57 protein-coding genes and 3 pseudogenes (1 of these 60 only partly in view) are annotated in these 56,089 nt (G+C 62.2%); 28 read left to right on the forward strand and 32 right to left on the reverse strand.

The genetic code is table 11. From position 1 onward, the window contains the following. The first annotated feature begins 148 nt into the window (after positions 1–148). The gene (locus tag ABD884_RS00865; protein ID WP_345033876.1) at positions 149–1,954 is read left to right on the forward strand and encodes a molybdopterin-dependent oxidoreductase; all 1,806 of its coding nucleotides are present in this window, start codon (positions 149–151) and stop codon (positions 1,952–1,954) included. Positions 1,955–1,980: 26 nt separating this feature from the next. Here the strand turns inward: ABD884_RS00865 and ABD884_RS00870 are convergent, their stop codons facing one another. From ABD884_RS00870 to ABD884_RS00890, 5 genes are all read right to left on the reverse strand, one after another. After that, positions 1,981–3,177, reverse strand: a complete 1,197-nt coding sequence (locus ABD884_RS00870; RefSeq protein ID WP_345033885.1) for a type II toxin-antitoxin system HipA family toxin — start codon at positions 3,175–3,177, stop codon at positions 1,981–1,983. Beyond that, entirely contained in the window at positions 3,177–3,506 is a 330-nt protein-coding gene (locus ABD884_RS00875) for a helix-turn-helix transcriptional regulator (protein ID WP_345033901.1), read from the reverse strand. Before ABD884_RS00875 ends, ABD884_RS00870 begins: the two co-directional genes overlap by 1 nt. Before the next feature lie 69 nt (positions 3,507–3,575). Then, positions 3,576–3,899, reverse strand: coding sequence for a DUF6221 family protein (locus ABD884_RS00880; protein ID WP_345033911.1), 324 nt, complete (start codon positions 3,897–3,899; stop codon positions 3,576–3,578). A gap of 48 nt (positions 3,900–3,947) precedes the next feature. Continuing rightward, on the reverse strand, positions 3,948–5,297 hold the full coding sequence (locus tag ABD884_RS00885; RefSeq protein ID WP_345033923.1) for an ammonium transporter: 1,350 nt from the start codon (positions 5,295–5,297) through the stop codon (positions 3,948–3,950). Between the two features lie 24 nt (positions 5,298–5,321). Beyond that, positions 5,322–5,456: a hypothetical protein gene (locus ABD884_RS00890; RefSeq protein ID WP_345033926.1), complete on the reverse strand. Its 135-nt coding sequence runs from the start codon at positions 5,454–5,456 to the stop codon at positions 5,322–5,324. 230 nt (positions 5,457–5,686) lie between these two features. Here ABD884_RS00890 and ABD884_RS00895 point away from each other — a divergent pair, with 230 nt between their 5' ends. The 3 genes from ABD884_RS00895 (at position 5,687) to ABD884_RS00905 (ending at position 7,873) form a co-directional block, all read left to right on the forward strand. Next, positions 5,687–6,424, forward strand: coding sequence for a glutamine amidotransferase (locus tag ABD884_RS00895; RefSeq protein WP_345033930.1), 738 nt, complete (start codon positions 5,687–5,689; stop codon positions 6,422–6,424). 28 nt (positions 6,425–6,452) lie between these two features. Beyond that, a complete protein-coding gene (locus ABD884_RS00900) occupies positions 6,453–6,758 on the forward strand; it encodes a putative quinol monooxygenase (RefSeq protein WP_345033935.1) in 306 nt (101 codons plus the stop codon). Positions 6,759–6,838: 80 nt separating this feature from the next. Further along, on the forward strand, positions 6,839–7,873 hold the full coding sequence (locus ABD884_RS00905; RefSeq protein ID WP_345033940.1) for a serine hydrolase: 1,035 nt from the start codon (positions 6,839–6,841) through the stop codon (positions 7,871–7,873). 255 nt (positions 7,874–8,128) lie between these two features. Here ABD884_RS00905 and ABD884_RS00910 read toward each other — a convergent pair whose 3' ends face one another. Further along, a complete protein-coding gene (locus ABD884_RS00910; RefSeq protein ID WP_345033944.1) occupies positions 8,129–8,959 on the reverse strand; it encodes a hypothetical protein in 831 nt (276 codons plus the stop codon). 119 nt (positions 8,960–9,078) lie between these two features. Between ABD884_RS00910 and ABD884_RS00915 the strand changes: the two genes are divergently transcribed. Next, positions 9,079–10,293, forward strand: coding sequence for an allantoate amidohydrolase (locus ABD884_RS00915; protein ID WP_345033961.1), 1,215 nt, complete (start codon positions 9,079–9,081; stop codon positions 10,291–10,293). Then, a complete protein-coding gene (locus ABD884_RS00920) occupies positions 10,290–11,663 on the forward strand; it encodes a formimidoylglutamate deiminase (RefSeq protein WP_345033965.1) in 1,374 nt (457 codons plus the stop codon). Before ABD884_RS00915 ends, ABD884_RS00920 begins: the two co-directional genes overlap by 4 nt. 165 nt (positions 11,664–11,828) lie before the next feature. Here the strand turns inward: ABD884_RS00920 and ABD884_RS00925 are convergent, their stop codons facing one another. The 8 genes from ABD884_RS00925 to ABD884_RS00960 form a co-directional block, all read right to left on the reverse strand. Next, entirely contained in the window at positions 11,829–12,785 is a 957-nt protein-coding gene (locus tag ABD884_RS00925) for a carbohydrate ABC transporter permease (RefSeq protein WP_345033970.1), read from the reverse strand. Positions 12,786–12,796: 11 nt separating this feature from the next. Beyond that, a complete protein-coding gene (locus tag ABD884_RS00930; RefSeq protein WP_345033978.1) occupies positions 12,797–13,753 on the reverse strand; it encodes a carbohydrate ABC transporter permease in 957 nt (318 codons plus the stop codon). A gap of 31 nt (positions 13,754–13,784) precedes the next feature. After that, positions 13,785–14,747: a phosphodiesterase gene (locus tag ABD884_RS00935; protein WP_345033983.1), complete on the reverse strand. Its 963-nt coding sequence runs from the start codon at positions 14,745–14,747 to the stop codon at positions 13,785–13,787. A 44-nt stretch (positions 14,748–14,791) separates the two neighbouring features. After that, entirely contained in the window at positions 14,792–15,592 is an 801-nt protein-coding gene (locus tag ABD884_RS00940) for a tyrosine-protein phosphatase (RefSeq protein WP_345033993.1), read from the reverse strand. Positions 15,593–15,636: 44 nt separating this feature from the next. Then, entirely contained in the window at positions 15,637–16,992 is a 1,356-nt protein-coding gene (locus tag ABD884_RS00945; protein WP_345033999.1) for an extracellular solute-binding protein, read from the reverse strand. Between the two features lie 77 nt (positions 16,993–17,069). Then, the gene (locus ABD884_RS00950; protein WP_345034009.1) at positions 17,070–18,221 is read right to left on the reverse strand and encodes an ABC transporter ATP-binding protein; all 1,152 of its coding nucleotides are present in this window, start codon (positions 18,219–18,221) and stop codon (positions 17,070–17,072) included. 159 nt (positions 18,222–18,380) lie between these two features. Next, entirely contained in the window at positions 18,381–19,271 is an 891-nt protein-coding gene (locus ABD884_RS00955) for a MurR/RpiR family transcriptional regulator (protein ID WP_345034016.1), read from the reverse strand. Between the two features lie 91 nt (positions 19,272–19,362). Continuing rightward, positions 19,363–19,836, reverse strand: a complete 474-nt coding sequence (locus tag ABD884_RS00960) for a sensor histidine kinase (protein WP_345034024.1) — start codon at positions 19,834–19,836, stop codon at positions 19,363–19,365. Between ABD884_RS00960 and ABD884_RS00965 the strand changes: the two genes are divergently transcribed. Then, positions 19,824–19,994 (forward strand): hypothetical protein, encoded by a 171-nt coding sequence (locus ABD884_RS00965; RefSeq protein ID WP_345034027.1) that lies wholly within the window; start codon positions 19,824–19,826, stop codon positions 19,992–19,994. The two genes, ABD884_RS00960 and ABD884_RS00965, sit on opposite strands and share 13 nt — an antisense overlap. 44 nt (positions 19,995–20,038) lie before the next feature. Here ABD884_RS00965 and ABD884_RS00970 read toward each other — a convergent pair whose 3' ends face one another. Further along, the gene (locus tag ABD884_RS00970) at positions 20,039–20,875 is read right to left on the reverse strand and encodes an alpha/beta fold hydrolase (RefSeq protein ID WP_345034035.1); all 837 of its coding nucleotides are present in this window, start codon (positions 20,873–20,875) and stop codon (positions 20,039–20,041) included. A gap of 347 nt (positions 20,876–21,222) precedes the next feature. Here ABD884_RS00970 and ABD884_RS00975 point away from each other — a divergent pair, with 347 nt between their 5' ends. The 3 genes from ABD884_RS00975 (at position 21,223) to ABD884_RS00985 (ending at position 26,088) form a co-directional block, all read left to right on the forward strand. Further along, positions 21,223–22,263 carry an LLM class flavin-dependent oxidoreductase gene (locus ABD884_RS00975; RefSeq protein ID WP_345034040.1) on the forward strand — a complete coding sequence of 347 codons (1,041 nt, stop codon included), beginning with the start codon at positions 21,223–21,225 and terminating at the stop codon, positions 22,261–22,263. Between the two features lie 124 nt (positions 22,264–22,387). Further along, the gene (locus ABD884_RS00980; RefSeq protein WP_345034046.1) at positions 22,388–24,121 is read left to right on the forward strand and encodes an ABC transporter ATP-binding protein; all 1,734 of its coding nucleotides are present in this window, start codon (positions 22,388–22,390) and stop codon (positions 24,119–24,121) included. Continuing rightward, complete coding sequence (locus ABD884_RS00985; protein ID WP_345034052.1) at positions 24,118–26,088, forward strand: ABC transporter ATP-binding protein; 1,971 nt, start codon at positions 24,118–24,120, stop codon at positions 26,086–26,088. The genes ABD884_RS00980 and ABD884_RS00985 overlap by 4 nt, the downstream gene beginning before the upstream one ends. Here ABD884_RS00985 and ABD884_RS00990 read toward each other — a convergent pair. Both ABD884_RS00990 and ABD884_RS00995 read right to left on the reverse strand, forming a co-directional pair. After that, positions 26,085–27,200 (reverse strand): sensor histidine kinase, encoded by a 1,116-nt coding sequence (locus tag ABD884_RS00990; protein ID WP_345034057.1) that lies wholly within the window; start codon positions 27,198–27,200, stop codon positions 26,085–26,087. The two genes, ABD884_RS00985 and ABD884_RS00990, sit on opposite strands and share 4 nt — an antisense overlap. Next, the gene (locus ABD884_RS00995; RefSeq protein ID WP_345034064.1) at positions 27,197–27,859 is read right to left on the reverse strand and encodes a response regulator transcription factor; all 663 of its coding nucleotides are present in this window, start codon (positions 27,857–27,859) and stop codon (positions 27,197–27,199) included. Before ABD884_RS00995 ends, ABD884_RS00990 begins: the two co-directional genes overlap by 4 nt. An 83-nt stretch (positions 27,860–27,942) precedes the next feature. On the opposite strand from ABD884_RS00995, the gene ABD884_RS01000 reads away from it, so the two are divergent. Genes ABD884_RS01000 through ABD884_RS01025 form a run of 6 tightly spaced genes read left to right on the forward strand, consistent with a single transcriptional unit; the run spans position 27,943 to position 33,355 of the window. Beyond that, a complete protein-coding gene (locus ABD884_RS01000; protein WP_345034071.1) occupies positions 27,943–28,608 on the forward strand; it encodes a M15 family metallopeptidase in 666 nt (221 codons plus the stop codon). A gap of 51 nt (positions 28,609–28,659) precedes the next feature. After that, complete coding sequence (locus tag ABD884_RS01005) at positions 28,660–29,361, forward strand: SGNH/GDSL hydrolase family protein (RefSeq protein ID WP_345034079.1); 702 nt, start codon at positions 28,660–28,662, stop codon at positions 29,359–29,361. After that, positions 29,358–30,707, forward strand: coding sequence for an acyltransferase family protein (locus ABD884_RS01010; protein WP_345034085.1), 1,350 nt, complete (start codon positions 29,358–29,360; stop codon positions 30,705–30,707). Before ABD884_RS01005 ends, ABD884_RS01010 begins: the two co-directional genes overlap by 4 nt. Next, positions 30,704–31,822, forward strand: a complete 1,119-nt coding sequence (gene alr, locus ABD884_RS01015) for an alanine racemase (protein WP_345034090.1) — start codon at positions 30,704–30,706, stop codon at positions 31,820–31,822. The genes ABD884_RS01010 and alr overlap by 4 nt, the downstream gene beginning before the upstream one ends. After that, entirely contained in the window at positions 31,819–32,820 is a 1,002-nt protein-coding gene (locus ABD884_RS01020; RefSeq protein WP_345034099.1) for a D-alanine--D-alanine ligase family protein, read from the forward strand. Before alr ends, ABD884_RS01020 begins: the two co-directional genes overlap by 4 nt. Positions 32,821–32,878: 58 nt before the next feature. Beyond that, positions 32,879–33,355, forward strand: a complete 477-nt coding sequence (locus ABD884_RS01025) for a hypothetical protein (RefSeq protein ID WP_345034102.1) — start codon at positions 32,879–32,881, stop codon at positions 33,353–33,355. A gap of 76 nt (positions 33,356–33,431) precedes the next feature. On the opposite strand, the gene ABD884_RS01030 is transcribed toward ABD884_RS01025, so the two are convergent. The 14 genes from ABD884_RS01030 to ABD884_RS01095 all read right to left on the reverse strand — a co-directional run bounded on the left by ABD884_RS01030 (position 33,432) and on the right by ABD884_RS01095 (position 47,536). Further along, positions 33,432–33,641 carry a hypothetical protein gene (locus ABD884_RS01030; RefSeq protein WP_035741377.1) on the reverse strand — a complete coding sequence of 70 codons (210 nt, stop codon included), beginning with the start codon at positions 33,639–33,641 and terminating at the stop codon, positions 33,432–33,434. Positions 33,642–33,781: 140 nt separating this feature from the next. Then, entirely contained in the window at positions 33,782–34,669 is an 888-nt protein-coding gene (locus ABD884_RS01035; RefSeq protein ID WP_345034114.1) for an N-acetylglucosamine kinase, read from the reverse strand. After that, on the reverse strand, positions 34,666–37,287 hold the full coding sequence (locus ABD884_RS01040) for a glycoside hydrolase family 2 protein (RefSeq protein ID WP_345034125.1): 2,622 nt from the start codon (positions 37,285–37,287) through the stop codon (positions 34,666–34,668). The genes ABD884_RS01035 and ABD884_RS01040 overlap by 4 nt, the downstream gene beginning before the upstream one ends. A 4-nt stretch (positions 37,288–37,291) precedes the next feature. Beyond that, on the reverse strand, positions 37,292–38,368 hold the full coding sequence (locus ABD884_RS01045) for a glycoside hydrolase family 130 protein (protein WP_345034130.1): 1,077 nt from the start codon (positions 38,366–38,368) through the stop codon (positions 37,292–37,294). A gap of 30 nt (positions 38,369–38,398) precedes the next feature. After that, the gene (locus ABD884_RS01050; protein WP_345034133.1) at positions 38,399–39,481 is read right to left on the reverse strand and encodes a glycoside hydrolase family 130 protein; all 1,083 of its coding nucleotides are present in this window, start codon (positions 39,479–39,481) and stop codon (positions 38,399–38,401) included. A gap of 5 nt (positions 39,482–39,486) precedes the next feature. Then, positions 39,487–40,242, reverse strand: coding sequence for a carbohydrate ABC transporter permease (locus ABD884_RS01055; RefSeq protein WP_231497316.1), 756 nt, complete (start codon positions 40,240–40,242; stop codon positions 39,487–39,489). A gap of 214 nt (positions 40,243–40,456) precedes the next feature. Then, a complete protein-coding gene (locus ABD884_RS01060) occupies positions 40,457–41,419 on the reverse strand; it encodes a carbohydrate ABC transporter permease (RefSeq protein WP_345034152.1) in 963 nt (320 codons plus the stop codon). A gap of 13 nt (positions 41,420–41,432) precedes the next feature. Beyond that, positions 41,433–42,740 carry an extracellular solute-binding protein gene (locus tag ABD884_RS01065; protein ID WP_345034163.1) on the reverse strand — a complete coding sequence of 436 codons (1,308 nt, stop codon included), beginning with the start codon at positions 42,738–42,740 and terminating at the stop codon, positions 41,433–41,435. Between the two features lie 121 nt (positions 42,741–42,861). Beyond that, positions 42,862–43,887 (reverse strand): LacI family DNA-binding transcriptional regulator, encoded by a 1,026-nt coding sequence (locus ABD884_RS01070; protein ID WP_345034173.1) that lies wholly within the window; start codon positions 43,885–43,887, stop codon positions 42,862–42,864. 192 nt (positions 43,888–44,079) lie between these two features. Continuing rightward, on the reverse strand, positions 44,080–44,847 hold the full coding sequence (locus tag ABD884_RS01075; protein ID WP_345034179.1) for a type 1 glutamine amidotransferase domain-containing protein: 768 nt from the start codon (positions 44,845–44,847) through the stop codon (positions 44,080–44,082). A 44-nt stretch (positions 44,848–44,891) separates the two neighbouring features. After that, positions 44,892–45,326, reverse strand: coding sequence for a hypothetical protein (locus ABD884_RS01080; RefSeq protein WP_345034182.1), 435 nt, complete (start codon positions 45,324–45,326; stop codon positions 44,892–44,894). Between the two features lie 171 nt (positions 45,327–45,497). Beyond that, positions 45,498–46,265 carry an SCO1664 family protein gene (locus tag ABD884_RS01085; protein ID WP_345034187.1) on the reverse strand — a complete coding sequence of 256 codons (768 nt, stop codon included), beginning with the start codon at positions 46,263–46,265 and terminating at the stop codon, positions 45,498–45,500. After that, positions 46,265–46,819 (reverse strand): DUF3090 domain-containing protein, encoded by a 555-nt coding sequence (locus ABD884_RS01090; RefSeq protein ID WP_345034190.1) that lies wholly within the window; start codon positions 46,817–46,819, stop codon positions 46,265–46,267. Before ABD884_RS01090 ends, ABD884_RS01085 begins: the two co-directional genes overlap by 1 nt. Positions 46,820–46,843: 24 nt before the next feature. After that, on the reverse strand, positions 46,844–47,536 hold the full coding sequence (locus tag ABD884_RS01095; protein WP_345034199.1) for a histidine phosphatase family protein: 693 nt from the start codon (positions 47,534–47,536) through the stop codon (positions 46,844–46,846). Between the two features lie 160 nt (positions 47,537–47,696). Between ABD884_RS01095 and ABD884_RS01100 the strand changes: the two are divergent. The 6 genes and pseudogenes from ABD884_RS01100 to ABD884_RS01130 form a co-directional block, all read left to right on the forward strand. Then, a pseudogene (locus ABD884_RS01100) lies at positions 47,697–48,430 on the forward strand (IS30 family transposase); the annotation flags it as partial. 109 nt (positions 48,431–48,539) lie between these two features. After that, positions 48,540–48,836, forward strand: coding sequence for a hypothetical protein (locus tag ABD884_RS01110; protein WP_345034216.1), 297 nt, complete (start codon positions 48,540–48,542; stop codon positions 48,834–48,836). Between the two features lie 144 nt (positions 48,837–48,980). After that, complete coding sequence (locus ABD884_RS01115; RefSeq protein ID WP_345034221.1) at positions 48,981–49,583, forward strand: hypothetical protein; 603 nt, start codon at positions 48,981–48,983, stop codon at positions 49,581–49,583. Between the two features lie 15 nt (positions 49,584–49,598). Beyond that, entirely contained in the window at positions 49,599–49,850 is a 252-nt protein-coding gene (locus ABD884_RS01120) for a hypothetical protein (protein WP_345034228.1), read from the forward strand. After that, positions 49,825–50,517 carry a group II intron maturase-specific domain-containing protein gene (locus tag ABD884_RS01125; protein WP_345034233.1) on the forward strand — a complete coding sequence of 231 codons (693 nt, stop codon included), beginning with the start codon at positions 49,825–49,827 and terminating at the stop codon, positions 50,515–50,517. Before ABD884_RS01120 ends, ABD884_RS01125 begins: the two co-directional genes overlap by 26 nt. A gap of 115 nt (positions 50,518–50,632) precedes the next feature. Beyond that, positions 50,633–51,070, forward strand: a pseudogene (locus ABD884_RS01130) (IS30 family transposase); the annotation flags it as partial. A 33-nt stretch (positions 51,071–51,103) separates the two neighbouring features. On the opposite strand, the gene ABD884_RS01135 reads toward ABD884_RS01130, so the two are convergent. Further along, the gene (locus ABD884_RS01135; protein WP_345034237.1) at positions 51,104–51,586 is read right to left on the reverse strand and encodes a hypothetical protein; all 483 of its coding nucleotides are present in this window, start codon (positions 51,584–51,586) and stop codon (positions 51,104–51,106) included. A gap of 554 nt (positions 51,587–52,140) precedes the next feature. Between ABD884_RS01135 and ABD884_RS01140 the strand changes: the two genes are divergently transcribed. From ABD884_RS01140 to ABD884_RS01165, 6 genes and pseudogenes are all read left to right on the forward strand, one after another. Next, positions 52,141–52,491 (forward strand): LPXTG cell wall anchor domain-containing protein, encoded by a 351-nt coding sequence (locus tag ABD884_RS01140; protein ID WP_345034242.1) that lies wholly within the window; start codon positions 52,141–52,143, stop codon positions 52,489–52,491. A 205-nt stretch (positions 52,492–52,696) separates the two neighbouring features. Then, positions 52,697–53,308, forward strand: coding sequence for an archaeosortase/exosortase family protein (locus tag ABD884_RS01145; RefSeq protein WP_345034246.1), 612 nt, complete (start codon positions 52,697–52,699; stop codon positions 53,306–53,308). A gap of 110 nt (positions 53,309–53,418) precedes the next feature. Further along, positions 53,419–54,771, forward strand: coding sequence for an XrtP-associated glycosyltransferase (locus ABD884_RS01150; protein ID WP_345034249.1), 1,353 nt, complete (start codon positions 53,419–53,421; stop codon positions 54,769–54,771). A 14-nt stretch (positions 54,772–54,785) separates the two neighbouring features. Further along, positions 54,786–55,472 carry a hypothetical protein gene (locus ABD884_RS01155; RefSeq protein WP_345034255.1) on the forward strand — a complete coding sequence of 229 codons (687 nt, stop codon included), beginning with the start codon at positions 54,786–54,788 and terminating at the stop codon, positions 55,470–55,472. Between the two features lie 138 nt (positions 55,473–55,610). After that, on the forward strand, positions 55,611–55,802 hold the full coding sequence (locus ABD884_RS01160; protein ID WP_345034259.1) for a hypothetical protein: 192 nt from the start codon (positions 55,611–55,613) through the stop codon (positions 55,800–55,802). A 155-nt stretch (positions 55,803–55,957) separates the two neighbouring features. Beyond that, positions 55,958–56,089, forward strand: a pseudogene (locus ABD884_RS01165) (dihydrofolate reductase family protein) (its annotated part continues 197 nt past the right edge of the window); the annotation flags it as partial.

The following is a 56,089-nucleotide window of genomic DNA, read 5'->3' on the forward strand; positions in this document are numbered from 1 at the left end:
ATAGATTCTGGATTAATTCTTTGACAGGGGAAGGGCGCCCCCTTTTTGCCGGAAGATCGGCCAGCAACGTCCCGTGCGACCGTGCCCGTCAGGGCGATCGCGAGTGCCAGCAACACCGTGGATCAGATGGGGGTCTAGGCTCGGCCTCATGACAGCTGACAAACCTTCGCCGCAGGATCCGATGCAGGAACCGCCGCCGAGTGGTCCGACGTCGCGCGCCGAGCCCAGTGCCGCCCGCAGCTTCCGAAGCGAGTTGAAGCGCGGGGAGGATGTCATCAACCCGACGACTTTCTCCGGATCCCTTCCCCAGGATCGCGGGATCGCCCCGCGCATACGCATCGGCCGGAGCAAGTGGTTCAATCTGCTCTGGTTGGTACCGATCGGCTTCGTGCTGCTCATCGTCGCGGTCGCCGTCGCGAAGGGGATACGGGGGTTGCCTGCCGTCCAGGCGTTTATGACCACTTATCCGGGAGCCTCCAAGCTGCAGGATGACGCCCCCGTGGGCTTTCCGGCTTGGCTGGGGTGGCAACACTTTCTCAACATGTTTTTCTTGGTCTTCATCATCCGTTCGGGTGCACAGATACTCACGGATCACCCGCGACTGTACTGGACACGGCATTCCACGCCGGGACGGGATTGGTTCCGGGTACAGAAGCCAGTGCCCGAAGATCCCTTGTGGACGGCTAAGAAGGATTCGATCAGCCTCCCTCAGCAGCTCGGCCTGCCGGGGCTACGGCACTCGATCGGGCTCGCGCGCTGGTGGCACCTTGGGATAGACGTGCTGTGGTTGGCCAACGGAATCGTCTTCTTCGTGCTGTTGTTCGTGACGGGCCAATGGATGCGGGTTATCCCGCTAAGCTGGGACGTCTTTCCCAATTCGATCTCGGTGGTCATCCAGTACCTCTCTTTGGACTGGCCGACCGAGAGCGGATGGACCAACTACAACAGCCTGCAACTGATCGCCTACTTCGTCACGATCTTCATCGCAGCACCCCTGGCCTTGATCACGGGGCTGGGCATGTCTCCGGCGCTGTCTACGCGTTTTCGTCGCATCAGCTCGGTTTTCAACATCCAGGTGGCACGTTCCTTGCACTTTCTGGTGCTGTGCTGGTTTCTGTTGTTCATAGTGCTCCACGTGTCTCTGGTGCTCACTACCGGGGCGCTGGAAAATCTCAACCACATGTACGCGGGGCGCAATGACCAGTCCTGGACGGGGTTCTGGATTTTCGCTGCTTCGATGGTGGTCATCATCGTAGGGTGGGTCGCTGCCACTCCGCTCACCATCCGGCATCCGCGCCTCATTCAGCGGGCCGGGTACGCGCTGATCGGGCCGGCCCAACGGTTGTTTGAGCACATCGACTCACGCCCGGGACAATACACGGAGAAGGACATCTCGCCGCGCCTCTGGCTCAATGGCCAGTATCCCGAATCCGACGAGTACAAGAATCTCTTCGACAGCGATTTCCGGGACTACCGTTTGCGCATCAACGGGCTAGTGGGCAATCCGGCCGAGTTGAGCCTCGCCGAGTTGCGGGCGATGGATTACCACGAACAGATTACGCAACACTTCTGCATCCAGGGCTGGTCGGGAGTGGCCAAGTGGGGCGGAGTGCCGATGCAGACCATCCTTGACTTGGTCAAACCGAAGCCCGAGGCAAAGTGGGTGGTGTTCTACTCGTTGGGCGGGGGACCGGATGGGGGCGACTACTATGATGCGCATCCGATCGAGCAGATGGGCTATCAGCTCACGATGCTCGCCTACGACATGAACGGTTCGCCGCTGTCGTATGGCCATGGGGCGCCGCTCCGGCTGCGCAACGAAGTGCAGCTCGGCTTCAAGATGGTCAAGTGGATCAAGGGCATCGAATTCGTAGCGGACTTCTCCGAAGTGGGTGGCGGTTTTGGTGGCTACAACGAAGATCATGAGTTCTTCGGATACCGGCAGTCGATTTAGAAGGCTTCAGGGTGGGGGCGCGGCGGTCAGCCCTCCAGCTCTCCACGCCGGAAACGCAGCTCTCGTTCAGCACCTCGGAGCGGTGACCCCGTGAACGGTAGCTCCTCCAAGCTGATGTTCCCAGCAGCTGACAGGGCCAATGCGTTGGCGGCGGCCGCTGCGCGCTGCGGCAAGCCAATGGACGCCGCGAAATCGGCCCAATGCTTCGCCTTGAGGTTTTTTGTTTTCCCAGACAGCGGCAACGCGAGCGAGTCGTCTCCGTACAGCAGCGTGCACGGAATGTCGTAGATCGGGGCCATGACAAAGCCGTCGTGCTGGGCCCCGAGAATCGAGAGATTCTTGGCATGGAGGTCGCCGTTCCCGGTCAGCCATGCAAAGACAAACTGGAGGTACAGGTTGCGGCTAGCCACGAGAGGGGCTTTGCACCTCCCGGACAGTGCCGCGGCTACCTCCTCCGATGTCACTGAATACTTGGAAGCCGGTGGCAGGCCCATGATTTGAGCTCCGTCTTCCATGGGCAGGCGCACCCAGACGCGGTCCTTGTCCCGAACGCGGTCGAAGCGTTCCACCAACAACCCAGGCAGGCCGTTCATGTCGGTGATGATGTGGCTCTTGGCAACCGGAATCTTGAGGTTCTTGGCGGCAGAGAGGTGCGCCGCTTCGTTCGCCACCAAATGTGCGTGATCGGGCGGGTCCAGTTTGAGTAGATACCGTTGGCCCCTGAGAGACAGCGGTGTGGTCAGCATGGAGGCACTTGCCTTGTCTTGGATGCCGGGGATGGCATGGCGGTCCACTGCGTTGGCAAGGGCGGTGAAGTCCAGTTCCTCGGGCCTGGACGTGTCGGCGAGGGGCGCTGGTTCCACGGGAATTTCCCCGGCGGGGACCACCTGGACGTCCCCCGGCACGTCTGCCCCTACTGCGAGCAGGAGGGTGAGTTCGTCGTCGAGGCTGGTTTTGGTCGCGTCCCTGAGCACACTAAGCCGGTGCCCCTCCGGGAGCAGGCCGGCGAAGAACGGTGGGAGAGCTCCGGCGGGAGTCTCGACGGGATTCTCTCCCAAGGGCAGCGAACTGGCAACGGCAGGCCGGCCGTCCGTCAGGTACTCCGCCGCGTAGGAAAAACTGACCCCGCCGTGGCCAGTGCGGATAAGTTGGCCTGCAAGGACACCGCCCTTGTGAACGTCCGCCGCGCGGACGAACTTCAACTCCTGGAAATCGTCGACCATCAGCCCGCCACGATGTGCAGACCGACGGCGTTCGCTACAGCCACAACGGCCCCAAGCGAAGGATTCCCGGTGGCCGTTTCAATCGCCCGAACGGTCCTCTCGGAGGTCCCGGCAAGGTCGGCGAGGTCTGCTTGCGTGATTCCGGCCTCCTTGCGTGTTCTCCGTATGGTGGCCGCAATCGCCGCTAGGTCTTCCACGAGTCTCCAATGATCCGGCACAATGTTGCCGATTTGCTGTTTCTTAGACCTATTCTGAACTATTTTGCCAAAATCGGCAAGATAGTGCCGAAACGGATCTTTGGAGTTGCCGCGGGGCCTTCGAACCATCATTTCGGCACGATGTTGCCGATTCCTGCTCGGAAGCCCGGCTTGCGGAAAGGCGCTGCACGCCCCCGCCGGTTACGTCTCCGCCAGCCACTCCGGTTCGAAGTCCGGATGTTCCGAATAGGGCAGTGCAAGGGCGTTCAATGATTTCGTGGTCCATTCGATCGATTCGGGGATCCACTGCGGCGGATCTTCGAGCGTGCCGCGAACCATCGCGGTCAAGGCAGTCTGCCGGGCTGACTCCACGATGCTGAGTAGCCTTCGCTTTGATTCGCATTCCAGGAGGAGGCGGCGTTCGTACCATTTGCCCGCTTCGGACACGGAACGGTCGCCGAGGAGTTTCCGGGCTGCGGCCTCGTCCTCGTTCAAGCGCTCGGACAGGAAATCGACGATATCCACAAATTGAGCGTACGCGTCCCTTGTGGTCGCGGAAATGCCGGTATCCCTCTAAGCGGGGTCGGCTTGCTTTTCGCGCTGGAGCTCGACGGCGGCGGCGGCTTGCGCCGGAACCCGTACGGCCGCGGCCGCAACCGGGAGGTGGACGTGCGGGAGGGCGTTGAAGTGACTCCGGGCCATACCGCCGAACTCGTAGGCGGTCTCGGCGTGCTCGGACAAGTCCACTCCGGCAAGCTCGGCCTCGTGGCTGACCCGGAAACCAACGGTTTTGTGGATGACCAAGGCAATGATTGCCGTCATGATGCCGGACACCGCAAGAGTGACAAGAATGGCGACGATCTGCGCCACGAGCTGCTGGAGCCCGCCGCCGTAAAACAGCCCTCCACCTTTGCCATTGACGGGCAAGGCAACGAATCCGAGGGCCAAGGTGCCGACCAGCCCGCCACCGAGGTGGACGCCGACGACGTCGAGGGAGTCGTCGAAGCCGAACTTGTGTTTCAGGTCGACAAACACGGCACAGGCGGCGCCAGCCAGCAGCCCCAGGCCCAGGGCCGCGGAGGGAGCGATGTTGGCGCAAGCCGGAGTAATGGCCACGAGGCCGGCAACGACGCCGGATGCGGCACCCAAGGACGTGGGGTGGCCGTGCCGGATCTTCTCAGTGAGCAACCAGCTGAGCATAGCCCCCGCCGGGGCAACAAGGGTGTTGACCCAGATCAAGCCGGCCTGCGCCGCCGTCGTGGCCGCGCCGGCATTGAAACCGAACCAGCCGAACCAGAGGAGGCCTGCGCCAAGCATGATGAAGGGGAGGTTGTGCGGGCGGTGGTTCGGGTCTTTTCCAAAGCCGTGACGCTTGCCCAGGATCAACGCCAGGACAAACGCGGCAGCGCCGGAACTGATTTCCACTACTGTGCCACCGGCGAAGTCAATCACCTGGCCGAAGACCGAACTGATGGCTCCGCCGGGGCTCAAGAGGCCGCCGCCCCAGACCATGAAAGCCAAGGGGCAGTACACCAGCGTGATCCAGATGGGGACGAAGATGACCCAGGAAGTGAACTTGGCGCGGTCGGCGATCGCGCCGCTGATCAGGGCCACTGTGACGATAGCGAAAGTGGCGCTGAAGCCGAGCTTGATGAGATCGGTGGAACCGACGAGGTCTGCGGAGCCGAAGCTGCTGAACGGATTGCCGAAAATCCCCAGGACACTCTTGCCGCTGATCATCGAGTAGCCCCACAGGATCCACACGGCGCCCACGATGCCCGCCGAGATGAAGCTCATCATGATCATATTGAGGGAGGCCTTGGCCCGGGTCATGCCACTGTAGAAGAGGCCGAGTGCCGGGGTCATGAGCAGTGCAAGTGCCGCCGACACCATCACCCAAACGTTTTCCGCAGTGATATTCACGTGCGTTTCCCTTCTTATCTCTTATCAGAGTGCCGTTGGAGGACCGCCGTAGCTTGGCCCCGTTCTTCCCTTGCCCAATATTTCCGGTTCCGTGTTTCCGGCAATGCGAGGAAAAATTGCGGGGACGTTACATAACCGGGCTTGGCGTGAAGAACGCATGACGGGCATGTTTCGGGAATGTTAACGCTGTCTCCACACCGGCGCAGAACGGCCCGAATTGGGCGTGAAGGAGCCGAGTGTTTCCGCGGATGCCAGAGCTGAAGGACGTGAAATCTTTCCAAGCGGGCAGAATCCGGACATTTCGTCCACGTGAACGGCAACTCACCGCCCCTAAAGGATGTTTCAGCCGAACGCTGGCGCGCCATGGCCACCGCGCGCACACTTAGCCTGTGAAGCCGTTTCTCCTGCTCGCATCTCGTGCCGAAGACGTCGCCGCCGAGGAAGAGTACCAGGCGTATCTTCGTTTTGGAGGGCTCGCTCCCGAGCAGCTACAACGCATCCGAATGGAAGCGGCGCCCCTGCCACCGCTTGAGCTCTCAGACTATTCCGGCGTGATTGTGGGCGGCAGTCCTTTCACGTCAAGCGATCCACCCGAGCACAAGAGCCCGGTCCAGGAACGGGTGGAGAAGGAACTCGCCGAGCTACTGGACAGGATTGTCGGTGCCGACTTTCCGTTTCTCGGGGCCTGCTATGGGGTCGGAACCTTGGGCCTTCACCAAGGGGCAATGATCGACCGTACTTACGGTGAAGGACTCGGCGGGGTGACCATCAAACTCACTGCGGAGGGAATCCAGGACCCGCTCCTCCAAGGCCTGCCCGAACGATTCGTCGCGTTCACGGGCCACAAGGAAGCCTGCACGATCCTGCCCGGCCATGCCGTTTTACTAGCTAGCTCAGCCGCCTGTCCGGTGCAGATGTTCCGTATCAAAAGGAACCTTTACGCCACACAGTTCCATCCGGAGCTCGACGCCGCGGGGCTCGTCACCCGGATCGACACCTACCGCGACGCCGGATATTTCCCGCTCGACGCCGCGGAACAGTTGATGGCTGACGCCCGGAAGATCACCGCGACCGAACCGATGAAGATCCTCGCCAACTTTGTCCGTCGCTATTCCGGTCCTCAATAACGTCGCCTGGATGAAGCACAATAGGCCCATGACCTTTGCGAACGTAGGAAGTCTCGGCACCAAACCCGGTCAGCGCGACGCCGTCGTCGCCATCCTGCTCAGGCCAAAACCTGAGCTGCGTGACGCTGGCTGCCTGCTCTTCGAGGTGGGCATCAACGAAGAATCGCCGGACACGGTCTTTGTCTGCGAACTATGGGAATCGGCAGAAGCGCACCAAGGATCGCTGCAACTGGAGGGCGCACGGGCCGCCATCGCTGAGGCGATGCCCCTGCTGTCCGGGGAAATGGGCGGTACCAGGTTCACTGTGTTGGGATCGCCGATCCGCGACGCCTGATATTCACCCAGGCGACACGTGGCTGACAGACAGGGTTTTCATAGCTCTTACATAGCCGCACTAGTTACGGTTGGTTCATTATGGAAGAGGATGAGCCCCGTCGTCCCGGCCAAGGGTCCGGACGAAAGCCAAAACCGCGGAACCACTGGAGTCCGCGCCGACGTCGATCGGCTTTGCTGACGGCCTTCGCGGCCATTCTGGCCCTGACCCTCACGGCGACGATCTACTCGGCGGCGCACGCCCGCTCATCCGTCTCAGCGATAGCCAGCGCCACGCCGTCGGCCGCTGTTCCGGCGGCGACTGCGCCACCGGCAGTCGATTCGCCGGCCGCCTCGCCGTCGCCCGCTGTTTCGACGGCGGCCCCGCCGTCCCCGACCCCGACAGCGGTTGCCGCGTCACCTGCCGCGCCGGCCGCCTCGGTTGCCGGCGTGACCCCCGCAGTGGACTCGGAAATCAACAGCATCATCAACGCCAACAGCCAGTACCAGATCGGCGTCACCCTGATCGACTTATCCAATGGTTCAAACCACCAATACGGGGTCCAGGCGCCGTTCGAGGCAGCCAGCACGGCCAAGGTCCTGTCTGCCGTCGCTTACTACCACCTTGTCGAGACAGGCGCGGTGTCCCTCGACGATCCACTGGGGGACTACACCTCCGGATTCCAGATCAAGGAGATGATCCAAGACAGCGACAACGACTCATGGTCCTTGATCATGGACGCGGTGGGGCACTCGGAGCTGCAGGACTACGCCTCGTCAATCGGCATCAACTATGACCCCGAAACCAACACCCTGACGCCCACCGAGATGGCCAGCATCTTGGCCGGCCTCTACTCCGGGAAGCTCTTGAACCAACAAGACACGGCGCAGTTGTTGTCCTACATGCAGAACACAAACTACGAATCGCTCATCCCCGCGGCGGTTCCGGCTGGTATCACTGTTTTCCACAAGTACGGACTGCTCGACGACGAACTCCACGACGCCAGCATCCTCACCGACGGGACCCATTCGTACGTGTTTGTGATCTACACCAAGGGCCAGGACGTCACTGATATTCCAGCCCGCACCGACGTGTTCCACCAGTTGACCCAGGCAGTGGTGAGCGGCCTCTTCTAGGGTTCCGTCGCCTTGCCTTCCACACCACGACGCCGGCCGTGCAGTCAGTCTGACTGCACGGCCGGCGTCGTTGTTCCCTGATGGACGCTGAGCGCCTGCAGAGGTGCTATCGATATGCCCCCTTCCTACATGGGATCGGGCCAATTTCCTATGGAATGGATGTGGTCTTGCATGGTTTCAACTCCTGACTGAAAGTGTCTCCTGCGCGGTCTGGCGCAGTTGGCCGTGCCTGCCACAGAGGCAGGGGCGGCCTAGTCAGTCGGGAGAAGACCCCGGATCAAATGCGGGCCCGGGTACAGGGCCTTGATCGCCGTCGGACACCCAGCCGTCGCTCAAAGGCGGTGCCAGTGCACGTTGTTCCGGGAGGTCTGCTGCGCCATGGGCGGAACCACCTTGTGATTCCGACGTCGAATCCGAGCCGCGTTGGAACGCGGTGGTCGGGAGCGGCCTGTCAGGCGGAGGTTCACCCGAACTGATTGATGTGGCCTCGATTGCTAGTTCGGCCATCGGTGTGAGGACCAGCTCGTCCGGAATGAATCGAAGGATCCTCGTGCTCGCTCCTCGTGCGATCTGGACGGCCGGTGACAGAGGACTCTCAAGGGAGAGCACGGTGAGCGCCGCGCCTGAACCAGTGCGCAATGATGCGGCGGGGACAACCGGAACGCCTGGTTCCTGAGGCGGCAGCACTCCGAGCACCGGCGGCAATGCCGGTAGGGGAGGCGGCTCGGGCAAGGCCGGGAGTTCCCTGATCGTGTTGTTGATGACGGACAGCGCATCGGGGACAATCCCCACGACTGGTGACAAAGGGTGGGCTGGTAATTGCTTGACCACGGTCTCCGGGACGGCGGCCAATTGGCTCGGGCTTGGAACCGCGGACCGGACGTGCTCGACGAGCGGCCCGATGGCAGGGGTGAGGGGAATCGGAGCCAGTGAGACTGAAGGCATGGGCACAGGCGGAAGCGTCGGCAGAATGTCAGTGGCTTGCGAAGGACCGGCGAGCCACAGCAACCATCCCAATGCGCCGAGAACGGCGAGAAGAGCGGTGCGGAACAAAGAGATGCCACGGCGCCCCAGATACCAGGCCAAACACTCCACCTCCCCAGTGCGGTGTTTGGACACTAAGCTACGCCCGTCGCCGTCGGCAGTCCATAGGATGCAGTGGGATCATGTGACGTGGTGGCCGACTTCATTAATCGGAGGAACACGTGGAAACCGTCAATCAGCTCCTTGACTCAATCAAGGACGTGGGCCGCGATGCAATGCGCGGGGGATACTCCAGGGCTGCCTACTCGACGCCCGAGCTCGAACTCAGGCACTGGTTCATCGAACAAGCCCAACAACGAGGCCTCGACGTCGAGACGGACCGCAACGGCATCATCTGGGCTTGGTGGGGAAAGCCCCAGGACGGCGCGCTGGTCACGGGAAGCCACCTAGATTCGGTGCCCGGGGGAGGGGCTTTTGACGGGCCGCTCGGCATCGCTTCGGCCCTTGCCGCCGTCGACATCCTGAAAACCCGCGGCCTTGACTCGAAGAACACAGGGCCGCACCGATCCCTGGCCATCACGGTTTTCCCGGAAGAGGAAGGATCCCGCTTTGGCGTGGCCTGCCTGGGCTCGCGGCTCCTGACCGGCGCCATCGCCGTCGACAAAGCGCTGAACCTGCGCGACGTCGACGGCAACACTTTCGCTGACGTGGCGCGCGGCAACAGGCTGGATCCGCGCCGCGTAGGCCGGGACCCGGAAGCAATTGCGCGAATCGGTGACTTCGTTGAATTACATGTGGAACAGGGAAAGGGGCTGGGCCACGGTGGCCCGGCCATCGCCGTCGGAAGCTCGATCCTTGGACATGGACGCTGGAAGCTGAGCGTCAGCGGCCAAGGCAACCACGCCGGGACCACTCTCATGGCCGACCGCGCCGACCCCATGGTCGCGGCCGCGCAGATCGTCGTTGCCGTCCGCGACACCGCTGCGAGGCAACCGGATGCGCGGGCTACGGTGGGGCGCTTGACCCCGGTTCCCGGCGGGACCAACGTGATTGCCTCCCGCGTCGATTTGTGGCTCGACGCCCGCCACCCCGACGACGCTGTCACGGCACAACTGATCTCAGCGATCTACGGCGTGGCCCGGGAGATTGCGGCGAGCGAAGGTTGCGCCGTCACCCTCACGGAAGAGTCCTATAGCGGTACCGTGCACTTCGATCCCGGCCTGAGCCGACGCATCGGCGAGCTCCTGCCGGGCGCGCCGGTGCTGGCAACCGGGGCGGGGCACGACGCCGGCGTGCTGGCTGGACATGTCCCCTCGGCGATGCTTTTCGTCCGCAATCCCAGTGGAATCTCGCATTCCCCGGAAGAATACGTGGCAGACGAGGATACAGCGGCTGGGGCCATTGCGCTCGCCGACGTCCTGGAGGGACTCCTGTGAGCGGGTTCTGGTGCGAGACGGCGCTGGTAAACGCCGACGGCGGCAGCGGCGCGGGCGGCAGCGGCGCGGGCGGCGCGGTTGTCGCCACCGGTGTCCGGCTGGAAGTACAAGGTGGCCGAATTTCCAGCGTCTCTACCGGCGTCCGGCCTGAAACGAGTGACCAGATATTGAACGGCGTCGTCTTCCCTGCGGCGGCCAACGCCCATTCGCACGCGTTCCACCGGATCCTGCGTGGACGTACGCACGGCGGGCGCGGTGACTTCTGGGTCTGGCGGGAGCAGATGTACCGGAGCGCTGCGGAGTTGACACCGGAGAAGTACGAGAAGCTCGCCACTGCGGTCTTCACGGAAATGGTGGTGTCGGGCTTCAGCAGCGTGGCCGAGTTCCACTACGTCCACCACCAGCCAGATGGGACGCCGTACCCGGAGCCTCACGCTATGGAATTGGCGTTGGCCAGGGCAGCCGTGGCGGCCGGGATCCGGCTGACCTTGCTGGACACCCTGTACCTCGCGGGAGGGATCGGGGCACCGCTCAGGCCGGAACAAGCGCGGTTTGGCGACGCCGACGCCCAAGCCTGGTTGGATCGGCTCGCTTCGCTGCGGGCCGAGGTTGCGCAGGGTTTTCCGACCGAGATGGTTGGCGTGGGGGCCGCCCTGCATTCCGTCCGCGGGGTGCCCGAGGAAGCGCTCAAGACGGTTGCCCGGCAGTTGCCCGCCGACATACCGCTTCACATTCACCTCAGCGAACAAACGGCGGAGAACGAGGCTTGCCTGCAGGCCTATGGGGTCACCCCGGCGGGACTCCTGGCCCGGCACGGACTGCTGTCCGCGCGACTCTCCGCCGTCCACGCCACCCACCTGACGCCGGAGGACATCCAACTCCTCGGGGATGCCGGAACCACTGTAGTGATGTGTCCAAGCACCGAAGCCGACCTCGCCGACGGGATCGGTCCAGCCCGTGCGTTGTCGGACGCCGGGGCGACCATCGCCCTGGGCACGGACCAACACGCGGTGATCGATCCGTGGGTGGAAATGCGCACCTTGGAGCACGGAGAACGCCTCGGTTCGGGTCAACGGGGCAGGTTCTCACCGCAGGAACTCCTCCACGCGGCCACGCTCGGCGGCGGGGCTTCCCTGGCTACGCCCTTCGCGACGTCATTGGAGGCCGGTGCGGTGTGCGATCTCATGGCCGTGGACCCGGATTCCGTCCGGACCGCTGGTTCCGAACCCGAGCAGTTCGCGTTCAGCGCGACGGCGAGCGACGTCACCGCCGTCGTTATTGCCGGTGAACTGGTGGCTTCACACGGAGTCCATGTGCGCCTCGGCGCTCCGGGCCGACTGCTCACGGAGGCGTTGAAGGAGTTCTCCTGAGGGCGTCACGCTGAGCAGGTTTCCAAGACGCCCGCTCACCTTTGTGGCCGTTTTTCGAATCCCTCGCTCGCCTCTTGTGAGCGAGGGATTCCAAAATTGGCCTTATATGTGAACGAGCGCCGGCCTAAACGGCGGCATAAATGAGCGAGCGTCGGCGGGGGTGCGCTACTTCAACCCCGAGCGGACAAACGCATCCACCACGTATCGCTGCAGGAAGATATAGATCAGGAATATCGGCAGGCATGCGAGTGAGGACGCCGCCATGATGGCGCCCCAGTTGTTGCCTTCGGCGCCCAGGAAGCCCCGGATGCCAACCTGTATGAGCGCATCGGACTTCTGCATGATCAGCGAAGGCCACAAGTATTCGTTCCAGGCGCTGATGAACAGCATGATCCCTAGGGCCGCCAGTGCCGGGCGGAGGTTCGGAACCACCACTTCCCACAGCGTCCTCCATGACGACCTTCCATCCATCTGGCTCGCATCCAGGAGGTCCTTCGGGAAGGCCTCGAGGTGCTGGCGCAGCATCATCACGGCGAAGGCCGAACACAGTTGCGGGATGACGACGCCGGTGATGGTGTTGAGAAGGCCCATCTGGGACACCAGCAAGTAGTTGGGAATCATCGTGACTTGGAAAGGCACCAGCCAAGACCCCACAAACAACAGGTACAAGGCCTTCTTTCCGACAAAGTCCCAACGCGCGAAACCGTAGGAAGCCAGGATGGCCACGAGCAATTGGGACACCGCCAACGTCAGCGCCATGCCGAAGGTATTCGCCAGCATGCCCGCGATGGGAATGGTCTTCAGGACGTACTGGAAATTCTCAAGACTCAGCGGTCCCGGCAACGGGTTGGTGGACAAGGCGTCCGACGGCGGCCGGAAGGCCGTGACGAACATCCAGTAAATGGGGAAGATCGAGACAAGCGCGAGGGCGATCAGCAAAATGTGGCTGGGCACGGTTCGCAATGACCCCGGCCGCACAGACCCGAGCCTCAACGACGGAGACCGCATGGGTCCGCGCTCGGCGGCAGGCGCCGTCGTCGGCCGGGAAACCTTCCTCGGTCCTGAAAGGGGAGCATCAGCGGAACCAGGCTGGGCCGGCGGGGCGATGGTGATGAAGGCCATGGTGGTTCTTTCTAGTTGTCGTAGAAGCTGAGTCGCTCAGAGAGTTCCACGAAGACCAGGGCGATCAGCCCGAATCCGAGGAAAAAGAGCGTGCCCGCGGCGGAGGATAGTCCGGCGTCGAAGTTCCTGAAGCCGAACTGGTACAGCAGGTAGTAGATGTTGGTGGACGAGTTGCCCGGACCGCCCTGCGTCGCGAGGTCGATGATGGGATATGTCCACTGTGCGGACAGCAGGATGGTCATGAGCGAGAGGAACACCAGGCTCGGCGAAAGCAACGGGATGATGATCCGCCACGTGATCTGCCTGCCGCTGGCACCGTCGATCGATGCCGCAGCAGCGTAGTCGGGGCTGATGCCCGCCAGCCCGGCTGAAACCACCAGCACGCCGAAGCCGAGCATCTGCCAGCCGACAATCACGATCACCGCGGTCATTGAACTGTCGGGATCGCGGAATATATTGCCCATCGGTGCGCCAAGGGCGGCGGCGATCGCGGGAATCGTTCCGCCTTCGGGAGCGAAAAGCCACCGCCAGATCGCGCTGCTGGCCACGGGGGTGATGAGGAACGGTACGAAGATCAGAGCCTGGTACGCGGTGCGGGCCTTGCCCTGGACCTTGCGTGAGAGGAGCGCGAACACGAGCGGCAGCGCAACGGAAATACCCAGGAACGCCAGGATGTACAAGCCGGTGTTGATGAGCGCTTGGTGCAGTTCGGGCAGGCTGAGGACCTTCGCGTATTTCTGAACGTCAACGTATTGCTTGGGCTTGGTGGGGATCAGGTTCCAGTCGGTGAAGGACAGGTTGACGGTCTGTCCCAGCGGCCAGTACGTCCAGACGAGAAGCAGGACCACCGCGGGCAGGATGTAGAGGTAGGGGCTCAGGGCGCGGCGCTTGGGGCGCCGGTTGGCCGGGAGCCCCGCCGGGCCGGCAGGGGCGATGCCCGTTGCCGGCCCGGCGGTCTCGATGAACATTCTTTCGGCTTCCTTCCGGTGCTGTGGCTGGTTAGCGAACGCTGCCGGCGAGCTCGCCGTCGGCGGTTTCGCCAGCGATGGAGGGCTCGACGTCGGACTCCTCGCCGGGAGCGGTCATCGCGGCGGTCGCCTCTTCGAGGGACATCTTCTCGAAGGCGGCCATCTGCTCAGCCGTGACGGAGTACACCGTGGAGAACTCGCCGATCGGCACCACGGAGCTGAGCATCTTGTCCTGGTACAGGTGGATCAGGTTGAACGCCTGGGCCCCGTTCTGGCCACGCATTGAGTTCGGTGCGACGTTCAGGTCCTGCGTGTAGCAGGTGGCCGAAGCGACCGACACGGGAGCGCCTCCGAAGGAGCTGAAGGTGGAGTAGTGCAGGTGCCCGGCGAGGATACCGCGGACGTCGGTGCCTTCGATGACCTTCTCGAAGCGGCTCTGTTCACGGAGTTCGAACTTGGCCATGATGGACAGCGGGCTGGGGACCGGCGGGTGGTGCAGGGCGATGAGGGTGCCGTGCGGTGCCGGGGTGGCCAGGACCTCGGAGAGCCAGGCCAGCTGCTCGTCGGAGATTTCGCCGTGGTGCAGGCCCGGAACCGTGGAGTCGAGGGCGATGATGCGCAGGCCGTTGACGTCGTGGACCATGTCTACGGATTCCTCACCGGCGTCGGAGTCCAGGAGGCCGGAGCGGAAGGCGGTGCGCGCGTCGTGGTTGCCCATGACCCAGATGATCTTGGCGCCGAGCTCCTCGGCCACCGGCTCCACGATGTTGCGCAGGCGGACGTACGCGTCCGGGCGGCCCGTGTCGGCGAGGTCGCCGGTGAACACCAGGGCTTCGGGCTTTACCTGGGCTTTGACGAAGTCGCGGAAGAGCTGGCGGAGGTTCTCGTCACTGTCCACGCTGCCGTGCAGGAGGTCGTTATCTGCCACGAAGTGGGTGTCGCTGATGTGAAGGATGAAGTGCTCGGGGGCGGGGTGCTGGAGTTCGGTGTTCACGGTCTTGTCTCCTTGTAGTTTTCTGCAGTGGTTAGCGGTGGTTCTTAGCGGGTGGAGCGGATGGTCAGGACGTCCCTGAGCCGCTCGAGGTCGGCGTCGCTGAAATCGTGTGCCTGGAGCAGGCCGGCGGCGCTGCCGAACATTTCGTCGACGAGATCCAGCGTGGCCTCCAGAACGGTGGCGGGGCTCGCGGAGATGATTTCCCGGAGTTCCTCGCCGATGCCGGCAAGGCCCGGGTGGCTGGACGCGGCGGCCATCATGGCCGCGCTCCACTCGCCGCGGAGGTTGTCCTCGCTGGCTATGTAATCGAGGATCACCTGCTCGCGGTCCACACCCGCGGCCAGGAGGGCCAGGGCAATCACGACGCCGGTACGGTCCTTGCCCGCGGTGCAGTGCACGAGTACAGGGTCCGTTCCGGAGTCGGCAATGAGGCGAACGGCGTCGGCGAGGCGCTGTGCGTGGCTCTGGATCATGAGCCGGTAGATGTCCACCAGGGTGGTGATCTCCGCGGTACCGGGGACGTTGCCTTCTTCGAAAATCGGGTTGTGCCTCGTGTCGACGGCGAGTCCGTCGAGGTTGCTGGGCGACTTCGCCAGCTCTGTTTGGTCGCGCAGGTCGATGACCAGACGGATGCCGAGCTCGGAGAACTGCTGGCGTCCGGCGTCGGTCAGTCCGTGCAGAGCGTCCGAGCGATACAGCTTTCCTTCGCGGATGGTCCGTGCGGCGGCCGCATCGCTGCGTACGGCGGCGGCATAGCCCGCCGTGCTCCGGAAGTTGTAGGTGCCCTCCACGGGGTACGGGCGGTTGCGGGTTCCGAAGACTGCGTCCTCGGCAGTGGTTGTCACAGCTGGTGTCCTTCCGGATAGGCCGGGAAAGTGAGGGGCAGAGGTTAGGGGATCAGGTCCTGGGCGCGCTTCTGGGCGTCGGCCATAGTGGTTTTTGCGTCCTTGCCGTAGTAGACGACGTTCTCCACGGCTTTGCCGAGGATGTCGTCGATCTGCACGTAGCTGTTTCCCGGGTAGGAAACCCACGGCTGGAGGCGGTCAAGCTGGGCGAGGTTCGGCGCCAGGAGCGGGTTCTTCTGGGCCCAGTCGTAGAGGGATCCGCCCGGAGCGGTCAGCGAGGTGCGCAGTGGCAGGTAGCCGATCTTGGTGGAGATCTGCTCGTAGGCGTGGTCGCTGGTCATGAACTTGATCAATTCCCAGCCGGCGCGCTGCTTCGCGGGATCCTGCGAGAGGACGAACAAAGCCGAGCCCGAGTTGGTGGGGACAGCTGGCTTGGACCCGAACGCGGGCATTCCGGCCGCCTTGAGTTCCCAGCCACCCTTGGTGGCAGCTGACATTAATGAGCCCTGCAGCGCCGAGGAAGTGAGGAGGAAGGCGGTGTCGCCCTTCGGGAGGCCTTCGGACTGGGCGCTGCTGTCGGCATTGCGCAGGACGCCGTCCTTTGTCAGTTGTGCGAGCTTGGTAACGGTGTCGATAGCCGAGTCCGAGCCGAAGCCGATCGTCTTGCGGTCATCGGAGAGGACCTGGGCACCGTTCGACTTGAAGATGCCCTGCATGCACCAGTTGCCGCCGATGCTCGTGCACGAGACATCCAGGGAGGGCTTTCCGGACTTCGCGGAAACGGCCTTCGCGGCTGCCTCCACCTTGTCCCAGGTGGAGAGGTCCGGGTTGGTGATGCCGGCGTCGGCGAGCTTGGTGGCGTTGTAGAAGAGGACTGGGGTGGAGAAGACGTAGGGAATGCCGTAAGTCTTGCCGTTCCAGTCGGCCAGGTGCTTCGCGTTGGGGTGGAAGGGGTGGGCGCCGCCGAGGGCGTCGTCGACGGCTTTCTGGCCGACGAGGTCGCTGATCGGCTGGGCGCCGAGCTGGGTTGCGGCGAAGTCGAGGGAATCGAAAGTCAACTGCGCGACGTCGGGTGCGTGTCCGGCAAGGAGCTGCGTCTGGACGCTGCTGACCGTGTTGGATCCGACGGCGCCGCCGCCCTGCGGTGCCTGTGCAGTGACGTGGATGTTCGGGTGGGCCTTTTCGAAGTCGGCTACCAGGCCTTTGACGGTGTCGGTCCAGACGCCGGCTTGGGCCAGGTTGTAGCTCTCGAAGGTGATGTTGACTTGCTGGTCTGCCGTGAGTTCCGGGATGACCTGGTTGCTCACAGTGCTGGCCTGCGAGGTGCCGGAACAGCCAGCAAGGGCCAATGCGGCGGTGCCAGCGGCGATGGTCAGTGCAATTGAACGGAGAGGGCGCACAATATTTCCTTGATTGCTGGGTTGGGTGGGTACTGCAGGTTCCGGATTGGGGCCGGAATATGGGGGAGGAACAGATGTTAGACCGAGGCCGCGGGCTGCGCCGAGCTGGCAGTGGACGCGTGCTTAGCGTCTGCCTGCCATTCGAGGCGCCGGCCGCTTGCGCGGTCAAAGAGGTGGAGGTTCTTGGCGTCAGCACTTAGTACGACGGCGTTGCCCGGCTCCCAGTGCTGGCCTCGCGGGGTGCGGACGGCCACGCGGTTCCCGCCGACCCGGCAGTAGATGACTTGTTCGCTGCCGAGGTTTTCGGCAAGGTCAACGATGCCCCGAAGGGCTGCCCCGGAGCTCGGTGCGGCTGCTGAAGAACCGGGGGCGTGGATGCTCAAGTGTTCAGGGCGGATGCCCAGCACAACGTCCCGCTGCGGTGTTTGCCCGTCCCACAGCACGGCTTCCACGGAGGGTGCCATGACCGTGATGGAGCCGTTGCTGGTGGAAAGCTCGGCATCGATCAGATTGGTGGCAGGGGATCCCAGGAATCCTGCGGCGAACACGGATGCCGGCTTGTCGTAGAGCTCTTCCGGCGTGCCGAGTTGCTCAAGTTGGCCTCCGTTGAGCAGCGCGATCTTGGTTGCCATGGTCATGGCTTCCACTTGGTCGTGCGTGACGTAGATGAACGTGGCACCGAGGCGCTTGTGTAGTCCGGCCAGCTCCTGCCGGGTTGCGGTGCGGAGCTTGGCGTCCAGGTTGGACAGGGGTTCGTCCATGAGGAAGGCCTTGGGTTCGCGCACCAAGGCGCGTGCAACTGCCACTCGCTGGCGCTGGCCGCCGGACAATTCCTTGGGCTTGCGATCCAGGAGGTGGCCGATCTCCACCATTTCGGCCACGGCTCCCACGCGCTTCTTGACTTCCTGCTTGTCGGTGCGCCGCACGTGGAGCGGGAAGGCAAGGTTTTTCGCCACGCTGAGGTGCGGGTACAGGGCGTAGCTCTGGAACACCATGGCCAAGTCGCGCTTCTTGGACGGAGCGGTGGTGATGTCGGTTCCGTCCAGTTCGAGCGAGCCCGATGTCGGTTCCAGCAGGCCCGCGATCATGCGGAGCAGGGTGGTCTTGCCGCAGCCGCTGGGGCCGAGCAGGACCAGGAAATCACCGTCTTCAACGGTGAGCGATATGTTCTTTACGGCCGACACGTTCTTGAATGAACGCGACAACTGGTTGAGCACAAGTCGGCCCACGAGCACCTCCGAGGAAACAATGTTTCCTAAATCGAATTATTTAGGAAACGTCTTACCCTTGAAGGGTGGGGCTCGATGGTTAACGGTCGGTGCGGAGTTGATTAACTCCCCGCGCTCGGACAGGAAACAGTTGAAACTGCCCGCGTTTCTCGCCAAAAACTATTTGGGGTTTTCCACCATGTGGAGGACTTCTTCGAACACGGCGGAGCGGGCGCGTTCGACGTCGGGAGAATCTGCAGTCACCGCGGCGTGCAGCGCGGACATCACCAGCATCTGGACGATGTTGCCAATCGGCAGCTGGTCATTCCACGAATGGAATTCCGCCCCCGCCACGAGTGTGTGGGTCGAGAGATCGGCAAGCTCGGATTTCGCGTAGCTGGTCACCCCGATCAGCGTGGCCTTGCGTTCGGCCGCGATCCGCGCCGAACCAATCGTGAAGGAGTTCATTCCGCTGTCGCTCACGGCGATGCAGACATCGCCCGCTGAGAGGAGCTTGGCGGAGATGTGCTGCGAAACAATGTCGGATGGCGCCTCGCATTGCACTCCGGTGGACAGGAATCGCAGGGCAAGCGATTGTGCGGGAGCGAGGGACGCTCCGTTGGCCACCACCAGCAGTCGCCCGCCCTGGCGTATCGCCTTCACAGCGGCGTCGAAGGCCTCGAAGTCCAAAGACCCCAATGCTCCCCGGATGTCCTGGGACGCCCTGGAAAAGATCCCTGAAACCAGGTGTTCCGTGGACCCGGGTTCGCCGGTTGCCCCGGATTCTTCCTGCTGGATGCTGTCCCGCGCCGCGGCGCCCAGATCGCGCAACAGGACTTGGCGCAAGTGCTGGAATCCGTCAAAGCCCATGCTCTTGCACGCCCGCACGATCGTGGCCGGCGACGTCCCCGTCTGGGTGACCAGATCCGCCACCGACATCCTGGCCACGGTCTCCGGGGAATCAATGCATAACTGCGCCACGCGCTGTTCGCTGGGAGCCAGCGAGGGGAAAATCGACTTGATGTGCGCGCGGGAACCGCCCAGGGGCGGTTCGGATTTGTACGGGGTCATTCGCCTTTCATACCAGATTCACTTGAATAGCGAACCAGTGGCGCAGAAACCGACGGCGGCGGGTGCCTGCCGCCGTCGGGCACCGCTGCGATCAGTCGAGGGGCAACGTGACGGTTACGCACGTGCCGTTGCCCGGCGTGGACACGACGGAGACCTCGCCGCCCACTTCGTTCACGGCGATGGACATGAGTCGGAGCCCGAATCCGTGGTGCGCGCCGGCAGGCGTGGCCTGGCTGTCGAAACCGGTGCCATTGTCCGTCACGGTCAGCCGGATCCCGTGGTAGACGGCAGCGAGGCGGATGGTGATGTCGTGGGCGTGCGCGTACTTGAATGCATTGCTCAGGGCTTCCTGGGCGGCTTGGTAGAGCAGGGAAGCGGAGCGGGACGAGATTTCAATGCCGTGGTGCGGCGTCTCCCAATGGACCGCGGTCCCCTCGCGGCGAAGCGGTGCGGCCAAGCGATCGATGCAGCCTGCGAGCCCCAAGGCGTGCAAGTCGCCGGGGTGCCGATCGGTGATGACGCCATTGATCGCGGTCACCTCGTCCAGTGCTGATGCAGTCTTCATGGCCCGTCCTGCTTCCCCTTGCAGCCTTGGTGCTTCTTGCCGACGAATGGGTTCCGCCTGGTGCATGGTTCAAGCGTGGACTCGGAGGCTCAACGTTCCTGCGAGATTTGCTCAGTTTCGCCTCAGTCTTTCGTCAGGTTTCCGCAAACTTGAGTTAAGGCGACGACGGCGGGTGGTACCCGCCGTCGTCGGACGGGAGCTGTCACTTCCCGAGGAAGTCCAGCAAAGCCTTGTTGACCTCGGCGCCGTGCGTCCACAGCATGCCGTGGGGGGCGCCGTCGATCTCAAGGTAATCGGCGTTCGGGAGCGCTTCGGTGAACCTGCGGCCGGTCACGTCGATAGGGAGGATGTGGTCCTCGGTACCGTGGACGATCAAGGCGGGAACGTCGATCTTGGGGATGTCGGCGCGGAAGTCGGTGAGCCACGTCGGCTGGGCGGCCACTGAGGCGTGGGCGCCGGACTGGGCTGCCAGGTTCCAGCTGGCCCGGACGGATTCCTCGCTCAGCCGGGGCGTCCCCAGGAAGGTGTCGCTGTTGTAGAAGCTCTTGAAGAACTCGGTGAAGAAGGCGTAACGGTCGGTAGTGACAGCTTCGGTGAGGCCGTCGAACACCGACTGCGGGACTCCGCCGGGATTGTCGTCCGTCTGCAGGACGAACGGTTCCAAGGATCCAAGGAACACGGCCTTTGCCACCCGGCCAGAGCCGTAGGTGCTGATGTAGCGGGCCACTTCGCCGGTGCCCATCGAGAAGCCCACCAGCACGGCGTCGTTCAGGTTCAGTGCTTCCAGCAGGGTATTCAGGTCGGCGGCGAAGGTGTCGTAGTCGTAGCCGACGGTCGGCTTGCTGGACTTGCCGAAGCCGCGGCGGTCGTAGGTGATGACGCGGTAGCCGGCGTCGAGCAGTGCCGCGGTCTGCTTCTCCCAGGATGAGCCATCCAAGGGGTAGCCGTGGATCAGGACCACTGCCTGGCCAGTCCCGTGGTCCTCGTAGTAAATCTCAATCTCGGTGCTGTTTTCATTTCCGACGGTGATGTAAGCCATGACGACGGTCCTTTCGTAGCGGTTCTTTCCGAGCGTTTCCAGCCTACTGTCCACGCACGACGGCGGCACGCGCCTTGACGGGGCAGCCGGCCCCCGCCCCCGCCACCTACGCTCACTCACGTTTTATGCCGTTTTGACCGACGCTCGCTCACGTTCTATGCCGTTTTGACCGACGCTCGCTCACGTTTCCCCTGAAATCGACGAACCCTCAAGCAGTTCAAGATGTGGAGGAGGGTTCGCCATTTGGCGGCCATATGTGGAGGAGGATCCTCCGGTTGCTGCGGTATTCGGCGACGGCGGGTCCAGCTGCAGGGAATGAAAGTGAATGCTTGAATGTTCAATAAAATATGGACTTTGGAATCTTTACTTTCGGCGAGCTGACCCGTGACATCAATACCGGCGGCGCCCTCTCACCACAGCAGCGGCTCAAGGACATCATCGAGCTAGCCAAGCTTGCCGAGCAGGCAGGGCTTTCCTCGCTGAGCCTCGGAGAGCACCATAGGCCCGATTTCGCCCTCTCGGCCCCGGAGATCGTGCTCGCGGCCATCGCCCGGGAAACCACCACTCTTCGGCTGGGCACCGCCGTGACAGTGCTCTCCACCCAAGACCCCGTCCGGCTGTTCGAACAGTTTTCCACCCTGGACCTCATTTCCGGCGGACGGGCAGAGATCATCGCCGGCCGTGGCGCCTTTGTGGAGTCGTACCCCTTGTTCGGCCACCGGCTGGAGGACTACGACGAGTTGTTCGAAGAGAAACTGAAGATGCTGCTTGCCCTGCGCGACAACGCCAGACTCGATTGGCAGGGGCACCTGACCCAAACCATCTCCGGGATGGACATTGCGCCCCGTCCGGTCCAGGACAAGCTGCCGATCTGGGTAGGCGTGGGCGGCACGCCGCAGAGTTTCGTCCGGGCCGGACGGCTGGGCTTGCCGCTGTTCGTCGCCCTGCTGTCCGGGCCGGCCCGGTTCCGCAGGCTCGTGGAGCTATACCGCGAAACCGCCGAAAACTCAGGACACGACGCCGCCGCCCTGCCAGTGGGTGCCGGTGGCCATTTCTACGTGGCGCCGACGTCGCAACAAGCCAAGGACACCTTTTACCCGTACTATCGCGCCTACTTTGAGCAGAACATGCCCCGGCCTGTGGACCATTTCCCCCGCAGCACCTTCGACGAATGGACAGAACCCGGTGGAGGCCTGCTCGTGGGCAGCCCCCAGCAAATCATTGAGAAGCTTCTGGAAATCCACCAAACCCTGGGCAATACAAGGTATTTGGCCCAAATCGGCCTGGGCGGCCTGCCTTTTGCCGAGACCGCGCGATCCATCGAGCTCCTAGCTACCGAAATCATGCCCGCGGTACGTCGGGAGATCGGCGCCGTTCCGGTGAAATAAATCCGTTGAAGTGACCGGAATGTGGACATGTTGCCCGCCACGCTCCGCCCTGAGGGAAAGCCCTAGTTGCCCCCAGCAACCAGTCGTAGACTGGCCTTCGAATCACTACGTGAGTTGGAGACCGATGCTCTGGAAACTTCTCGTTCAGTACCTGCGGCCACACAGGCGGCTGCTGATCGCCGTCGTCGTCTTCCAGCTGGCGCAGTCCATCGCGTCCCTGTACTTGCCCACACTGAATGCCGACATCATTGACGAAGGCGTGGCCAAGGGGGACACCGGCTACATCCTGGGCACTGGCAGCCTCATGTTGCTCATCACCCTCCTGCAGATCGCCTGTTCGATAACGGCTGTCTACTTCGGCGCGAAGGCGGCCATGGGTTTGGGGCGGGACCTGCGCGGCGCCATTTTCACCAGGGTGGGGGAGTTCTCCGAGCAGGAGGTCACTCGATTCGGTGCGCCGTCCCTGATCACCCGCTCCACCAACGATGTGCAGCAGGTGCAGCAGCTCGTCCTGATGTCCTGCACGCTCATGGTCGCAGCGCCCATGCTCAGCATCGGCGGCGTGATCATGGCCGTCCGGCAGGATGCCCAGTTGTCCTGGCTGATTGCCGTGAGCGTCCCGGTGCTCCTCGTCGCAGTAGGCCTGATCGTCACCCGGATGGTGCCGCTGTTCCGCAAGATGCAGGTCCGGCTCGACACCGTGAACAGGGTGCTCCGCGAGCAGCTGGCCGGCATCCGGGTGGTGCGCGCTTTCGTTCGCGAGGACATGGAGACGGAACGCTTCGCCTCGGCCAACCAGGACGTCACCGAGATGGCATTGAGGGCCGGCCGACTCATGGCCCTCATGTTCCCGGTAGTGATGCTGGTACTCAACGTCTCCAGCGTGGCCGTGATCTGGTTCGGCTCCTTCCGGATCGACGACGGAACCATGCAAGTCGGCACCCTGATCGCCTTCCTGAGCTATCTCATGCAGATCCTGATGTCCGTCATGATGGCCACCTTCATGGCGGTGATGATCCCCCGCGCCGCTGTATCTGCGGACCGCATCGGCGAGGTTCTGGAGACCGAGTCAAGCGTGCGGCCTCCCGAGAACCCCGTGACGAAGACCGCCGGCCGCGGCGAGTTGGAGTTGCTCGACGTCGGATTCGCCTACCCGGGCGCCGAGGAACCCGTCCTCAGCGGCATCAGCTTCCGCGCACGCGCGGGCCAGACAACGGCGATCATCGGCAGCACGGGAGCGGGCAAAACCACCTTGGTGAACTTGCTGCCACGGCTCTTCGACGCGAGCAGCGGCTCGGTGCGGATCGACGACGTCGACGTGCGCGAGCTGCACCCGGACCTCCTCTGGGGGCACATCGGATTGGTCCCGCAAAAGCCCTACTTGTTCTCCGGCACCGTCCGCAGCAACCTGCTCTACGGCAAGCCCGACGCCACGGAGGAGGAACTCTGGCGGGCGCTTTCCATCGCCCAAGCGCAGGACTTCGTCGAGGAGATGGAGGGCGGGCTGGACGCTCCGATATCGCAGGGCGGCACCAATGTTTCCGGCGGTCAGCGCCAACGCCTCGCGATCGCCCGGGCACTCGTGAAGCAGCCCGAGCTATACATCTTCGATGACTCGTTCTCCTCCTTGGACACCGCCACCGACGCCAGGCTGCGCCAGGCACTCAAGCGCCACACGTCCGGAGCCACGATGGTCATCATTGCGCAGCGGGTCTCCAGCATCGCGGATGCTGAGCAGATTCTAGTGCTCGACGACGGGCGGCTCGTGGGGCGCGGAACGCACGAAGAGTTGTTGGAGACATCCGAAACATACCGCGAGATAGTTTCCTCGCAACTGGCAGCGGAGGAGGCAGCATGAGCAGCGCACCGAGCACGGCGAACCGCCCGCCCCGCCCGCAGATGGGTCCCGGCCGCGGCGGACCTTTCGCAGGGATGAATGTTCCGGCGGAAAAAGCCATGAACTTCGTGCCCTCCGCAAAGCGGCTCCTCGGCACGCTCCGGCCGGAGCGGCTGTGGCTGATCCTGGTTCTTGTTCTGGCTGTCTCCAGCGTGACCCTGTCCGTGATCGGCCCGCGGCTGTTGGGTGAGGGCACCAACCTGATTTTCGCCGGCGTCGTTTCCAAGCAACTTCCCGCCGGAGTGAGCAAGCAACAGCTCATCGACGGGCTGCGCGCATCCGGACAGAACTCCAAAGCGGACATGCTCAGGGGCATGGACCTGACTCCCGGCGTCGGGATCGATTTCGGGGCCCTGGCCTCGATCCTGATCTGGGTGCTGGTCCTGTATGTCCTGGCCTCATCGTTCGGCTGGATTCAGGCTTACGTGCTCAACGGCGTCGTGCAGCGGACGGTGTACCGGCTCCGCGAGCAGATCGAAGCGAAAATCAACCGCCTGCCGCTGCGCTACTTCGATTCGGTGCAGCGCGGCGAGCTCCTCAGCCGTGTGACCAACGACGTCGACAATATTTCGCAAAGCCTCCAGCAGTCCATCAGCCAGGCGGTCACCTCCTTGCTCACCGTGGCGGGCGTCATCTTCATGATGTTCCTCCTCTCGCCGATCCTGGCGTTCATCACCCTGGTCACCGTGCCGTTGACCCTGGTGACCACGGTGCTGATAGCCAAGCGCTCGCAGAAACTGTTCGTGGCCCAGTGGAAGAACACCGGTGAGCTGAACGGTCAAATCGAAGAGACGTATACGGGTCATGCGCTCGTGAAGGTGTTCGGCCGCCAACGCGAAGTGGAGCAGCGTTTCCGCGAGAAGAATGCGGAACTGTTCTCGGCCAGTTTCGGAGCCCAGTTCATCAGCGGCCTGATCATGCCGGCGCTGACCTTCATCGGCAACCTTGTCTATGTGGGTATTGCCGTGGTCGGCGGGCTGCAAGTGGCATCGGGCGCCATGCAGCTCGGCGATGTGCAGGCCTTCATCCAGTACTCGCGGCAGTTCACCCAGCCACTGGCCCAACTCGGCTCCATGGCCAACCTGCTCCAGTCTGGCGTAGCCTCCGCAGAACGCGTCTTCGAGCTGCTCGATACCGAGGAGCAGAGCACTGATCCTGAGCCTTCGCCCGTTCCTGAGGTGACGCGTGGCCGCTTGGTCTTCGAAAACATCTCGTTCTCCTACTCGCCGGACAAGCCCCTCATCACCGATGTGAGCCTGGTCGCCGAACCCGGACAATCCGTGGCGATCGTCGGACCCACCGGGGCGGGCAAGACCACCCTCGTGAACCTGATGATGCGCTTCTATGAGCTTGACGCCGGGCGGATCACACTCGACGGCGTCGACGTCGCCTCGATGTCCAGGTACGAGCTGCGCTCGCGGATGGGTATGGTGCTGCAGGATACCTGGTTGTTTGGAGGGACAATCCGGGACAACATCGCGTACGGCCGGCCCGACGCTACCGAAGCGGAGATCCTGGAAGCCGCCCAAGCAACGTACGTGGACCGCTTCGTTCACTCGCTGCCGGAAGGGTACGACACCGTGCTCGACGACGAAGGCAGCAACGTTTCTGCCGGTGAGAAGCAGCTGCTTACGATCGCCCGCGCGTTCCTGGCAAGTCCGTCTGTCCTCATTCTGGACGAAGCCACGAGTTCGGTGGATACCCGGACCGAGGTGCTGGTGCAGAAGGCCATGAGCGCCCTGCGTTCTGACCGGACGAGCTTTGTAATTGCGCACCGCCTGTCCACAATCCGCGATGCCGACCTCATCCTGGTGATGGAAGCCGGGCAGATCGTGGAGCAGGGAACGCATGCCGAGCTGCTTGCCGCGGGCGGGGCCTACTCAAGGCTGTACGAGGCGCAATTTGCGGCTCCGGTGGCGGAGGTCTAGGGAATCGCGGTCCGGCGTGGAAGTTTCACGGTTGCTGTGATGCCACCGCCGGGTTTGGCGCTCAGCTCAAGGGTTCCGCCGTGGGCTTGGACCGCCGCAGCGACGATGGAGAGTCCCAGCCCTACGCCGGCGTGTTCGCCTGCGGCTCGGTAGGCCGTGCGTTCTTTACGCAAGAATGGCTCAATCAGGGTCGGCAAGAGCGTCGGATCAATGACGTCGCCGGGGTTTTCGACGACCAGGAGGCTATGCGTCGGAGTATCGGACGTCCTCACCGATACGGTTTCCCGGCCATGAACCACGGCGTTGTGCACGAGGTTGGAGACGACTCTTTCCAGGAGGGGAGCATCTCCACTGACCACCGTGCGCGACAATTCGGCTTGGACGATGATCCCCGCACGTTCGGCAGCCGGGATAAGGTCTTCTACCGCCTGCTCAGCGACAAAAGATAGATCCACTGGCCCGAGGGTGATGCGGCCTGACTCCACACGGGAAAGGAGTAACAGCGACTCCACCGTGTTCGAAGCCCGGGCATTGACCTCCGTCAGCCTATGCAGTAGCTCGGTCATGTCAGCATCCGGGTTGAGGCTACCGACCTCCGCGAGGTTGCCCATGATCGCAAGTGGGGTGCGTAGCTCATGGGAGGCGTTGGCAGCGAAACGGCGTTGCTGCTCGGCGTGGTGCTGGATCCGTTCCATCATTTCATCAAACACGTCGGCGAGGTGTCGAAACTCGTCGCCTCGCCCGCTCATGCGGATACGTGCGGAGAGGGATCCTTTCGACACTTCCTGTGCCACCTCGCCGATCTGCCTCAGAGGACGTAGCACCCGGCCGGCCAGAAACCAGCCTCCGCCAAGGCCCATGATGACAATGAGCACCAAAGCTGCAGATGCGGCCGGGAGGAAGGCACGGATGAGGTCGCCCTGGTTAGGGGCATAATTTCCACGCGATGTCGACAGGTGGTCCTGCGGGACGTAGCGCAACAGGAACACGTAGGTGATGGCCAGGAGGAGGACGCCGGTTGCCACCGCTATGGCCGCATAGCTTAAGGTCAGCTTCGATCGAGCCGATAGCCCCGGCGGGCGTTCCATGGAGCCGCCCGGAGATATGCTCATGCCGGGGCCACTCGATATCCGACGCCGGGAACGGTTTCGATGATTTCGGGTTCCCCGAGGCGTTTGCGCAGGGCTGAGATCGTCACTCGCACAACACTTGTGAACGCGTCGATGTTCTCGTCCCAGGCCTTTTCAAGGAGTTGCTCGGCGCTGACAATACCGCCCTCAGCTTCCATGAGAACCTGGAGGACCGCGAACTGTTTCCTTGTCAAGCTCACTTCGCTTTCATCCCGTTCCACTTTTCGGCGGAACGGGTCCATCCGGACTCCGGCGAACTCGAGGACGGGTGGCGCCGCGGCTTCCGGACGGCGGGCGATCGCACGCAGACGCACCACAAGCTCCCGCATCGCGAACGGTTTGGTCAAGTAATCGTCCGCGCCAAGTTCAAAGCCGGATACCTTGTCCCCGATTCGATCGGCCGCTGTGAGCATGAGGATCCGCGTGGCGCAGCCGGATGCCACGATGGACCGGGCGATGTCGTCGCCTGACGGCCCGGGAATGTCCCGGTCCAACACCGCGATGTCGTAGTCGTTTACCGCTAGGAGTTCGAGAGCCGCTGCTCCGTCGAGGGCGATGTCTGCAGAGATAGCTTCCGAACGAAGGCCGTCCCGAACCGACTCGGCGAGATAAGGCTCATCTTCAACGAGAAGAACACGCATGACAGGACTCTATCCCACTGCACCCGGGCTCATGGTGCAGGCCTTTACGCTGCATTAACGTCCCACCCTGTTTCATGGTCTCCATGAAAGCTTCCGCCCCAGAAGGCGCTGCCCGCCGATTCCCTTGGATTTTGTCCGTCCTGGCTCTCGTCCTACCGCTGATTGGACTCGGAACCATCGCGGGTTGTGCCGTCCCGCTCGAGGGCCGGCCTTCCGGCCAAGTATCCGTGATGCCGACGTCGGGCGCGTCGCCCACATTTGACACATCCCCCATAGCCGTCTCACCGAAACCAGCCAGCCAATCATTCTCCGCCCAGGATGATATACGTCTTCGCGATAGTCAGATCGATCCTCTGGATAACAACCATCCTGCGGTGCGGGGCCTCAAACCCGAGCTGAGGGCGGCGGTTCAGCGGGCCGCGGTATCAGCGAAAAACGCGGGCCAGGGAGAATTCTGGCTGACCTCCGGATGGCGTTCTCCCAGCTATCAGCAGGAACTGTTAGACGCCGGAATAGCCAGATACGGGTCACGTGAAGAAGCGGCAAAGTGGGTCAGCACCCCGGAGAAATCGAAACACGTCACCGGACAAGCCGTCGACATAGGTCCCACCGACGCAGCGGATTGGGTGAACCGCCATAGCGGCGAACTGGGGCTGTGCCAGACGTACGCGAACGAAATATGGCACTTCGAGCTTCGACCCGAAGGCGCCAGCGCATGCCCGGCTCCGCTGACGAACGCTGCCGGATAGTTCCGCGCTACCACCGCCTGAGCCGAATCGATACTAGGAAGAAACCGAACGATGACTGACTCATCACAACGCTCGCCGCGCACCCGTCCCCCGCAATTCATGGTCTTGACCGTGGTTCTGGTTGTTCTGGCCGTAGCCGGCCTCGGCGTGGTTATCTGGAAGAGCGGATCCGGTTCGCACGATGCCTCTTCAGCTTCCCGCATTTCCACCGATCCTGCCTCTTCAGGTTCCCGCATTTCCACCGATACATCCCCTGTTAGCGGCGCCGTGGACCGAAGCTCGGCGCGGGTCACGATGCTGGGGGACTCCGTCACCCTCGCTGCTGCCGACGCCTTAGCCCAGGCGCTGCCAAAGGCCGACATCCAAGCTGATGTGGGGCGTCAGTTCCGTGACCTTCCCGACGGGCTTTCCCAGCTCAAGAAGGAAGGAAAGCTCGGGGATATTGTCGTTGTCGCTCTGGGCGCTAATGGTTCACCTTCGAGCACGGTCTGGTCCGCTGTCTTGAGTACGCTGGGTGACGACCACAAGTTGGTGTTGGTCACTCCGCACGGCAACAAGGACTGGATCCCGGACAGCATCGCTTCCATCCGCCAAGTAGCCGAGAAGCACCCCGGCCGTGTGGTACTAGCTGACTGGGATGCTGCTGCCTCCTCTGTCAGCGACTTCGCTAAGGACGGGATCCACCCCGGTCCGAAGGGGGCTCAGGTCTTCGCCCGGACCGTCAGCGAAGCGATCCAGAAGGCCGCGCAGTGACGCTTGCTCCGCCCGATTTTCCCGTGGCATCCGTGGCTCTCCGCAATAAGGGCCTTGACGCTCTGCGGGGCGCGGCCGTGACTGCCGTGTTGCTGTTCCATGCATTTCCTACAGCGTTGCCGGGTGGTTTTCTGGGCGTGGACTTGTTCTTTGTGCTGTCCGGCTACCTCATCACCGGTGCGTTGCTCCGCTCACTGACTATTGACGGCTTGCTGCGAGTGCGCAGATTCTGGTCGCGGCGACTTCGTAGGCTGTTGCCCGCCCTCGTTTTGTTGCTTCCGACTGTCACCGTGCTGTCCTTGCTCGTGCCCTTGGGGCCGCTGGCGGGCTTGCGTCAGCAGTGGTTGACTGCCTTGACCTTCACTAGCAACTGGTTTCAGATCGGCGCAGAGGAACGCTACTTTGCACATGCCGAACCGCCGCTGCTGATGCACCTGTGGTCGCTGGGGGTGGAAGAGCAGTTCTATTTGTTCTGGCCCCTGGTATTCGGGGCTGGATGGTGTCTGCTCGGCAAGTGCTCAGTTCGGCTCAGAGATAGTGCAGATGCTCGGCGGTATTTCCTGGCTTGGGTGGCGATCGCGATGGCGGTTGCCTCGGCAACCGCGATGGGAGTACAAGGTTTCGCGGGCGACCCCAGCGGGCGGGCCTATCTGGGAACCGATACCCATGCCTTCGGACTATTGGCCGGATCTGCGCTTGCCCTATGGCCGGGAAGACGTGGCTGGCTCCGTCCCTGGGCGCGCAACCCGCTAGTCCTGGCCGCCGTTGTTGTGCTCGCGTTCTTCTGCCTCACGATGGAGGGGACGGACCCTTTCCCATACCTTGGAGGGCTCGTGGTGGTGGTAACGGCGACATGCGTGTTGGTGCGGGCTTGCACCGTTCCGGGACGACAGACCCGGGACCCCGGAGCGGAGCGAATTCCTCGATCGGGGCGCTACCTCGTCCGCGGGACTTCCTCGGTGTTCAGGTGGCTCGGGCAGCGTTCGTACGGACTCTACTTGTGGCACTGGCCGCTCCTTGTACTGATCATGCCGCTTGTGACGCCCGAGCTTCGCACCATCGCCGCAGCCCTCATCCTTGGGCTGTCTGCGGGGGTGGCTCATCTGTCCTGGGAATTGGTGGAGAAACCCATCCTCCAGTGCAGCGCCATCCCTGCCCTCACCCAATCGATCCGTAAGAGACTTCGCCCCTTTCACATGGGAACCACTCTCGTCCTCACCGTTTGCCTTTGTCTTGGAAGCATCTCGGCTCTGGCAAACTCGCCCTCCCACTCGCTGCTGCGGGAACGACTCCAACAGCAACAGCAACACCTCACGCAAACAGACGTCAAACGAGGAACACCATGACTGCTCCATATACCGGCCCGACACTGACCACCATCACCCCAGGCATTGAGGCCAACATAGCTCGCGTCCGTTCACTCTGCCATGCCGAGATAATGGCCGTCGTGAAAGCCGACGGCTATGGACTCGGCGCCGAACACGTAGCCCGAGCAGCGCTCAACGCAGGGTGCACATGGCTCGGCACCACAGACGTGGCAGAGGCGTCACAATTGCGCCGGGCGGGATTCAGCGTCCCGATCCTCGCATGGCTGCATCCAGCCGGCCTTGACGTCGAAACAGCAGAGGCCTCTGACGTGGATATCGCCATCGGTTCCCTCGAACACCTCATCCAGGCCCTCCGCCGCGGCCGCGGAAAACTGAGGATCCACCTGCACTTGGACACCGGGATGACCCGGGGCGGTCTCCCCGCCTACGATTGGCACGACGCCATGCACTGGGCCGCGGCCAGTGAAAAGGAGAAGATCTTCCGAGTAGTCGGCCTCATGGGCCACCTTCCCAATGCAGACGCCGCAGAGCCCTCAGCCAACGACGCCGGCCTGCGCTCGTTCGACGTCGCACACAAAATGGCCCGGAAGGCAGGCCTCACCTTCGAAGTTCGCCATTTGGCCAGCACGTCTGCAACGCTTACCGATCCGAGGACCCACTTCGAGCTGGTACGCATCGGTGCCGGGCTCGTCGGCATCGATCCGTCCGGTTCCACCGAGTTGAACCCTGCAGCGCGTTTGACATGTCCCGTGGTGCACACCCGCGCAGTCAGCGAAGGAAGCCCGGTGGGATACGGCGGCAGCGGCACAACACGGGAGGCTGGGTTCGTCAGCGTCCTGGGCCTTGGCTACGCAGACGGAATCCCCCAACTTCTCGACCCTGAGGCATACGTCATGATCGATGGCCGCGCCTGCCGCATCCTTGGTCGAGTGAACATGGACCAGATCGTGGTCGAAACCGGTGAATGGGCGGCCGCGCCAGGCACCGAAGCGATCATCATCGGCCCCGATCCCGGAGAGCCGACCGTGCAGCATTGGGCCCAATGGGGCAACACCTCGGCACATAGGATCATCACCGGATTAGGGCAGCGGCTCCACCGCGTCGCTTCAACCAAACAAGAGGAAACCATATGACCACCGTTTTCGTCCTTGGCGGGGGAACAAGCCCTGAGCACGTTGTATCGCTGGCCTCAGCCGCTACCATCAGCACCACCTTGAAGGCTGCAGGGCACGACGTCCGCCACTGGACGATACAGCCCGACGGCGAATGGACCAGCCATTCGCCCGCGAAAGACCGTGTACTGCCCCCACCTCAAGCACCCAGCCTTCAAGCCGCCAGGGCAGCCGCAGGAGCCGCGGCTTTCCTTGCTGAAGCAGCCTCGGCGCCCGCCCCGGCCGTCGTGTATCCCACCTTGCACGGCGCTCCGGGTGAGGACGGTGCGGTCGCAGGACTTTGCGCGCTGGCAGGACTCCGATTGGCCGCTTCGCCCCTAGCGGCCTCAGCAGCTGCCATGGACAAATGGATCACCAAACAGCTTGCGGCCACCGCCGACGTCGCGACCGTACCATCTGTGTTGTTAGGACCGGACCATGGTCCCTTAGCGATGGTGCATCCGGCGGTCGTCAAACCGGTTACGGCAGGATCGTCCCATGGAGTCAGCCTGGTCCGGGACGAAAAAGAGATGAGCCGGGCACTATCCGAAGCCAGGGCTTTGTCCTCAACAGTCCTGGTAGAGCCATTGGTCCATGGTCGGGAGATCGACGTCGCACTCTTTGACGACGGAACCGGCCACCTGGTGGTCTTGCCTCCGCTGGAAATCCACACCGAGGGGCTCTTCGACACATCCACGAAATACGACGGCACCGCACGGTTCACCGTTCCCGCCGAGATCCCAACACCCATCAGCCGTGAACTTAGCGGCGCAGCAGAGCGGGTGTACCGGGCCCTGGGATGCTGGGGCATCGCAAGGATGGACTTCTTCGTCACCGACGACGGCGTCATCCTCAATGAAGTCAACACGGCACCGGGGATGTCCCACCACTCACAAGTGCCGCAAATGGCCGCTGCGGGCGGATGGCAACTCGCGCGACTGCTCAACGAAGTGGTATCAGCAGCTCGTATTCCTGCCTGAGGGTTTGCCTCAGGAGCTCTTTACGCTGAATTCACATCCCTTTTGATGAAATCGAATCATGACCTCACCCATTGCTCTCCACAGCCGTCCAGCTAAGCTTGCCCCCCAACGGACCGCCAGCCGCGGTGGCCTTGTATTGGCGCCACTTATAGGCCTCTTGTTCGGCTCGATATTCGGAGCCCTATGCATCATTCTCCGAGCAGTAGGTCCCAGCGATTGGGCCTCACTAGCCGACGAATGGTGGCCGTGGGCACTAGTACTGGGCATCGCCGCGCTGGCCTCACGTTCGGTAGTTGCCAATCTCCTCGCCATTCTGGCCACAGGCCTGTCGGGGTTGACTGTGTACTACGTGCTCAAGGCCTGCCTCGCCGTCGGCTACTCATCCAGCACATATCGCGGTTTCGATGTCTATTTCCAGCAGGGCAACCTCACGATGTGGTCTGCAGCCGTCGTGGCAGCAGCGTTGCCTGGAGCTTTGGTCGGGGCGTGGGGTCGACGACTTTTCGCGGTTCCGGGCCTCACGCGGCGCGTCTGACTGCCCACCGGACAGCGAGCGACGGCGGGAGGTGACTCCCGCCGTCGTCGTCGCGTTTGCGTCCGAAAGGGCGCTGTTACAGGGAGTGTGCGTCGAAGGCGGTGGCCTTGGCCGCGCTGTCCAGGCTGACGGTGAAGGTGTTCGGGCCGCTGCAGGTCACCGCGATGCTGGCCTTGGAGGTGTTGTGGCGCAGTGAGAAGTCATGCACCAGCGCATCCAGCGTGTGGTGGGTGGTTGAGCGGTCCCAAATCTTGAGGGTTACGGAGTCGGCAGTTTCAAACGTCATTGTTCAGTGCTTCCATTCATGAATCCGGATGTCGGCTATCGCGCCAATGCGAAAGCCTTTCCATAGTGCACAGTGAGGCGTAGACGGCTCAAGCCAAGATGGCGTTTATTGCTAGTGAGTCTCATCACAGGCGCCCGGTGCTAGTTGGATGCAAGATGCAATGCGCCGAAGACCGGGTCCTGGGTGAGGACCTGCAAAGTGTCGAGACCTCGGGAGCATAGGGCGATCCGCATGGCCGTCTGCAGTGTCGGCTGGTTCACGCCCAGCCCGCCGCCAAGGACGATCGGCCCGTCGATCTTCAGTTGCTCGGCACATTTTGCCGCCAACGACGCCAGATCGGCGCCTGCCTGGAGAATCATGTCCAGCGAGGCCGCATGCCCGGAGGCTGCGCACTCAAAGACGACGGGCGATTTGGAAGCCCAGAATCCGCGTCCGGCGCCGTTATGGAAAAGGGCGATCAAACCCTCCGGGCCGGAAAGTCCGCAGGCCTTCACAAGGGCTTTCGTCAGTTCGTCGGCGCGAAGCCCATGGTTCATCCGCTCCAGGCTGTACCTCACAGCTTCACGGGCAAACCAGTAGCCGCTACCCTCGTCACCCAGCAAGTAGCCCCAGCCGCCGGCACGCGCTTCGTCCTTGCCGTTGGTGCCCCAGGCGGCGGATCCAGTGCCCGCAATGACGGCGATTCCGGTGCTGTATCCAGCGGCCGCGAGAAGAAGACGCGTGTCATGGACAACCGAGACGACGGCGTCGGGGGCCAAAGGCTGGATCAATTCGGTCAGGGCGCTCGCGTCTTCGGCGGTGTCAATCCCTCCGGACCCAACTACCACGCGTGCAACGGGGCCGTGGTTGAGGCTGGCGAACACGCCCTCCAGGTTGATGCGGGCTTGGTCTCGGCTCACGTTCTGCACATTGGCGCTACCGCCGGAAGTATCGGCAACGGCGGTTCCGTCCAGCCATGTGATGCCGCGTGTCTTCGAGCCTCCGATGTCCAAGCCTATGACCGCGCCGGCGACGCCTGGGTGTGTCATTGGTGTGTTCCTTCCTTCGTAGAGATCGTTCGTGAATATTCGGTGGACGGCAAGATACTTCCGGCGTGGATTCCGATCCCTTGAAGCACCGGATACTGCCACCAGGCATCGAGTCCATGGGCGCCTGTACCACCCACGACGGATGAGATACGGAAGGTGTGGCTTTCCCCGGGCAGCAGCGAAACGCATTGCTCGGAGACTGTCGCTTCCGGGTCAAGCCGGTCTGCTTGCAGGACCAGGTCGCGCACGATGGTCTCGGCAGTGACAGTTACTTCAATCCCGCCGGGTACTTCCGACGCCCGGGCCATGACCCGCGCCGGTTCCTTGATGCGGTCTTTGTCCTCGGCGTAGAAGTAGAGGATCCGGTCCCCGTGCCCGAGTCCTTCGCCCCGCGCCACAAGGACATCGCTCAAGGGGTGCCCAGTCTCGTGCACCTCGGCGGGGAGGTCTATTTCGGTCTTGTCCCTGGGCGCGACCTCAAAGGCGAACTGATGCGACGCCTCCTTCCGGGTGCCCTGCGGGCCGGCCGCCGGGGGAGCGGTTGAGCTGAGGCGTTCCACCGTGATGGTCCCGCTCCAGGCTTCTGCGGAATCGTTGACCAGAACGACGGCGAGCAGGTCGCCGCGGCGCTGTATGGTCGCCAGCCGGGGCCGGTAGGCGTCCCGGATTGCATACCACAGCGGTTTGAGCTGACCGTGTCCATCAATAGCGGCCCAGGAGGTGACGGGCCAGCAGTCGTTGAGTTGCCAGACGATGGATCCCGCGCAAACGGGCCACCCGGCACGAAAGTGCTCGATGCCGAATCGGACAGCGCGGGCTTGGTTTACCTGGGTGAGAAAGTGCCACTCCTGGAAATTCGCTGGATCGGGAAGGTGCGCGGCCAGTCCTCTCTGCAGCTTTCCGGTACCGTCTTCGGCTTTTTGGTGCTGGAGGAAGGCCGAAGATTCGAGGTCCAGGTCCGCCGCCTCCAGGACGCTCGTGAGGGTTGACCAGTTGGGGGGACCTTGGAACCCGAACTCGGAAACGAATCGTGCATTCCACTCTGCGTAGTGTGAATAGTCTTTTTGGTTCCAGACATCCCAGATATGTGTGTTCCCGTGACTTGGATCGTTAGGGTGCAATCCGGGATCCCCGGAGTAGGGGCTGCCGTTCCAGTAAGGACGGGTGGGATCCAACTCCGCAACGAGTGCAGGCAAGAGCTCGGAATAGTAGCGCCATCCCCAGTTTCGGCCGTCAAGCCGGGGCTTCCAATCCCAATCCCAGAAGCCCCAAACGCATTCATTATTTCCATTCCAAAGCACCAGGCTCGGGTGGTTCATGAGCCGTGCCACGTTGTCCCGGACCTCAGCGGCGACTTCCTCGTAGAGGGGTCCGTCCTCGGGGTATCCGGCGCAAGCAAAGAGGAAGTCCTGCCAGACGAGGATGCCCATGCGGTCACACAGCTCATAGAAAGTATCCGACTCATATACTCCGCCACCCCACACGCGGAGGAGGTTCATGTTCGCCGCAGTGGCTTGCGAGAGGCGCTGCCGGAGCTGGCGGTCGCTGATGCGGGACGGGAAGCAATCGTCGGGGATCCAGTTGGCGCCCTTCACGAAGATATCGGTTCCATTGACGGCAAAGACAAAGCTGGTTCCGGCTTCGTCCCGTTCGGTCTTGAGCTCGAATTGCCGAAATCCGATGCTCTTGGACCACACGTCGAGGTCGTGACCCTCGGCGTCCAGCGTCACCGTTAGCACGGAAAGCGGCTGGGCACCCATATCGTGCGGCCACCACAATTCAACGTCCTCGAGATCGATGACGACCCGCGCTTTGCGGGAGCCTTGCGGCAGGGTGAGCGATTCGGTTTTGCCCAAAAGCGCTACTGTGAGTCCGAGTTCGCCTGAAGCGCCCGGCGCCCGCAGGACCTCGACATCCACCTCCACACGGGCATGTCCGTTGGTGGGGAGTTCTCCCGGTCCGCGCCTTTGTCCGTGGTCGGAACCAGGCCCGGGTGCAACGGTGGTAGTGACGGATGGGCGCACTGACTGCAGCCGCGCCGTCTCATATCGCCTGATGCCCACGGGTTTCCACGGTCCGGCCGTTACCAGGTTAGGGCCCCAATCCCAGCCGAAATTGCACGCCGACTTGCGCACATACTGGAACGGCTCCGGATTGCCGTTGGGTAGTTCCCCCACGGATGCCCGGATTTGTTCGGCATAGCCGCGCACGTTCTTGAAGGTCATTGCCAAGTCATTGGCGCCGGGCCTGACGACGTCAGTGACGTCCACGACGTAGCTGCGGTGTTGGTTGTGGGTGTGTGCGAGGTCTTGCCCGTTGACCCGGATGACGGCGATGGTGTCCAAGCCGTGGAAGACGAGCTCTGTCCGCCGGTCATCATTGCCGTCGTGGTCGAAGGTTGTGGAGTATTCCCATTCGCTCCGGCCCACCCAATGCTGGGATTCCTCGTTTTGCCCCACATAGGGGTCGGGGAGGTGTCCGTGGTCAATGAGAACCGTGTGCACAACCGACGGAACGGGCGCTGCAAGCCTCCAGCCCATGGCCCCGGACGGTGCGTCCGGGGCTGGAGCTGTCATTCTTAACGTCCATCCCTTGGCGAGCTTGCTCGTTTCAATCATGTGGCTAGCTGTGGTCTGCGCGGTAGAAGTACATTTCTCGCGATCCCGCGGGAGCATCCCAGCCTTGGGCGAACATCCAGGTTCCACCGAACTTCAGCAGGCCGCCCCAGGCCAACGACCCTCCCCGGTGCACCGCTTTCTGGGTGAACGGCTCGTTCACGTCATACAGCGCCTGCGCCGCGGAGAACTGGCCGTCCGCGTCGCCGTAGAAGAAGTCCAGCACCAGCTTGCCGCCGTCGCTCTCGGTGCTGCCGTCGTCGACAATGGCGCAGGCGACTTCGTGCAGTGAGCCGCCCAGCGGTCCTAGGTCCAGGTACTCTTGCGGCTCAAACGTCCAGTTCACCATGTCGGTGGAGCGTCCCACATGGGTGGTTCCACCGCAGCCTTCGGACAGGTACATGAGGTAGTGGCCACCGATCTTGACGGCTTCGCCTTCGGCGTTGCGCGGGATCACAGCCCCCTTGGCCCAGAACTTCGAAACTTCGTGGGGAACGGCCAAGCCGAGCTTTTCCCAATGGATCAAATCGTCGGACACCGCGACATTGATGTCGCAAGCAACATCGCCCAGGGGATAGACATCCGGGTCCTGGCCAGCATGCTCCTCGCTGCGGTCGATCGTCCAGATCCCGTTGTAGAACATGTAGTAGCGGCCGTTGGCCTGGTACACCTTGGGGTCCTCGCAGCCAAGAACCTCATTGTCCTGCGTGGGATAAATCGCAGGATTGGAGACGCTGTCCTGCCACCCGGTCTCGGGATCGTAGACGGCAACACCGATACGGCTGGAGACCGATTCCTTGCGCGGGGATGCCCGGTAAAAGAGGTAGAGCTTGCCGTCGCGTTCCATGACAGAGGGATTGAAGATCGAATCGGCGGTCCAGCCTATCCCGCTTGGATCGGCCCAGTCGTGGACTTGGCGGAACGTCAGGGAATCGTCTTTGCGGAACGGGCCCACAGCCCATTCCGGGCGCTCCGGGTATGCCGCGGAAAACTGCTCGGTGGAAATGGTGTCGGTCAGTGGATTGCTGAACGTCAGCGCTTTCTCGTAGCTTTCGAGCAGTGCTTCGGTGGTGATCTTCTGCATGTGGGTTCTTCCTGTGGTGATGTGTACCAACTAAGCGCGGTCCAGGCGTGCCACGCCGATCTTCGAATCGGCCATGCCATAAAAGACGAACAACTGATCTCCGATCTTCTCGATTGCCGTGGGGAAAACGACGTTGGGGACGATGCCCGAGATCTCGTCCTCCGTTTCCGGTGCCAGCAGGGGCTTGTCGCTGCGCGCGATCACGATCGAAGGATCCTCAGCATCCAGGATCATCGCCGCGGCGGTGTAGTTGACGTTCTGCTGGTGGTCGAAGGCAGACTTCTCCATCGACCCGGAGACACCGTGGTAGATCAGGAGCCAGCCCTCGTCGACCCGGATCGGTGCCGGTCCGCCGCCGATCTTGAGTTCTTCGAAGGGGAACTCGCTCAGGGCAACGAGCTTGTGCTTGCGCAGGTGAACCAGGTTGCGGATGTCCTTCTCGACGTCGGTCACGGCGACGTAGGAAATCCAGATCCCCGGGCGGTTGTCATCGAGGCCGGCCGGCAGGTGCTCGCCTTCGCCCTCGCGGATCCAGCCCAGGTCCCACATGGGGCGGTGCAGCAAAGCGTAGGAGGGGACGCCGTCGGGATCATTGACCGGCTCCGGGAAGAACACCGCGTCCTTGTTGGCGAACAAGTTCAAGTCCATGGACAAGTCGGCCTGGTACTCGAAATGGCAAGGCCCCAGACGATTCCAGGTGCGCAGGTCTTCGGAGTGGGCGAACGCGAGGCGGGGGCCAAGGGGTCCGTAGGCGACATAGGTCATCAGGTGGCGGCCCAGGGACGGCACCCAGGTAATGCGGGGATCTTCGGTTCCAGCGTTGTTGATGCCCCGTTCCCACCCTTCGTCAGGGGCCAGGACAACGCCCTGGCGTTCGACGCCGGACGGGACGCCGTCGTCGCCGATGATCACTTTGGCGAGTCCAACGCGGGAGACATTCCCCTTCGCGACGAGGCGCGGGAGGAGGTACAGCTCGCCGTCGGGCCCGCGGCCGCTGGCCGGGTTGAGGACGCCTTCGGCTTCGAACTCGTTCCCGGCTTCCGGGGTCATGATGACTCCGGCGCGGGTGAGGGTGAACGGGACGGTGGGGAGTGCAGACGTTGAGGAAGTCATAGGGGTTAGCCCTTTACGCTTGATCCGATATTTGTGGAGATGAATTGGCGCTGGAAGAAGATGAACAGCGCGACGGCGGGGGCCGCGAGAACGCAGGCACCGGCAAGGATTGCGCCGAACGGGTTTGATGCCGTGGCGGCAATGTTCGAGATGTAGTTCGCGAGGGAGACGGCGAGCGGCTGGATGGCCTGGTCTTTGGTGACGAGGAACGGCCACAGGAACTCGTTCCACGGACCGATGAAGGTCAACAGAACGGCCGTGACAATGGCGGGCCGGACCAGGGGGATCGCGATCTGCCACAGGATCCTCAGCTCGCTGGCTCCGTCGATGCGGGCGGCCTCGAACAAAGTGGAGGGCAGCTGCATGAAGTACTGACGGAAGACAAACACTGCGGTGGAATTGATCGCGAACGGCAGGATCATGCCCAAATACGTGTCCGCGAGCCCGTAGTCCCGCACAATCATGACGTACAGCGGGATGAGCAGCAGCTGGAACGGGATCATCTGCACCAGCAGCATCATCCCGAACACCAGTCCTTTGCCACGGAATTGCATCTGAGCGAGCGCATAGCCCACCAAGAGCCCGAATACGACTGTGAACAAGATGACGCCGCCGGTGAAGATCCCCGAATTGACCAGGCCCTTCAGCAGGTCGATCGAGTTATTGATGTTGCTGTAATTCTCGCCGGTGATGTTGGCCGGACTAGGGAAGGCTCCGCCCACGGAAGTATCCGGATTGGTCTGGAGCGAGCCGATGAACATGTAGTAGAACGGGAAGAGGAACACAAAGGCTCCCAGCGCCAGCAGCAAGAAGCTGCCCACGCCCAGGTTCTTGCGCTTCGCCACGGAACTGCCCTTGCGGGAGGCCGCGGAGCCGGAACCGGCGGACCCGGAGATCGCCGCTTCGGAAGCGCCGGCACCCGGCCGGCGATCGTCGTCGTCGTTCTTGAGAGTGGCCCTATTGAAGATCGACACGTCAGTCCTCCTTCCCGCCCACGAGGCGTTTTTGGATCAAGGTGATCAGCAGCACGCCGATCACGAGCACCACCCCCAGCGCGGCTGCAACATCCGGATTCCCTTGCAGGATTCCCTTCTGGTACATCAGGAAAACCGGCGATGTCGAGGCTCCGTCCGGTCCGCCACCGCCGGTGAGAAGATAGGGCTCAGTGAACAAGTTCGCTCCAGTGATGGTTGCCAACAGCGTCACCAGCACGCTGGCCGAGCGCACTCCGGGAACAGTGATGTTCCAGAACTGGACCCATTTGCTCCCGCCGTCCACCGAAGCGGACTCGTAGAGCTCGTCCGGGATGTTCTGCAGTGCGGCCAGGTAGAGCAGGATGAAGAACCCCAGCTGCTTCCAGGTCACGTAGAGCGCCACCGTCGGCATCGCCAGCCAGGAGTTCGTCAACCACGAGGGGTTCGGGGCCAGCGGCCCCAGCAGCGCGTTGACCAGCCCGTTCTGCTGGAACAGGAACAGCCAGACCCCGACGACGGCGACGCTCGCCGTGACGTACGGGACGTAGTAGGCGACCCGGAAGAAGGTCTTGAGCCTCGTCACGCGGTTCAGCGCGTTCGCCAGGACCAGGGACAGCCCCACGGTCAGCGGCACATTGATGACCAGGAAGATCCCGATGTTGGCAAAGGAACGCTGCACTTCAGGATCGGACAGGACGGTGATGTAGTTGTCCAGCCCCACGAAGGGCCGGTCAACCTGGACTCCTGGTGCAGTGAAGAAGAACTGATGGAAGGAGATGTAGACGGCGTAGCCCAGTGGATACGCCAGCACTGCAAGGACGTAGATGACATAGGGGGCGCTGAACAGCAGTCCCAGAGGCTGGGGGCCCAGGAAGTTCTTGCGTTTCCTGGGCGCCTGCCGGTGGTCCACGGCCCGCCCGGCAGTGTCTCCCGTCCGGGGACCACCAACTGAGCGAAGTGACATGGGGATTCGCCTGCTACTTCTGGGCTGCCAGTTGGTTGATCTTGTCAGAAGCACCCTTGAAGGCGTCATCGATGCTCTGGTTGCCGAAGATCACGGACTTGCCCCACGCGTCACGGAAGGTCTGCCAGATCTGGACCGAGTTGGAGACGTTGGGAACTTCCACGGTCCGTGCGGCTTCGTCGGCGAATGTCTTGTAGGCCGGGTTCTGGTTGAAGTAGTCCGCGTAGGCGGTGGTCAAGTCCTTGCGCATCGGCATCTGGCCGGTTTGGGAGAGGAGCTTGCCGTCCTGTTCCTTGCTGGTGGCGAACTTCATGACATCCCACGCGGTGCCTTGGTTCTTGCAGGAGGAGTACATGGCGACGTTTTTGGCGTCAGAGAAGGTGGAGCCGTTGGTCTGTGCTTGTGTACCCGGGACCGGGACGGTGCCCCAATTCACCTTGCCCTTGTAAGCGGCGACGGCCCAGGGGCCCGCGAGGGACATGCCGGCTTTGCCATCTGCGAAGGAGTCGCCCTTGTACGTTTCCTTGGATGCCAGGTTCTCCTTGTAGAGAGTCTGGAACATCGTGGCTACCTGCTTGCCCTGATCGCTATCGAAGGTGGCTTTGCCATCCTTGATCAAGTTGGTGCCACTCGAATTGGCGGCATAGAACGGGTAGAAATCGAACCAGGACTGGAAGAAATCGCTAGCAGGCGAAGGCCACACCGCATTGGTGACGGCACCGGACTTTACGAGTGTCCGGGCAGTCTCCAGGAATTCGGACTGCGTGGCAAGCTTGGGCTTTTCCGGGTCCAGTCCTGCCTTCGCGAAGATGTCCTTGTTGTAGAAGAGGACCACGGGGTTGGACTTCCACGGCAGCTGGTACGTCTTGCCATCGGAGGACTTGTACTGATTCGCGAGATCGCCCGTGCGGTCCTTGATGTACTGGGCTCCATCAGGGAAGGAGTCCAACGGGACCAAGCCACCTTGCTTCTGGAATTGCGGAACGGCCACGGGGGCGGTGTTGAAGACCAGGCAGGGAGCGTTGCCAGCGGTGATTGCCGCCCCGATGACCTCTTCGGAGCTCTTGCCTGCCGGGATTTCCTGCGCATCTACCTGCTGGTCAGGGTGGGCCGCGTTCCATGAAGCCACCATGTCCTTGCCCCACTTCACCTCGAACTCGTTGTTGGAGTACCAGATCTTGATGGGGCCCTTTGCCGTTGTGGCAGAGTTCGCTCCGGCAGCGGTGCTGGAGGCGCCTCCACCGCATGCGGCCAAACCGGCTCCGACTACCGCAATAGCGGTAAGGGAGAGGATCCTCGAACTAATTTTTCCGTGCTTCATTGCAACTCCTTTGCGGGTAAAAATTGACGGACTGTGGAGCCTTCGCCTTCAGATGGAAACGGCAAATAGCCCCACCAATTGCGGGTAGATCGATCTTCGTAGGACTGGACGTGGGAGGGGGCTAGTTTTTCGGCCTGCTGGGTGCCGCCCCCGTGGAGGCTCGGACCACCAGCTTCGGGGAGGGAAGATAGACGTCCTCCGCGGGCGCTCCGCCGAGGATGCTCAGGAGCACTTGGGCGGCAACACGCCCCCAGAGCAGCGGATCAGCCGGGATAGTGGTCAGTGGAGGATTGAGATAGCTTGCGAGCTCAGTATCGTCGTAGCCCGTGATGGAAAGATCACCGGGGACGGTCATCCCCAAGGACTGCGCGTAGGACTGGCCGGCCGTGGCCATCAGGTCGTTCGCGTAGATGATCGCAGTGGGCCGTTGGGCCGGGCGAAGCAGTTCCGCGGTAGCCGCCAATCCGCCGGCCGCGGTGAAGTCCGACTCAATGAAGGAACCGGCCTCGAGCCCGGCTTTCGACATGGCGTTTTGCCAAGCCAGCCGCCGGCTTCGGCCGTGAATGTAACTCTGGGGTCCGGCCACGTGCGCGATTCTGGTGTGCCCCAGGGAAACCAAGTGTTCGACGGCGGTGGTAATGCCCTCGGTATCATCCATGCACACTGCAGGAAAGGGCGAGGAGGTTTCGGGCCGGTTCAGGGTGACGGCCGGAATCTTGAGGCCTTGCAACAAGGCGATTCGGGAATCGTCAACCCTCATATCGGTGAGGATGACACCGTCCACGCGGCCGTCGGCAGCCAGCTTCCGGTAGCCCAGCTCTTCCGCGTCGGCGCTGGCGGCGACGGTGAGGACCAAGGCGTACTCGTGCTCAACCAGCGTGGTCTCGATCCCGGCGATGAACGCGGGAAAGAAGGGGTCCGTGCCCAAAAGGCGGGGATCCCGGGCAATGACGAGCCCCACGGCAAAAGCCTTGGCCGATGACAAGCCCTTGGCGCGAAGGTTCGGCTTCCAACCAAGGTCCTTGGCGATCTTGAGGATGCGCTCCCTGGTCTCGTCGCTGACCCCGGGCTGTCCGTTCAACGCGTACGAGACAGCACCCTTGCTCACGCCGGCTGCCTGCGCAACGTCGTTGATGGTCACTGTCATGTTCGCCTCATTGCCACTGGGTGATCGGAATCACTGAACCGGTTTTGTTACCTCTACTGAACCGGTTTAGTAATCGCTTGTCAAGGGCATAAGGGGGAAATTGCCGGGACTCGTGCGTCGTTCGTTTGCGGTGGATCCTCACTGGCGGCCGCCCCGTCGTCGGGGCGGCCGCCAGTTTCAATGCAGTGCGGGCTAGCGCTCGGAGCCTGCGGCGGCAGCCTTCTTGGCGTCCTTTTCTGCGCGTAGGGACTCCGCCTCGTGCTGTTCTTCGGCCTTTTCCTGGTGGATGACCTCCGCGAGGAGCTTCTCCATCTCCTTCGCCACGCCGGCGGCGGAGGCCGGGTTCTGTCCGGTCACCAGCCGGTCGGCAACCACAACCTTCTCCGCGAAGACGTCGGCGGAGACATGAATCGCGCCCTGTTCCTTCAGCCGGTCTGCCAAGAAGAACGGGATGAATTTGTCCATACCTGCGGCCACTTCTTCATCGTTGGTGAAAGCGGCCACCTCCCGGCCCCCGACGAGCCGGAACCCATCGGCCAGGTCCACGTTTACCAAGCCTGCCGGTCCGTGGCAGACCGCGCCCACCACGCCGCCGGCGTCGTAGACGCTGGCGACCAGGTTCTGCAAGCCTTCGCTGTCCGGGAAGTCCCACATGGTGCCGTGGCCTCCCACGAGGAAGACTGCGTCGTACTGGCCCGGATCAACGACGTCGACGCGCGCAGTGTTGTAGAGGCCGGCGCGTGTGGCCTCGTCCCCCGTGAAGGCAACCTGGATTGGATCTTGCAAGTCCACCTCATCGTGCGGGGGCTGACCGCCCTGGATGGATGCGAAGTCTACAAAATGCCCGGAATCCTTGAAGACCTTCCAAGGATGTGCAGCCTCGGCCACGTTGTAGCCGGTCTTCTTTCCCGTATCGCCGATCTCGGAAACGCTGGTCAATACCATGAGGATTTTCTTCATGATGTGCTCCTATCGTCCAAATCCACCCTACGCCTACCCCAAATTCAGGCCCACCACATGCGCCAAGGCGTCCGGACGGCCGCCTGTCGGCGTCGGTAGTTCCGGATATGCAGATAGGCCATGACTATCAGCAGCGGAACGTGGATGGCCGGCATATTGTGGGCGAACCATTTCGGAAGGTAAATGTCCGTCACCCCGCCGCTTTCGGCTCCGTAGTGTTTGGCGAGCTGCGTGAGCGGACACCGGAATCCGTTGCCGGCGAACACCAGAGATTCGCCCGCTATCACCGCCGCAGCCATACCAACTCTTCTGTCAGCGCGCCCGACCATCCCCTTGTAGAGCACGTAGACAACGCATGACTCAATCGAAAGCCACGCCAGCGTGTGGAATGTCTTGATGGCAGCTATAGCGGCTGGATGAGGCCTGGACGCTGCCTCTTTCGTCCTGCCCTTCCGTGCGTGAACTCGGCCGATCTCCATATGCACCTCCTGATTCGGAACGCGGTATGCCTCGGTACCTGGCTCTGTTCCTCAATTCCCCATTGTGGAACTGCCGGGCTCCCGGTTCTAGAGGCTTATCGCATCCAAGTTCCTGCTTGAGTTCTGGCTGAATTCATGAACATGCCTGCGAAGCCCGTAGCCGTAATTCCCTTAGAACAGCGGCCAGGGCACCGCCGACATCTCACCTTTCGGAGCCGGAAACCGGCCTGCCAAGCGCAACCGGGCGCAGCGCGCGGCGAGCGATGCGATTTCTTCGGCGCTGAGCAAGTCCGCCAAGCCTCGGCCCAGCCCACCGTGCAGTCCTTCGCTGACACGATCGATGCCATCGAGTTCCTCGGCGGTCAGAGGCTCTCCCAGCCATCCCCACAGCACCGTGCGCAGCTTGTGGTCACGGTGAAAAGTGAGCCCATGGTCCACGCCATGCCGGTGTCCGTCCGTCATGGCAAGAATGTGGTCGCCTTTGCGGTCGGCGTTGTTGACGACCGTGTCGAACACCGCCATGCGTCTGAGCGCTGGCGAGTCTTCGTGAACAAGGGTGACCATCCGTCCGTTCTCATCTCGTCCCTCGAGAACGTGTTTCCAGCCCGTCTCCGGCACCTGGTCCGTCGCGACCAGGTTCACGGCGTTTTGGGTGGGGTCTTGCTCTTGCCAGAGCTGCACCATTCCTTCGCCCATCGGACCACCGCGCAGCCAGGTGTGCGGCACGACGTCCCAGCCGAGGACCTGCGAGACCAGGTAGGCGGCTACCTCCCGGTGAGCCAGGGTGCCGTGGGGAAAATCCCACAGCGGAGTTTCGCCTGCTATCGGCTTATAGACGACCACCACGTCGCCGATGCGGCCCAGAAATGTAGCGTTTGAAGCCGTCGTGATGCGGCCGGTGAGCGTCAGCTCGGCGGTCACTAGGTCCGGCGTTGGCATCAGACCTCGGGAAGCGTGCAGATGTGTCCGTCGGCGTCTATGGGGTAACCGCAGAGCGAGCACGTCGGACGCCCGGCGCCCACGATCTCACGGGTGCGCTTGGCGAATGCGCGGGCGGTGCCGACCGGCATTCTCACCAGCAGCATTTCGGGCTCGTTAGCGCCGTCCTCATCAAGCGATGCGTCGTTGTCATCAGCATCGACATCGGTGATGGGGTAGGCCTCTATTACGACCTGGGCCGTGGTTGGGTCCCAATCCAAGGTCATGGCGCCGGTGCGAAACTGCTCTTGAACGGCCTCGAGCTGGTCATTGTCGACAAGTTCAATGGGAGTACTTGTGGGAACGCTGAAGGGGTTGCCCTCGACGGTGATGAGCTGATCGAGAATTTCGTCGATCTTCTCCGCGAGCAGAGCCGACTGCTGCTTCTCCAGGGCAATACTCACGATCTGCGTTCCTGCGCGCACCTGCAGGTAGAACGTACGCGCCCCCGGAAGGCCAATGGTGCCGACGACGACCCGATCTGGCCAGGCAAACTCGTGAACTCGTGTAGACATGTCAGTATTTTAGGCACATGAGGTTCATGGCGCCTCTTGCCCTGCACCGCCGCCCACCGGCGCATCGCCAGATTGGATGCCGTTTGACAGCCACGACAGATCACCCGCGTCGGTGTTGGTTGCGTAGACGCTCGGCCGACTAGCGCCGTAGCGCACGATCGATACGGAGGCGGGGGCCACGTTAATACGCTGGAACAGGTCAAGGTGCATGCCGAGCGCGTCGGCGAGGATTGACTTGATGATGTCACCGTGACTCACCGCGGCCCACACGGCTCCCGGCCCGTACTCGGCTTCGAAGGCTGCGTCGTGGCGTCGAATCGCTGCCACCGATCGGGCCTGCATCGCGGCCATGGATTCACCGCCGGGAAAGACGACGGCGGACGGTTGCAACTGCACAACCGGCCACAAATCCTCGGTCGCGAGATCACTGAGCGTGCGGCCCTGCCACTGGCCGTAATCGCACTCGGTGAGATCGAAATCGACCGGTGCGTACGGCGTGCCGGCCTGGCGATCGAGGATGAGCCGGGCGGTCTGCTGACAACGCTCAAGAGGGCTCGACACCACCGCGACTAAGGGCACGGCCGCGAGCCGGTCTCCGGTCAGAGCCGCCTGGTCGCGCCCGATCTGGTCCAGGCTGACGCCGACGGCCCGACCGGCCAGCAGCCCAGTGGCATTGGCTGTGGTGCGGCCGTGCCGCACGAGAATAACTGTCGCCATCCACCCAGCCTAACCACCCGCTCATTGGCGGTGTGAACTGCACCGGGTCGTGCGTCCATTCACTCATCGAACCAGATGGTGCACGGATCGAGGCTCCTTGGCGACCCGACGTGCCGGTGGAGGATCCTTGGGTTCTTGCGGTGATTGCAACACTTAGCGGATGGGTGTTGTCGTGGCGAGGTATTCGATTTTTGTAAGACCGGATCTTCTGCAGCTGTTTTGGGCCGGGATGCAGGCCGGTGATTTCATCACTGACGCTGTTGTGCCGATCGATACGAGCAGGCGGACCGGGCGACGGGTCTTGGTCGAGGCCGGGGGTGTCAGGCCGCGCCGCGGCCGGGATCTGAAGGGCAGGTGCCTGACCTTCGCCCAGCGTGAGGAGATCGCGATACTGCGCGCCCAGGGACACTCGCTGCGCCGGATCGGGGCCGTGGTCGGCCGATCTGCCTCAACGGTGTCCAGGGAGCTTCGGCGCAATTCGGTGGCCGGGTTGCCTTACCGGGCGACGTCGGCTCATGCTCTGGCGTATGAGCGGGCCTCGCGGCCGAAACCGGCGAAACTGCACACGAACACGGTGTTGCGTGCGAAGGTGGAAGAGGACCTGAAAAAGAAGTACTCGCCGGAGCAGATCGCAGGACGACTGCGGGTTGAGTTTCCCGATGAGCCGGAGATGCGGGTGTCACCTGAGACCATTTACCAGTCCCTCTACGTTCAGTCCCGCGGAGCACTCAACCGTGATCTGGCCGCGTGTTACACACCGGGCGTGCGCTCAGGCAGCCCTGCAGGAAGGCCGGCCAGCGGAAGAACCGGATCCCGGGGATGATCAATATCTCGGAGCGTCCCGCCGAGGTTCAGGACCGTGCGGTGCCGGGGCATTGGGAGGGCGACCTCGTGCGCCACGAGGCGCTGTTTTACCGAGCGGAGGTGGAAGACCTTCGCCGTTGTGCTGTCGCAGCAGCATGACGAAGCTGGGGGTAGCCTGACCCGGGAAACGCCGGTGAGGGTGGAAAGCAGCCCCGACAACGCCGGGACGGGCCAGTACTACCGGATGGTCCGGGTCCGGCAAGCAAGGCGGGAAGGTGTACGCGAGGAACCAGTGCTAAAAGCTTCTCAAGTCTCCCGCCAGCTCCAATCCGGTGGATATGGGCTGGCCTGCGGTGCGTACCGCCCCCTCATTACGGAGCGGGAACTTGGATGTCGGTTAAGGTCGTTGGCAGTGGAGGCCACGGTGAAGGCCTGCGGCGTAGCCGTGGCGATATCGCAGGGGCATAGCTGGGCGCCTAACCTGCCGATCGGTTGACAGTGAACGTGGGAACCACCGCGCGGCTCCCGGCTTCGGCGTCTCGGCCAGAGACGGCAAGGTCCGGGTTGATGCGTTGTCCGTCGACGGCGGCACGGTGGGGCGGAGGGGTCGTAGTAGTCCGAGCGGGGGAAAGCCGCGCACATGGCGAAGAGCCCCAGCGGATATGACGCAGTAGCTACTGCAGGAACGGAGGCACTGGTGAATACCGGTGAACCGCGTTGGGCTGACCTCGATGAGGCAACCGTGCGGGTACGTGCGATGCAGACGAAACTGCACCATTGGGCGGTCAGTGATCCTGACCGTCTTTTCGACGATGTGTTCAACCTCGTCCACGACCGGGATTTCCTCACCGTTGCGTGGGCCCGGGTCAAAGGAAATAAGGGTGCCCGAACGGCCGGTGTTGACCGGCGCATTCCGGCCCTGATCGGTGGAGGTGCCGAAAGCGTGGAGTTTCTGGAGGCGGTCAGGGAGCTGTTGAAGTCCCGGGCGTTTGTCCCGTTGCCGGTGAGGGAACGCATGATCCCCAAACCGGGAAGCACGAAGTTTCTCCGACTTGGCATTCCCACTGCAAGGGATCGGGTGGTTCAGGCATCCTTGGCGTTGGTGCTGGAACCGATATTCGAGGCGGATTTCAAACCGGTGAGTTACGGTTTCCGCCCCAAGCGTCGGGCGCAGGACGCGATCGCCGAAATTCATGCCATGGGCACCCGGAATTATCACTGGGTGTTTGAGGCCGATATCTAGGCGTGTTTTGACGAGTTGAAGCACTCGGCAGTCATTGCCGAGGTACGCAAGCGCGTCACCGAAAAGCGCGTTCTGACCCTGATCGGCAGGTTCCTGAAGACGGGCATCATGTCCGCCGAGGGGAAAATCAGGGAATCTGACACCGGCACTCCGCAGGGAGGGCTATGCGCAGCTGCGCATAACCCAGCGCTGCTCATAGGGCGGTATCGTCTCACCGCTTCTGGCCAACATCGCGTTGTCGGTGCTGGACGAGCATTTCTGCGCTAAATGGGATGCCCATGGCAGCCCCTACCGCAGGGAAGCACACCGGAAGCGGGGCGGGGCCACCTATCGGATCATCCGTTATGCGGATGACTTCGTGATCATGGTGGCTGGCACCAAAGCCCACGCAGACGCGCTCTGGGACGAAGTCGCCGAGGTGATAGCCCCCCTGGGGTTAAAGATCTCCGTTGCCAAGTCCCGGGTTTGCCATCTGGACGAGGGGTTCGACTTTCTCGGTTTCCGCATCCAGCGGCGGCAAAGGAAAGGAACAACCAAAATGAGCGTCTACACCTACCCGCCCAAGAAATCGTTGCTATCGATTCTCGGGAAAGTGCGGGCGCTGACACGTCGATCAGAACACCATGGGTTGGCGGATCTGCTGGGCCGGCTCAACCCGGTCCTGCGGGGATGGTGCAACTATTTCCGCCACGGGGTCTCTAAAGCGACCTTCGGCTACCTCGATGCGTTTACGTGGCATCGGGTCACCCAATGGATCCGCAAACGACACCCGGGAATCACGTGGCGGGACCTCTACCGGCGTTTCCTGACCGGAAGGCCCGGAAACCAACCAGAGGTCAACGGGACCACGATGTTCGACACCGCGACGATACCCATCACACGGTACCGGTGGCGAGCATCAAACATCCCGACACCGTGGGCCACCGCCGCCTAAGGAGTGGCTATCCGTGGAGCGCCGGATGCGATGAGAGTCGCATGTCCGGTGCGGAGGGCGGGTCGGGGAAACGGGCCGGGAGCAATCCTGGCACCGCGCCCCGGCCCGACCCTACATCATCGGCAAAGGCAACCAGTCCGCGATCGGGACTCTTGTGGAGCGGACCACCAACTACACGATGCTCGTTCATCTTCCGGACGGGTACAAAGCTGAACAGATGCGCGACGCCCTGGCAGCCAAGATCAAGACGCTCCCCGAGGCGCTGAGGCATACCCTCACCTGGGACCAGGGCATCGAAATGCAGGATTGGGAAACCGTGAAAATAGACGCCGGTATCGACATCTACTTCTGTGATCCGCACTCACCCTGGCAGCGGGGCATCAACGAAAACACAAATGGCCTGCTGCGCCAGTACTTCCCGAAAGGCACGGACCTGAGCATCCACAGCGCGGAAGACCTCGACTGGGTCGCCCAGGAACTCAACGACCGGCCACGCAAAAGACTAGAGTTCAGAAAACCGATCGAATTGATCGAAGGACTCCTGTTGCAATAACCGCCTGAATCCGCCGATCCTTCACCGGGCGGCTCAGTTGAAACGCGGACCGAAGGCTATGGCATCCAGATCGTGGGTAGTTGTGTTGGCTCCATGAGGGACAAGATGCTGCCCATCATGCGCGGGACGACAGCGTTCAATGACGAGTCTGGCGGGCTGCTCTATTACCCAGACGTCGAGGGATTGCTGTGCACCCCAAGCGACGTTTTGGCCGCCGACGTGCCGCAAGAGTTTGCTAATTCTTTCCAGGTCCTCGGCCGGGGGCTCGGGAATTTGGTGGTCCATCTGTGGTCGTCCCATGCTCAAGAATCGCATTGAAGCTGAAACGCATTTCGTATGACCATCGCTTAGCGATGATTTCGCAACTGTTGCGCCGCAACACACCCCGACGGTCTGCGGGACGATCTGCGCTCCTACGTCGTGGACAAGATCGCGGACCCGGACGGGGTGCTGGTCGTCGACGAGACCGGTTTCTGAAGAAGGGCTGACGGTCCGCCGGCGTGGCCAGACCGCCAAGGGCGAGGCCGGGCTCGACCACTACCAGGTCCGTCAGTACACCGGCTGGTATCGGCACATCACCCTGTCCATGCTCGCCCACGCCTTCCTCACCGTCGTCTAGGCCAAAAAGGAGGTGCCGGAACCGGACCGGAAGGCCTCGTAGCGCTCTCCCTGCCTGAGATCCGGCACCTCATCACCGGCCTGGCCTGGTCATGCATCCGGGACCCGGCCACGTCCTCGACCGCTCAAACCGGCGCCGAAAACATCAGCACAACGCCCGCCGGCACCACTACAGGAAACGGCAAACAAAGAAACAAACGTGGGTACTGAACCAGAACCAGCGCACCGCCTATCAAGACCGTCCGATCGCACCTCCGCACGGTCTGGTCCGGATTCGCGAACGCAATCGCCGGTTTTTTCGTACGGGGCATCACAATCCGAGCCGGGAGCGCTATTGAACAGTTGGAACCTCTCGAAATGAAGGACCGAATGAAGGACCGGTTAGCGAAAGTGAGGGAGATAGTTCAACAAGGTGAGCCCTTATCCAGACCCGTGGGCGGACTTTGGCGCCCGTGCCTACCCTTGGCATTCTGGCAGCCGCTTCCGCGGCGGCGACTCCGACCCCAGCCACGGCACTTACCAACGGCAACGATCTGACAATCGTCGACGCGCCGCCAGATGTGACCTTAAAACTTCAAACTTTCACGACAAAACTGTTAATTGCTTTCCTGAAAGGAGATATTCATATGTATGGTAATAGTGGGGTCCCGCCAGCGGCGGGCGGTATCGTCGGTGGAACTCTCGCCTATACGGGGGTAAACACGACGGCAGCAATTCTGGTTGCCGGCTTCTGCCTGCTCACAGGGATACTGTTATTGGTCAGGAGCAGGCATTTCAAAAAGACCGCTGACCAGATCCTCTAATAGCAGGGTCGCCAAGCCGCCGACAACCGGATATACGCACGGAAATTGCTAAACTCAAAAGGTTCCAGCGACATCACCTAATTCCGTTCGGGGAGATTGGTATTTCGACATTCTTCCCGAACGGAATTAATTGATGAATCCAAGCCGTCCAAAACTCGCGTCTAAGGTTCCAAGAGGTACCCGAGAGCAAATTCGAAAGCAAGAAATGAACGTCTATTCATCTGAAATTCCGTTGCCCAAGCTGGGACGGCACGCCGGGAAATCAAGACGGCCCGCAAACAAGAACATCAACAAAGCACTTCGGACTGCTGGCGCCCTAGGGATAGTGGCCTTCGCTGTGTTCTTGGTATGGCAGATCCCAGTGGCTGCCACTTGGGAGGCCCATGTGGCAGCTTGGTGGCTGAATCCCTTGCTGGAGAAGGGAGTGACCAGCCACGGCCCCTACTACTTGGTTTGGATTGATCCCGACAGGCTCATAGCATTCAACGTCACTTCAGAATGCTCGGCTGTGGTTCTAATTGCCCCGCTCCTCGTCGTTGGGGCGTTCTTTATACTCTCCCAGCGCGTCTCTTGGCTCCGGGGGCTTGCCGGAATCGTGAGTATGCTCGTCATCGTCATCGTCACCAATCAAGCCCGCTTGGGATTGATTGCGTGGGCAACCCAGACATGGGGTATTTCCCCAGGGTACGAAATCAGTCATCGGCTGGTTGGTTCCTTGCTCGGTATTGCCGGTTTCATTGCCAGCCTCATAGCCCTCATTCTGGTCAGCGGGCTTCGCCGGGCCAGAACGGTAAAGGAAGAGGGCGGTCTCCCGTGACTTTGCCGGAGTCTCTGCGTCTTGATGCTATTCAGGTGTACCCGAATACTGTCGATTCAACTCCCTCCGGCTTCCGGCGGGGAGCCCTTTCCCGAAGTGAATGAAGAGTCATGCCCCCTATTTTTGGATCCATCTCCTTGGTTCTCACCGTCTCTTTCCTGTCCTATGTGGCGTTTATCTTGGTCCCCTATATCCGTCATAAACCCGAGGTCCCGGGTGATGATTCAGCTTTCACTTGGCATATTTTTATACCCTGCCGTGATGAGGCTGTGGTGATCGGGAATACCATCCAACGCCAACGCGAACGTTTCCCCGATGCCCACCTATGGGTCATTGATGACGATAGTGATGATGAGACCTCAGCGATCGTCGCCTCGTTTGCTGCCGTAGATCCCTTCGTTCATCTGGTACAACGCCGCCGTCCGGAGGCCCGCACAGGAAAGGGGGATGCTCTCAACGCTGCCTATGTCCAATTCAATAGCTGGCTCCCCGACTCCGCCGACCGAAAAAAGGCGATTGTCGCCGTCGTTGACGCGGACGGGGAAATGGCTTCCAATGCCCTCGCAGCCGTGGCTTCTGAGGATTGTTTCGGCAACCCCCGGGTTGGTGCCGCCCAAATCACGGTATGGATGAAGAATAGGGATGACCGCCGCCCCTACCCGGACAAGGGACGGCTTGCAAACTGGTTCGCCAGCTATCTGATCCGCATGCAGGACATCGAATTCCGTACCGTGATCCTGGCCATGCAATCCCTGCGAACACGTACCGGAACGGTCGGGCTGGGAGGTAACGGGCAGTTCACCAGACTCTCAGTTCTTGACGAAATCGCTCAAGGATACAAAGCACCCTGGCACGGTGCCCTCCTGGAAGACTACGAGCTTGGTCTGCATGTGATCCTGGCCGGCTACGAGAATCGTCAGATCCACGATACCCATGTTGCGCAGGAAGCATTGCCCAGTCTGCGCCGCTTGATGACCCAGCGTTCGCGCTGGTCCCAGGGAAACATCCAATGTGTGAAATACCTCAAGGACGTTATCCAGTCCCGGCACTTTGATGCCTCCGGCATCCTGGAATGCTCCTACTACCTCTTCCTGCCCTTCATCCAGATCTTTGGCTTTGCTGTGATTACCGTTCTCTTTGCTGGGCAGATCCTTGTTGCCATGAGCGACCCGGTAGCAGGACAGAATCTCATCAACAATCTCTGGGCCATTATTGTCCTCGGCATCATCTTCGGCATCACGCCGTTCGCCATCTGGGGTGTGCTGTACAAATTACGGTGCGAGCCCGGAACAAGCTGGTTTCAGGCAATTGTCTGGGGAATCGGATTATGGCTCTTCGTCCCATATATTTTAGTGTCCATCAGCCGCGCCTTTGGACGCATCATCACCGGGCGAAACGGGTGGGCCAAGACCCGCCGAAACGGTGAAGTCGGCTCCGTCGGTCCCGTGGCTAAGGAATCCTAAGGAGCTATATGAACATGAGTATCGAGCCAGCCAGGGAGTCGGGACGCCCTGCTTCAACGCGGCGCCTAGACTCTGCGAAATGGACAGGACCTCACACCAAGGAACGGGCCAGTCTGGCGGCGGTTGTGGTATTGGACGTCGCAGTCGTGTTTTTCGGTGCATATCTGCTATGGATCTTTGCCGGAGACACCGTTGTTTCCGGCCCGTTACTTGGTCGTGCTGCCTGTTTCGTGGTCTGCACTGTGTTGCTGGCCGTCCGGGCCAGGTTCTCCGCGGCGGCTGCCAGCAGGGATAAACTCCACTCAAAGCACCGTTTCCTGCAGGCTTTCGTCATTCTACTCAGCCACATTACGCTCGGAACCGCACTCCTGGTGGCCTGGAACATCACAGGAAACTATCTTCTGGGATGGTTCGCCTGTTTTGGTAGTATCTTCTTGGCAACAGGTTCTTGGTGGCAGATGACCGCCGTCGTTGCCACCGAACGGTCCCTTCCCCTCCTTGTCATCCGTATGGTCGGAATCACCGCGGGCATTATCGGCGTTATCCTCACACACCCAATACACACCTGGGGACCATCCATCATTGAATCCGTCGTTGTGCTGCTCAGTTCAGGGATCTTCTTGAGCACCATCGTCCTCTATTGGTTACGAGCCCTCCTACCAGACAAAAGACCACAACAGGCTGACATCAGGCCCCTATGACAACCGTCAAAGCTCCCCACAGCCGAAGGGAATCGAATCACTCCACCACGAACACCCCCAGGGGAATGGGCAAGTTCTAGCGTCACTACCCAAGGAAGCCTCCGTGCAGGGGAAGTGCACGTCGGAGCGGAAGGCCCAGTGAACCAGGACGTGCTGATGGCCAGGGTTGGGCGGAAAGTGGAAGACAAACGGCTCTTGAAGCTGATTCGGTGCTATCTCGAAGCGGGAATCATGGCTGACGGGGAAGGAATGGAAACGTCCGCGCACTCGTATCGCGAATCTACGCAAGCTCGGGATCAGGCCGGATCTGGCCTATCAGTGGGGCAATAGCAACCGAGCGTACTGGCGGGTCGCGAAAGACCCGGGCCTCCCACTCGATTTGTTTACCGGGTGCAAGCGCAGTAAACAGGGCGGGAATGAACAGGATGTCCGTTGCCCCGGGGTAAATTCTGGCTCGAGCGCGGGATGCTGGCGCGCCGGGGCTGCTTCAAGTCCGCGGCCGCAAGCTCTGGGAGACCATGAGCTCCTACTGGCCCACCGGCGACCAGCAGCCCAACGCCACCCCGGCGGAGATCGAGTTCGCGCGGAACTGGCGGGACACGCCGAAGGTGGTGTTC

Origin of the sequence: Arthrobacter methylotrophus (assembly GCF_039539965.1) — a bacterium.
Classification (GTDB): Bacteria; Actinomycetota; Actinomycetes; order Actinomycetales; family Micrococcaceae; genus Arthrobacter; species Arthrobacter methylotrophus.

Coding starts and splice junctions, on each gene's coding strand:
- ABD884_RS01055 (WP_231497316.1), bottom strand. CDS start 40,242: ATGTTCATCGGCTCGCTCCAGACCAATCCGGATACTTCCGTGGGCGGA.
- ABD884_RS01095 (WP_345034199.1), bottom strand. CDS start 47,536: ATGGCGACAGTTATTCTCGTGCGGCACGGCCGCACCACAGCCAATGCC.
- ABD884_RS00870 (WP_345033885.1), bottom strand. CDS start 3,177: ATGGTCGACGATTTCCAGGAGTTGAAGTTCGTCCGCGCGGCGGACGTT.
- ABD884_RS01035 (WP_345034114.1), bottom strand. CDS start 34,669: ATGACACACCCAGGCGTCGCCGGCGCGGTCATAGGCTTGGACATCGGA.
- ABD884_RS01040 (WP_345034125.1), bottom strand. CDS start 37,287: ATGATTGAAACGAGCAAGCTCGCCAAGGGATGGACGTTAAGAATGACA.
- ABD884_RS01000 (WP_345034071.1), top strand. CDS start 27,943: ATGAAAGCTTCCGCCCCAGAAGGCGCTGCCCGCCGATTCCCTTGGATT.
- ABD884_RS01060 (WP_345034152.1), bottom strand. CDS start 41,419: ATGTCACTTCGCTCAGTTGGTGGTCCCCGGACGGGAGACACTGCCGGG.
- ABD884_RS01075 (WP_345034179.1), bottom strand. CDS start 44,847: ATGAAGAAAATCCTCATGGTATTGACCAGCGTTTCCGAGATCGGCGAT.
- ABD884_RS00955 (WP_345034016.1), bottom strand. CDS start 19,271: ATGACCCCGTACAAATCCGAACCGCCCCTGGGCGGTTCCCGCGCGCAC.
- ABD884_RS01045 (WP_345034130.1), bottom strand. CDS start 38,368: ATGCAGAAGATCACCACCGAAGCACTGCTCGAAAGCTACGAGAAAGCG.
- ABD884_RS00865 (WP_345033876.1), top strand. CDS start 149: ATGACAGCTGACAAACCTTCGCCGCAGGATCCGATGCAGGAACCGCCG.
- alr (WP_345034090.1), top strand. CDS start 30,704: ATGACTGCTCCATATACCGGCCCGACACTGACCACCATCACCCCAGGC.
- ABD884_RS01085 (WP_345034187.1), bottom strand. CDS start 46,265: ATGCCAACGCCGGACCTAGTGACCGCCGAGCTGACGCTCACCGGCCGC.
- ABD884_RS00890 (WP_345033926.1), bottom strand. CDS start 5,456: ATGCGTTCTTCACGCCAAGCCCGGTTATGTAACGTCCCCGCAATTTTT.
- ABD884_RS00995 (WP_345034064.1), bottom strand. CDS start 27,859: ATGCGTGTTCTTCTCGTTGAAGATGAGCCTTATCTCGCCGAGTCGGTT.
- ABD884_RS00905 (WP_345033940.1), top strand. CDS start 6,839: ATGGAAGAGGATGAGCCCCGTCGTCCCGGCCAAGGGTCCGGACGAAAG.
- ABD884_RS00970 (WP_345034035.1), bottom strand. CDS start 20,875: ATGGCTTACATCACCGTCGGAAATGAAAACAGCACCGAGATTGAGATT.
- ABD884_RS00875 (WP_345033901.1), bottom strand. CDS start 3,506: ATGATGGTTCGAAGGCCCCGCGGCAACTCCAAAGATCCGTTTCGGCAC.
- ABD884_RS01065 (WP_345034163.1), bottom strand. CDS start 42,740: ATGAAGCACGGAAAAATTAGTTCGAGGATCCTCTCCCTTACCGCTATT.
- ABD884_RS00980 (WP_345034046.1), top strand. CDS start 22,388: ATGCTCTGGAAACTTCTCGTTCAGTACCTGCGGCCACACAGGCGGCTG.
- ABD884_RS01005 (WP_345034079.1), top strand. CDS start 28,660: ATGACTGACTCATCACAACGCTCGCCGCGCACCCGTCCCCCGCAATTC.
- ABD884_RS01090 (WP_345034190.1), bottom strand. CDS start 46,819: ATGTCTACACGAGTTCACGAGTTTGCCTGGCCAGATCGGGTCGTCGTC.
- ABD884_RS00990 (WP_345034057.1), bottom strand. CDS start 27,200: ATGAGCATATCTCCGGGCGGCTCCATGGAACGCCCGCCGGGGCTATCG.
- ABD884_RS00965 (WP_345034027.1), top strand. CDS start 19,824: ATGCAGTCTTCATGGCCCGTCCTGCTTCCCCTTGCAGCCTTGGTGCTT.
- ABD884_RS01080 (WP_345034182.1), bottom strand. CDS start 45,326: ATGGAGATCGGCCGAGTTCACGCACGGAAGGGCAGGACGAAAGAGGCA.
- ABD884_RS00960 (WP_345034024.1), bottom strand. CDS start 19,836: ATGAAGACTGCATCAGCACTGGACGAGGTGACCGCGATCAATGGCGTC.
- ABD884_RS01150 (WP_345034249.1), top strand. CDS start 53,419: ATGCCCCCTATTTTTGGATCCATCTCCTTGGTTCTCACCGTCTCTTTC.
- ABD884_RS00930 (WP_345033978.1), bottom strand. CDS start 13,753: ATGTTCATCGAGACCGCCGGGCCGGCAACGGGCATCGCCCCTGCCGGC.
- ABD884_RS01050 (WP_345034133.1), bottom strand. CDS start 39,481: ATGACTTCCTCAACGTCTGCACTCCCCACCGTCCCGTTCACCCTCACC.
- ABD884_RS01155 (WP_345034255.1), top strand. CDS start 54,786: ATGAGTATCGAGCCAGCCAGGGAGTCGGGACGCCCTGCTTCAACGCGG.
- ABD884_RS00900 (WP_345033935.1), top strand. CDS start 6,453: ATGACCTTTGCGAACGTAGGAAGTCTCGGCACCAAACCCGGTCAGCGC.
- ABD884_RS01145 (WP_345034246.1), top strand. CDS start 52,697: ATGAACGTCTATTCATCTGAAATTCCGTTGCCCAAGCTGGGACGGCAC.
- ABD884_RS01025 (WP_345034102.1), top strand. CDS start 32,879: ATGACCTCACCCATTGCTCTCCACAGCCGTCCAGCTAAGCTTGCCCCC.
- ABD884_RS00975 (WP_345034040.1), top strand. CDS start 21,223: ATGGACTTTGGAATCTTTACTTTCGGCGAGCTGACCCGTGACATCAAT.
- ABD884_RS00985 (WP_345034052.1), top strand. CDS start 24,118: ATGAGCAGCGCACCGAGCACGGCGAACCGCCCGCCCCGCCCGCAGATG.
- ABD884_RS01030 (WP_035741377.1), bottom strand. CDS start 33,641: ATGACGTTTGAAACTGCCGACTCCGTAACCCTCAAGATTTGGGACCGC.
- ABD884_RS01020 (WP_345034099.1), top strand. CDS start 31,819: ATGACCACCGTTTTCGTCCTTGGCGGGGGAACAAGCCCTGAGCACGTT.
- ABD884_RS01115 (WP_345034221.1), top strand. CDS start 48,981: ATGGCGAAGAGCCCCAGCGGATATGACGCAGTAGCTACTGCAGGAACG.
- ABD884_RS01070 (WP_345034173.1), bottom strand. CDS start 43,887: ATGACAGTGACCATCAACGACGTTGCGCAGGCAGCCGGCGTGAGCAAG.
- ABD884_RS00925 (WP_345033970.1), bottom strand. CDS start 12,785: ATGGCCTTCATCACCATCGCCCCGCCGGCCCAGCCTGGTTCCGCTGAT.